This is a genomic window from Streptomyces sp. NPDC127197, assembly GCF_042672405.1.
Lineage (GTDB): Bacteria > Actinomycetota > Actinomycetes > Streptomycetales > Streptomycetaceae > Streptomyces > Streptomyces flavusporus.
Window position 1 is genome coordinate 282,632 of the sequence record NZ_JBHXVG010000006.1, and the last position, 57,671, is coordinate 340,302.

Below are 57,671 nucleotides of genomic sequence, written 5' to 3' on the forward strand. Positions count from 1 at the left end.
GACATAGAACAAAACGGGGCCCGAGGGAGGGAAGCGACCATGGGGTCGGAGCAGATCCGCCGCTGGGAGTCGGGAGCACTGGCACACGCCGTGACGGATCCCTTCGGCCAGGGCCCGGTCCCCTGGCTGCGCGGCAGCGAGACGTACTTCGACGACACCGGCCACGTCGTCCCCTGGTACGTGGACCCGGCCCCCGGACGGCAGCCCCCGCCCACCGCAACCGGCGGCCCCCGCGTCCCCGCCCCCCGTTCCGCCGGCGGCCCCCGCTCCGCGGACGACGTCCACCGCCAGATCAAGGGCTTCACGTCCACCGGCGCGGTCGCCCCCGGCGAGGCCGTCGACTTCCACGTCACCGTCGACCCGCCCCAGGAGTTCGCCGTAGACATCTACCGCATCGGCCACTACGGCGGTGACGGTGCAGCCAAGATCACCACCAGCCCCCGGCTGTCAGGCATCGTGCAGCCCCCGCCGCTCACCGCAGACCGCACGGTCTCCTGCCACCACTGGTGGCTGTCCTGGCGGCTCCAGATCCCGTCGTACTGGAGCGTCGGCGCCTACGTCGCCGTCCTGACCACCGCCGACGGCTACCGCTCCCACGTCCCCTTCACGGTCCGCCACCACCACCCGGCCGACCTGCTCCTGCTGCTCCCGGACATCACCTGGCAGGCGTACAACCTCTACCCGGAGGACGGCCGCACGGGTGCGAGCCTCTACCACGCCTGGGACGAGCACGGCCGGCTGCTCGGCGAGGCCGACGCCGCGACCACCGTCTCCTTCGACCGGCCGTACGCGGGCGCGGGCCTGCCCCTCCATGTGGGCCACGCCTACGACTTCATCCGCTGGGCCGAGCGCTACGGCTACGACCTCGCGTACGCCGACGCCCGCGACCTGCACGCCGGCCGCGTCGACCCCACCCGCTACCGAGGCCTGGTCTTCCCGGGCCACGACGAGTACTGGTCAACGAGCATGCGCCGCACCGTGGAGCTCGCCCGGGAGTACGGCACGTCCCTGGTCTTCCTCTCCTCCAACAGCATGTACTGGCAGGTGGAGCTCGGCCCGGCACCGTCCGGCACCCCGGACCGTCTCCTCACCTGCCGCAAGCGCAAGGGGCCGGGCAGGCCGGTGCTGTGGCGTGAAGTGGACCGCCCGGAGCAGCAGTTGATCGGCATCCAGTACGCGGGCCGCGTCCCCGAGCCGCACCCCCTGATCGTGCGCAACGCCGACCACTGGCTGTGGGAGGCGACCGGCGCGCACGAGGGCGACGAGATCGAGGGCCTGGTCGCGGGGGAGGCCGACCGCTACTTCCCGCGCGCCCCGCTCCCCGACCACGACGAGCGTGTCCTGCTCGCGCACTCCCCCTACACCGACAGCGAGGGTGTGCTCCGCCACCAGGAGACGTCCCTCTACCGCGCCCCTTCCGGGGCTCTCGTCTTCGCGGCCGGGACGTTCGCCTGGTCCCCCGCCCTGGACCGCCCCGGCCACGTGGACGCCCGTATCCAACGGGCCACGGCCAACCTCCTGGACCGCATCTGCAAACGTGACTGACCTGACCCGCTGTCCACGCTCGTCCCGGCATACGGGAGAATCGACCCATTGGACAGAACCACGGGGAGGAACCGTGTCCGGATTCGTAGAAAAGCCCGAGCCGATCCAGGTTCCGGGCCTGGTGCATCTGCACACCGGCAAGGTGCGCGAGCTGTACCAGAACGAGGCGGGCGACCTCGTGATGGTCGCCAGCGACCGTATCTCCGCCTACGACTGGGTGCTGCCGACCGAGATCCCCGACAAGGGCCGCGTCCTCACCCAGCTCTCCCTGTGGTGGTTCGACCAGCTCGCCGACCTGGTCCCGAACCATGTCCTGAGCACCGAGCTGCCGCCGGGCGCCCCCGCCGACTGGGCCGGCCGCACCCTGGTCTGCAAGTCGCTGCAGATGATCCCGGTGGAGTGCGTGGCCCGCGGCTACCTCACCGGCTCGGGCCTCGCCGAGTACCGGGAGTCCCGTACCGTCTGCGGCCTCGCCCTCCCCGAAGGCCTCGTCGACGGCTCCGAACTCCCCGCCCCGATCTTCACGCCCGCCACCAAGGCCGAGGTCGGCGAGCACGACGAGAACGTCTCCTACGAGGAGGTCGCCCACCAGGTCGGCGCCGACACCGCCGCCCAGCTGCGCCAGGCCACCCTCGCCGTCTACTCCCGCGCCCGCGACATCGCCCGCGACCGCGGGATCATCCTGGCCGACACCAAGTTCGAGTTCGGCTTCGAGAACGACACACTCGTCCTCGCCGACGAGGTCCTCACCCCGGACTCCTCCCGCTTCTGGCCGGCCGACCGGTGGCAGCCGGGCCGTGCGCAGCCGTCGTACGACAAGCAGTACGTCCGCGACTGGCTGACCTCCGCCGAATCGGGCTGGGACCGCACGAGCGAGCAGCCGCCGCCCCCGCTGCCGCAGCAGGTCGTGGACGCGACCCGGGCCAAGTACGTGGAGGCGTACGAGCGCCTGACGGGCACCACCTGGAGCTGAGCCACGAAAAAGACCCCGGTCGCGATGACCGGGGTCTTTGTCCAGAGCGGACGACGAGGCTCGAACTCGCGACCTCAACCTTGGCAAGGTTGCGCTCTACCAACTGAGCTACGTCCGCAGTGCGCCGTGGCGCAAGAGCAACTATACCCAACCTCGCTCGCGGGCGAGCCGTACCGCCGTATGACGGTTTTCCGCCCCGAGTTTCGACACGGCCGACGACAGATAGTTCCGTACGGTCCCCTGTGACAGCGCGGCCCGCTGGGCGATCTCCGCGACGGGCGCCCCGTCTGCGGCCAGCTCCAGCACCTCGGCCTCGCGCGCGGTCAGTGGCGAGTCCCCGGCGGAGATCGCGTCGGCGGCCAACTCGGGGTCCACGAACCGGTTCCCTGCATGCACCGTGCGGATGATCTCAGCGAGCCGCTGCGCACTGACCGTCTTCGGGACGAACCCGCGCACACCCGCCGCCAGCGCCCGCTTCAGATGCCCGGGCCGCCCGTGGCTGGTCACGATCAGCACCTGACAGCCGGGCAGTTCGGCACGCAGGGATGTGGCCACCTTCACACCGTCCGCCCCGGGCATCTGAAGGTCGAGCACGGCCACATCCGGCTCGTGCGCCCGCGCCATCGCCAGCGCCTCCGGCCCGCTCGCCGCCTCGGCGACGACCATGAGGTCGTCCTCCAGGGAGAGCAGCGCGGCGAGCGCACCCCGGATCAGATGCTCGTCGTCGGCGAGCAGTACGCGCACGGTCACGAGGCGACCTCGCAGTCGGCCGCCGTGAACGGCACCTCCGCCACCAGCCGGAACATCCCGCCACCGACCGGCCCCGCCGCCAGTGTCCCGTCGACCGCGGTCAGCCGCTCCCGCAGCCCGGCGAGACCGGAGCCCCCGCCCGCGGCCCGCGGCCCGGCAGGCCCCGAGCTCCCGCCCCCGGCCCGCAGACCGCCCGCACCGTCGTCCGCCGCACTGCGGCCCTGCGAAACCCCGCGGCCCGAACCGCTGCTGTCCGAACCCCCGTCGCCTGTAACCCCGTTGCCGGGACCCCCGCTGCCTGCACCCCCGTCGGTGACCCCGTCGTTCTCCACTGTGAGCACCACAGTCCCCTCCTTCACCCGCAGCCCCACCACACATCGCCCGGCGTCCCCGTGCCGCAGCACGTTCGTCGTGGCCTCCCGCACGACCCATCCGAGCGCCGACTGCACCTCCCCCGGCAGCCCGGTGACCTCCCCGGTCACCTCGCACTCGATACCGGCGGCCGTCAGCACCCCGTGTGCACCGGCGAGTTCTGCCCCGAGGTCGATCTCCCGATACCCCCGTACGACATCCCGTACCTCGCGCTGCGACTGCTGCGCGATCCGCTGCACCTCGATCATCTGCTCCACCGCCTCGGCCCGGCCGCGTCGGGCCAACTGGACGGCCAGTTCGCTCTTCAGCGCAATCACGGCCAGGTTGCGCCCCATCACATCGTGCAGATCCCGACCGAACCGCAGCCGTTCCTCCGCGACGGCGAGCCGCGCCCGGGTCTCGCGGGCGGCGTCGAGTTCGTAGACGGCGTTGAGCAGCCAGACGGAGAAGACGGAGGTGAAGGCGAGGAACCCGCCCCCGAGCAGCACCGCGAACGTCCCGATCAGGGCGGCTCCCCAGGACGTCCCCAGCGGCAGCGACACCGCTCCGGCGCCCACGGCGCAGCCGGCCACGACCGCGAACACCCGCCGCCGGCTGCGGATGCCGAGCGTGATGCTGCCGACACCGAAGATCAGGACGACCCCGAAGACCGCGCCCGTGGCGGTGGCGGCCTCACCCCGGACCGGGAGGTGCTTCACGAGGGCGAGCGAGGTGACGGAGATCACCGTACTGAGCGCGCCGAGTGTCCACAGCAGACGGACCGGCTGCTCGCGCCTGCCGCGCGTCCAGTCCAGAGCCCGCGAGGCGGTCACGGCGCAGACCCCGGCGTGCACGCACACCATCAGCAGGAGCCAGCTCCCCAGCCCCGGCCCCGCCTCGCCGACGGCCGGAACCCCGATCGTGAGGATCTCGGCCACCGCGAAGAAGTGGAACGACCACCGGGTGTACGTCTCGACCTTCGCCGGTGTGCTCTTGCCCCGCCACCAGCTCCCCGGCCCGCGCAATGCCCCGCTCCTCCCGTTCGTCAGCGCCTCGGCTCCCAGCGGAACCATCGCCGTACAGCAAACACGGCGAGCACGGTCCAGGCCAGTGCGGTCGCCACGGCGCCCAGCGCCTCGTAGGCGGACAGGTCCCCGGTCCAGCCGCCGCGCACCAGGGTGATGACCGGCGTCAGCGGCAGCAGTTCGCACACCGAGGCCAGCTGGTCGGGGAGCAGTTCCAGCGGGAAGGCGATGCCCGAGCCGAGCATGGACACGAACATCATCGGCAGACTGGTCACCTGGGCGCTCTCGGCGGTCCTGGTGGACGCGGCCGCGACCGCTGCCAGCGCCCCGCACAGCACGAGCCCCAACAGCACCCCGACGACGGCGAGATGAGGAGCGGGCGGTGCTCCGAGGTCCAGCAGGACCGTGCAGCCTGCCGCCAGCAGCACGCACTGGGTGAGCCCGATCCCGGTCGCCGGCAGCGCGGCGGCGACGAGGATCTCCCGGTCGTGCAGCTCACCCGTGCGCAGCCGTTTCAGCACGAGTTCCTCGCGGCGGACGACATAGGCGTTGGTGAGGGCGGCGTAGACCGCGAAGAGCAGGGAGAAGCCGACGGCGGCGGGCAGGAGCACGGTGCCGACCGTGAGCCCGGCGTCCGCCAGGTCCATCCCGTCGACGGCGGAGCGCAGGCTCAGCGGCAGCAGCAGTGGCACGAGGACCGCGGTGACGAGAGTGGCCCGGCTGCGTACCAGCAGGGTCAGTTCGGCCCGCGCCAGCGCACTCATCCGAGCCGTGATGGTCGTGGTCATGCGGCCACCCCCGCCTTCTCCGCCTCGGCGGCGGCATCGCGCCCGGCGATCTGCAGGAACGCCTCCTCCAGCGAGGCCGACCGCACATCCAGCCCCCGCAGTTCGACCCCGGTGTCCCGGGCCCACACCAGCAGCGCGGTGGCCGCCCGTTGCACCTCGTGCGTCCGCAGCCGTACGGCCCGCCCGTCCACCTCGTGCCCGACGACCCCCAGCTCACCGAGGGGCGGCAGGTCTCCCAGGAAGTAGCCGTGGGGCAGCTCGAAGGAGATCCGGGCCGGCTGTGACGCCGTCACCTCGGCCGGTGTTCCGGTGGCCGCGATCCGCCCCTTGTGCATGATCGCCAGCCGGTCGGCCAGCCCCTCCGCCTCCTCGAGGTAGTGCGTGGTCAGCAGGACCGTCGTCCCCGTGTCCCGCAGCCTGCGGACCAACTCCCAGGTGTCCCGTCGCCCTTCGGCGTCCAGCCCGGTCGTCGGCTCGTCCAGGAACAGCACCTCGGGATCGCCGAGCAGTGCGAGCGCCAGGTCCAGGCGCCGCCGTTCACCCCCGGACAGCTGCTTCACGCGTACGCCGGACCGCGGGCCGAGCCCCACGAGCTCCAGCGCCTCGTCCACCGTCCCGCCCGTCTCCCGCCGCCACCCCTCCAACGAGCGGCTGCGCCGCGCACCCCTCTTTGCCCCGCTCGTACAGCCCGCCCACATCCGCACGGTCTCCGCGACGGTCAGCTCCGACGGAAAGCCGCCCTCCTGCAACATGACCCCGGTCCGCGGCCGGACGACGGCCCGCTCGGTGCAGGGATCACTTCCCAGCACCCGCACCCGGCCTCCGGCGGGCGCCGCGAGCCCCTCCAGCAGTTCGACGGTGGAGGTCTTGCCGGCGCCATTGGTGCCCAGCAGCGCGAAGAGCTCGCCACGTTTCACGTGGAACGTGATCCCGCGCACAGCCTCGAACCCGCCCCCGTACACACGCCTCAGGTCGGTGACCTCGATCACGTGCTCGTGTTCTTTCGTGTTCATGACCACAAGCATCCCGGCGGCCGCGGCCCGGCAGGAGTGCACGGTGTCACCACTCGGGATGACAAATGTCAGACGCCGGCCATCCGCACCTACGCCAAAGGCCCCGGTCGATGACCGGGGCCTTTGTGACTGGAGCGGACGACGAGGCTCGAACTCGCGACCTCAACCTTGGCAAGGTTGCGCTCTACCAACTGAGCTACGTCCGCATTGCTCCCGACCGGCTTTCACCGATCGGTGCGAGCACCAGCCTACCTGATCCACCTGAGTGGTCGGGAGGGCGATGCAGAGCGGGTGACAGGGATCGCACACTGCGCCTTCCCCCTGGAAGGGGGATGTTCTACTACTGAACTACACCCGCATGACTCCGTGGGCTGGGCTTTTCCGCCTCGCCCCTCGGCGTGCTCCAGACTCTAGCTGATCACCAGGGGTGCTGCGCAAGTCGGCTCCTGCGGGGGGTGCGTGAGCGACCGAGCCCGGAGTCCGTCCAGCTCCACGGTGCGGGCTTACCGGGCCGCGGCGAACGCCTCGTAGACCTTCTTCGGGATCCGGCCCCGCGCGGGTACGTCCATCTTGTTGGCCTGCGCCCAGGCCCGAACGGCCGCCGGGTCCGGGGCGACCTCCGTCTGCCGATAGGCCTTGCCCGACTTCGACCGCTTGCGGCCGGCCTCCACGTACGGCTCGAGCGCCTTACGCAGTTTCTTGGCATTGGTTTCGTTCAGGTCGATCTCGTACGACTTGCCGTCGAGTCCGAAGGCGATCGTTTCCGCCGCTTCCGAGCCGTCGATGTCGTCAAAGAGAGTGACTACGACACGCTGCGCCACGAATATCGGTCCCTTCGTGCGGCACCTCGGTGATGACGTGCCAGGACGTCATGGAGATGCCGCGGAGATGTCGGCTGTCGGCCAGTTATCGGGGAAAGTATCGGCTATTGCCAATTCATTTGTACAGTGCTCGGCAAAGCAATGTGAAGCCGGAGTAAATCTCCCCGCGTGTCCAGGATTCAAGGGGGGAGTGCAACGACTTCGATTGAGGGTGGTGGGGGGAGGCGGGTGGGCGCAATAGCCCTCGCGTGCGGATCCTGGATCTTTCCCGGAACTTTTCGTGAACGGGTCGCTCCGATGCCGGATCGTGATGATCAGCCCGTAGCTTCCTACAACTCTACCCGCGTAGAAATTTTGTGCGGGTAGTCTGAAGGAACCTGCTCAGCACCACACACCGGGAGTGCCAGTGGCACGCGTCGTAGTCGACGTCATGCTCAAGCCGGAGATCCTCGACCCCCAGGGCCAGGCGGTGCAGCGCGCACTGCCGCGGCTGGGTTTCGACGGGATCTCGGACGTACGTCAGGGAAAGCGATTCGAACTGGAAGTTGAGGGGCCGGTCGACGAGGCCGCGCTCGCCCGCATCCACGAGCTTGCGGAATCCTTCCTCGCCAACACCGTGATCGAGGACTTCACCGTCAAGGTGGAGGAAGTCGCGGGGGCCGCGAAGTGACCGCACGTATTGGCGTCGTCACTTTTCCGGGCAGCCTGGACGACCGGGACACACAGCGTGCGATCCGGCTCGCGGGCGCCGAGCCTGTTGCTCTCTGGCACAAGGACAAGGACCTGAAGCAGGTCGACGCCGTGGTGCTGCCCGGCGGTTTCTCCTACGGCGACTATCTGCGCGCCGGGGCCATCTCCCGTTTCTCGCCGGTGATGGAGACCGTCATCGAGCAGGCGAAGGCCGGACTTCCGGTCCTCGGCATCTGCAACGGCTTCCAGGTTCTCACCGAGGCCCATCTGCTGCCCGGCGCGATGCTCGGCAACGACCATCTGCACTTCATCTGCCGTGACCAGAAGCTGCGGGTGGAGCACGCGGACACCGCCTGGACCAGCGACTACACGGCCGGCCAGGAGATCCACATCCCGCTGAAGAACATGGACGGGCGGTACGTCGCCGACTCGTACACGCTCGACCAGCTGGAGGCGGAGGGCCGGGTCGTCTTCCGCTACCTGGACTTCAACCCGAACGGTTCCCTTCGGGACATCGCCGGCATCACCAACGAGGCCGGCAACGTCGTAGGCCTGATGCCGCACCCGGAGCACGCCGTCGAGCCGCTCGTCGGCACCGGCCGCACCGACGGTCTCCCCTTCTTCACCTCGATCCTCAAGAAGCTGGTCAACGCATGAGCAGGACGCCTCTGGACACGGTCGAGCACGCGGCCGCGACCCCCGACGTCGCGCTGCCCTGGGCCGAACTCGGCCTGAAGAAGGACGAGTACGAGCGGGTCGTGGAAATCCTCGGCCGCCGCCCGACCGGTGCCGAACTCGCCATGTACTCGGTGATGTGGTCCGAGCACTGCAGCTACAAGTCCTCCAAGGTCCACCTCCGTCAGTTCGGCGAGAAGGCCCCCCAGTCCGACGCCCTCCTCGTCGGCATCGGCGAGAACGCCGGTGTCGTCGACGTGGGCCAGGGCTATGCGGTCACCTTCAAGGTCGAGTCGCACAACCACCCGTCGTACGTGGAGCCCTACCAGGGCGCCGCGACGGGCGTCGGCGGCATCGTCCGCGACATCATCGCGATGGGCGCGCGCCCGGTCGCCGTCGTGGACCCCCTGCGCTTCGGCGCGGCCGACCACCCCGACACCAAGCGCGTCCTCCCGGGCGTCGTCGCCGGTATCGGCGGCTACGGCAACTGTCTGGGCCTGCCCAACATCGGCGGCGAGGTCGTCTTCGACCCCTGCTACCAGGGCAACCCGCTGGTCAACGCCGGCTGCATCGGCGTCATGCGGCACGAGGACATCCACCTCGCGAAGGCGTCCGGCGCGGGCAACAAGGTCATCCTGTACGGCGCTCGTACGGGCGGCGACGGCATCGGCGGCGCGTCGATCCTCGCCTCCGAGACCTTCGACGACGCCAAGCCCTCCAAGCGCCCCGCCGTCCAGGTCGGCGACCCCTTCCAGGAGAAGCTCCTCATCGAGTGCACCCTGGAGGCGTTCCGGGAGAAGCTGGTCGTCGGCATCCAGGACCTGGGCGCGGCCGGTCTGTCCTGCGCGACCAGCGAACTCGCCTCCAACGGCTCCGGCGGCATGACGGTCGTCCTCGACGACGTACCGCTGCGCGACTCCACGCTCTCGCCCGAGGAGATCCTCATGAGCGAGTCGCAGGAACGCATGTGCGCGGTCGTCGAGCCGGGCAAGGTCGACCGCTTCCTCGAGATCTGCGAGAAGTGGGACGTCATCGCCACGGTCATCGGTGAGGTGACCGACGGCGACCGCCTCGAGATCTTCTGGCACGGCGAGAAGATCGTCGACGTGGACCCGCGGACGGTCGCCCACGAGGGCCCGACATACGAGCGTCCGTACGCCCGCCCGTCCTGGCAGGACGCCCTCCAGGCCGACGACGCGGGCAAGCTCCCGCGGCCGGAGACCTCGCAGGAGCTGAAGGACCAGGTCCTGAAGCTGGTCGGGTCCCCGAACCAGGCCTCCAAGAAGTGGATCACCTCGCAGTACGACCACTTCGTGCAGGGCAACACCGTCCTCGCCCAGCCCGAGGACTCCGGCATGATCCGCATCGACGAGGAGACCGGCCTCGGCGTCGCCATCGCGACGGACGGCAACGGCCGGTACGCCAAGCTGGACCCGTACAAGGGCGCCCAGCTGGCCCTCGCAGAGGCCTACCGGAACGTGGCGACGACCGGCGCGAAGCCGCTGGCCGTCTCCGACTGCCTGAACTTCGGCTCGCCCGAGGACCCGGCGGTGATGTGGCAGTTCGCGGAGGCGGTACGGGGCCTGGCGGACGCCTGTCAGCAGCTGGGCACGCCCGTGACCGGCGGCAATGTCTCGCTCTACAACCAGACGGGCGAGGCGGCCATCCACCCGACCCCGGTCGTCGCCGTCCTCGGCGTGATCGACGACGTCGCTCGTCGTACGCCGGTCGGTTTCCAGGAGGAGGGGCAGCTGCTGTACCTCCTCGGCGACACGCGTGAGGAGTTCGGCGGCTCGGCCTGGTCCCAGGTCGTCCACGACCACCTCGGTGGTCTGCCGCCCGAGGTCGATCTGGAGCGTGAGCGCCTGCTCGCCGAGATCCTGATCTCCGCCTCCCGCGACGGAATGATCGACTCCGCGCACGACCTGTCCGACGGCGGTCTCGTCCAGGCCGTGGTCGAGTCGGCGCTGCTCGGCGGCAAGGGTGCCCGTCTGGTCGTCCCGGACGGTCTGGACGCGTTCACCTTCCTCTTCTCCGAGTCGGCCGGCCGCGCGATCGTCGCCGTCCCGCGCTCGGAGGAGGTCCGCTTCAACGACATGTGCGGCGCCCGCGGCCTCCCGGCCACCCGCATCGGTGTCGTCGACGGCGACGCGGTGGACGTCCAGGGCGAGTTCGCGCTCTCCCTTACGGAGCTCCGCGAGGCCCACGAGGGAACGATTCCGGCGCTGCTGGCGTAACCACTCGCACAACCTCGAAGGCCCTGTCCGGTTGCCGGGCGGGGCCTTCTGGTGTCCGCACGGTCAGTGGCTGCTGGTGGCTTCAGCAAAACCTGGCGATGCGTGGGGAGCGAGGTACGGGGGAGCGGTTCCGAGGGAAGAACTAGTGCCGCGACAGACAACGTTCGCCCCGTCGCGACGCCCGGCACGCTCCCCCACTGCCTCAAGGGCGTGGGAGGTACCCCCACTCGCCGCACCGGCCGAAAGCCCAAGTACATCCAGTACGAGGACTTCCGGCCGGCACTCCCCCAGCCTCCGGCCGAGGGACCCCCAGAGCACGCACCGGACGCCGCTCCTTGACGGGCAAACGTTGCCTGCCGCGGCACTAGGCTCCGACCATGCCCCCGGCCAAGAAGCGCCCCCGCAGCTACGACCCCGCCAAGACCCGCGCAGCCGTGCTCGCCCAGTTCGGCAACGTACGGGAGGCCGTTCGCAGCCTCACCCCCGAGCAGCTGGCCCTCCCTACCCGCCTCGGTGACTGGACCGTACGGGAGTTGATCGCGCACACCGGGATGGCCCTCGCCGCAGTGAGCCGACTGCTGCGGGAGCCCGAGCCGGCGCGGCAGGACGCGCGGCTGCTCGACTGGCCGTTCACGATCGCCGCCGACGCCCCGGGCATCGCCGACACCGCCCGTCACCTGGCCGAACAGCATCCTGATCTGGACGCCCACCTCGCCGGCATCGAGCAGTGCTTCACCGCCGACCTCGCCGCGCACCCCGGCACCCGGCTGCTCCCCACCAGCGCGGGCGCCCTCCCGCTGGCCGACTACGTCGTCACCCGCACCGTGGAACTCGTCGTCCACACCGACGACCTGAACGTGGCCGTCCCCGGCCTCGACATCCCCTACGACCGCCAGGCCCTCGCCGCCGCCACCCGGCTGCTCGCCGACGCGCTCGCCGCGAAGGCACCCGGCGGGGCGACCGAGGTGCGGATCCCGCCCTACGCCGTCGTGCAGTGCGTCGAAGGTCCCCGGCACACCCGCGGCACGCCGCCCAACGTCGTCGAGACCGACCCGCTGACCTGGCTCCGGCTCGCCACCGGGCGGATGGAGTGGACCGAGGCCGTCCGCGAGGCGAAGGTGAGCGCGAGCGGGGAGCGGGCGGATCTGGGGGAGTTCCTTCCGCTGATGTCGTAGCCGGAAAACCGGGAACCAATCACCCCACCCGCCCCGTCGAATCGGCATGTACAGGCAGAAGCAGCGCATCACCCTCACGGCCGCCCTCGCCCTCGTCCCCCTCGCCGCGGCCTGCGGCAGTGAACAGGCGGGCAGCACGTCGGCCGCCGCCCAGAAGCCCGTCACCGGCGTGCACTGGACCGTCGACAGCCTCACCGTCGACGGCAAGGAGCACGACGCCCCCACCGACGCACACGTCACCATCGACGACAGCGGCAAGGCCCAGGGCAACTACGGCTGCAACCACTTCAGCGCCCGGGCCGCCTTCGACGGCGACCGCATCCGGCTCAGCGACGCCACGGTGACCGAGATGGCCTGCGAGGACGCCCCCATGACCTTCGAGGAGAACCTCGCCCGCACCCTCGCCGACGGCCCGCTGAAGACCGAGGTCAGTGGCGACCGCCTCACCCTCACCACCGGCGCCGGCGACACCGTCCGCCTGACCGAGGAGCAGGACGCCCCGCTGTACGGCACGAAGTGGACGGTGACGGCACTGGGCGAGGGCGAGGTGGCCGAGTCCCTCCCGAAGAGCGCCGAGGGCAGGGCGTACCTCACCTTCGAGGAGAAGCCCGGCAAGGTCAGCGGTCGCCTCGCCTGCAACAAGGTCAACGCCGAGGCCACCGTGCGCGACGGGCGGATCACCCTGGGCACCGCATCCACCACGCGCATGATGTGCGAAGCCTCACTCATGGATACGGAAAAGCGCCTCCTGCGCCTCTTCGACGGCACGGTCAGCTACCGCCTGGAGCACCGCACCCTCACGCTGACCAGCGAAAACGGCGAGTCAGTGACCGCGACGGCCGGGAAGTGACCGGTTACCGCCGAGTATCCCCAATTCGGACCAGTGGTCGATCTCGCCTACACTCGGAGCCGTGCCACGTGGTGACGGTCGACTCAATCACGATCTGCTTCCCGGCGAAAAAGGCCCCCAGGACGCGTGTGGCGTCTTCGGTGTCTGGGCTCCGGGTGAAGAGGTCGCAAAGCTCACGTACTTCGGGCTCTACGCCCTCCAGCATCGGGGCCAGGAATCCGCGGGAATCGCGGTCAGCAACGGCTCCCAGATCCTCGTCTTCAAGGACATGGGACTGGTCTCCCAGGTCTTCGACGAGACCTCTCTCGGTTCCCTCCAGGGTCACATCGCGGTCGGTCACGCCCGCTACTCGACCACCGGCGCCTCGGTGTGGGAGAACGCCCAGCCGACGTTCCGCGCCACCGCGCACGGATCCATCGCGCTCGGCCACAACGGCAACCTGGTCAACACCGCCCAGCTCGCCGAGATGGTCGCCGACCTGCCCAAGCAGGACGGCCGCACCACCCGGGTCGCGGCGACCAACGACACCGACCTCCTGACGGCCCTGCTCGCCGCCCAGGTCGACGCCGACGGCAAGCCGCTGACCGTCGAGGAGGCGGCCCCCGTCGTCCTGCCGCAGGTCAGGGGCGCCTTCAGCCTTGCCTTCATGGACGAGCACACCCTGTACGCCGCCCGCGACCCGCAGGGCATCCGCCCCCTCGTCCTGGGCCGCCTGGAGCGCGGCTGGGTCGTGGCCTCCGAAACCGCCGCTCTCGACATCGTCGGCGCCAGTTTCGTGCGCGAGGTGGAGCCCGGCGAGTTCATCGCCATCGACGAGCAGGGCCTGCGCACTTCGCGATTCGCGGACGCGAAGCCCAAGGGCTGTGTCTTCGAGTATGTGTACCTGGCCCGCCCGGACACCGACATCGCCGGCCGGAACGTCTACCTCTCCCGCGTCGAGATGGGCCGCCGCCTGGCGAAGGAGGCCCCCGTCGAGGCCGACCTCGTCATAGCGACCCCGGAGTCCGGCACCCCGGCGGCCATCGGTTACGCGGAGGCGAGCGGCATCCCGTTCGGCGCGGGTCTGGTCAAGAACGCGTACGTCGGCCGTACGTTCATCCAGCCCTCGCAGACGATCCGCCAGCTCGGCATCCGTCTGAAGCTGAACCCGCTCAAGGAAGTCATCAAGGGCAAGCGCCTGGTCGTCGTCGACGACTCGATCGTCCGCGGCAACACCCAGCGGGCCCTGGTCCGCATGCTGCGCGAGGCCGGCGCGGCCGAGGTCCACATCCGGATCTCCTCCCCGCCCGTGAAGTGGCCCTGCTTCTTCGGCATCGACTTCGCCACCCGCGCCGAGCTCATCGCCAACGGCATGACCACCGAGGAGATCGGCACCTCTCTCGGCGCCGACTCCCTGGCGTACATCTCCCTCGAGGGCATGATCGAGGCGACCACCATCGCCAAGCCGAACCTGTGCCGCGCCTGCTTCGACGGCGAGTACCCGATGGAGCTCCCGGACCCCGAGCTGCTCGGCAAGCAGCTCCTGGAGACCGAGCTCGCGGCCGGTACGGCCGCCCCGGCTGCCGTCGACGCGATCCGTCGCCCGTAAGCCCCGTAGAAACCAACCCGAAAGATCCCAGGCAATGTCTGAGACTGCTGTGCCCGGTGCTTCCTACGCGGCTGCCGGTGTCGACATCGAGGCGGGCGACCGCGCGGTCGAGCTGATGAAGGAGTGGGTGAAGAAGACGCAGCGCCCCGAGGTCCTCGGCGGCCTCGGCGGCTTCGCCGGCCTCTTCGACGCCTCCGCCCTCAAGCGCTACGAGCGTCCCCTGCTCGCCTCCGCCACGGACGGCGTCGGTACCAAGGTCGACATCGCCCGCCGGCTGGGCGTCTACGACACGATCGGCCACGACCTGGTCGCGATGGTCATGGACGACATCGTGGTGTGCGGCGCCGAGCCGCTGTTCATGACCGACTACATCTGCGTCGGCAAGGTCCACCCCGAGCGGGTGGCCGCCATCGTGAAGGGCATCGCCGAGGGCTGTGTGCTGGCGGGCTGCGCCCTGGTCGGCGGTGAGACGGCCGAGCACCCGGGTCTGCTGGGCGAGGACGACTTCGACGTCGCCGGTGCCGGTACGGGCGTCGTGGAGGCCGACCGGCTGCTCGGCCCGGATCGTATCCGTACGGGTGACGCCGTCATCGCCATGGCGTCCTCCGGTCTTCACTCGAACGGGTACTCACTGGTCCGGCACGTTCTGCTGGACCGGGCGGGCCTGACCCTGGAATCGGAGATCGCCGAGCTCGGCCGCACCCTCGGTGAGGAGCTGCTGGAGCCGACGAAGATCTACTCCCTGGACTGCCTGGCCCTGACCCGCACCACCGAGGTGCACGCCTTCAGCCACATCACCGGCGGCGGACTCGCGGCCAACCTGGCCCGGGTCATCCCCGACGGGCTGCACGCGATCGTCGACCGCTCCACCTGGACTCCGGCCCCGGTCTTCGACCTGGTCGGCCGGACCGGTGACGTCGAGCGCCTGGAGCTGGAGAAGACCCTGAACATGGGCGTCGGCATGATCGCGATCGTGCCGGAGGAATCCACCGAGGTGGCGCTGGCGACGCTGGCCGACCGCGGGGTGGACGCGTGGGTCGCCGGCGAGATCACGGACCGGGGTGAGCACACGACCGGTGCCGCCCTCGTGGGTGACTACGCGTAAACGGAACCCCTTGGGATCCCCCTGCTCGAGCGCAGTCGAGAGTGGGGGGAGTTCGAGGAGCGGATCCGGGGCGGAGCCCTGAGGCGGCAGCACGAAACCCGGTCCGGCGCTCGAAGCCCCGGACCGGGTAAGGCACGGCTAAGCCGCTGCAGGCGTCACGCGCCGCGACGATGCTGCGAGGACTGGTCGTCCTCGTCTTCCTCGTCGTCGTCCTCATAGAGGTCGGCGTACCGCGAATACAGGTCGTCGTCCTGCTCATCGTCCTCGAAGCGGTCGCCGTTCGGCGACTGGTTCGACGTCGATGCGCCCAGCTCTTCAGCCAGGCGTGAGAGGTCAGTCCCACCGCTGTTGTACTTCAGCTGGCGGGCGACCTTCGTCTGCTTGGCCTTGGCCCGGCCGCGCCCCATGGCTCGACCCCCTCAACGACGGGGCTCGACGGCCCCAGAGTCTGACACGCGTTCATGATCCGGAACGGACTCTCCGTGGAGAGGCCGGTCCGTAGGGCTTCCACGGTACCTGAGCCCGCGCCCATACGGTACGTCGCCCGCAGGAAGGGCGTGTGCACAGCACCTTCGAGGAGCCCCGTCCTCGCTGGTCAGTGGCGATTTTAACCACTTATTGGCGGACGACCCGCCGGTCGAAGTGAGAGTTCTCTCCAAGTGCCCACCGGCAGGTACCGCCCAAACCTGTCAGCCGCCCGCGCCGAACGTCACCATCCCCGCAACGCGGCGCCGTCATGCATCCGCTGCTCCGCGATCCGGTCGGCCGCGGCGGCCGGCGGAATACCATCCGCCTTCGCACGTGCGAATATGGCCAGCGTGGTGTCGTAGATCTGCGCGGCCTTCGCCTTGCACCGGTCGAAGTCGAAGCCGTGCAGCTCGTCGGCGACCTGGATGACGCCGCCGGCGTTGACCACGTAGTCGGGCGCGTAGAGGATCCCGCGGTCGGCGATGTCCTTCTCCACGCCCGGGTGGGCGAGCTGGTTGTTGGCCGCGCCGCAGACCACCCTGGCGGTCAGCACCGGCACGGAGTCGTCGTTCAGCGCCCCGCCGAGCGCGCAGGGAGCGTAGATGTCGAGCCCGTCGATCCGGATCAGCGCATCGGTGTCGGCGACGGCCAGCACGTTCGGATGCCGCTCGGTGACCCGCCGTACGGCCTCCTCGCGCACATCCGTGACGAAGACTTCGGCGCCCTCCGCCAGCAGGTGTTCCACCAGGTGGTGGCCGACCTTGCCGACGCCGGCGATCCCCACCCGGCGGCCGCGCAGCGACGGGTCGCCCCACAGATGCTGGGCGGACGCCCGCATGCCCTGGTAGACGCCGAACGCGGTGAGCACGGAGGAGTCGCCCGCGCCGCCGTTCTCCGGCGAGCGCCCGGTCGTCCAGCGGCACTCGCGTGCGACGACGTCCATGTCGGCGACATACGTACCGACGTCACAGGCCGTGACGTACCGACCGCCCAGCGAGGCCACGAACCGGCCGTAGGCGAGCAGCAGCTCCTCGGTCTTGATCCGCTCGGGGTCACCGATGATCACGGCCTTGCCGCCGCCGTGGTCGAGCCCGGCCATGGCGTTCTTGTACGACATCCCGCGGGCGAGGTTCAGCGCGTCGGCGACGGCCTCCGCCTCGTTCCGGTACGGGTAGAAGCGGGTACCGCCGAGCGCGGGGCCCAGGGCGGTGGAGTGGATGGCGATGACGGCCTTGAGGCCGCTCGCGCGGTCCTGACAGAGCACGACTTGCTCATGACCCCCCTGATCCGAGTGGAACAGGGTGTGCAGTACATCAGCAGGTGCGCCGGTTACGTCGGTCACGGTGGTGACTCCTGATGTAAGTAGCGGCGATTGACGGGGGCTCCCGTGGTGGTGGCGGGGGCCTGTGAGCATGAGATTAGAGCCTCGTGACCCCGCCGACCGTGCAGTGCTCAGGATCACCTCCGGACGGAGTACGTCCGTGCGACGATTTGCATAGTTTTCCCGCGCGTTTGTGGGCGGGTTCCGCAGTTTTCCCCGGCAGCCGGCGGGGGAGGGAGCAGGCGTGCCCAAGGTGTCCTCGGTGATCGTCCCGTATGCGGCGTACCTGCGCGTGTACGAGCCGCTGGCCGCCTTCCCGGAGCCGGAGCGCGGCCAGTGGGCCCGCTACGCCCACCGTCCCGACCGCCCTTCCTATCAGGACGAACTCCGCCGCTCCCTGGCCGACTTGCTGCCCACCCCGCCTGTTCCGGTGCCGGTGCACGAGAGCCGCGACGCCTTCGTGCTGGAGGCCGACGGGGTGGTCCACGTCTGCCCCTGGCGCACCCGGCTGCGCGGCTGGCAGGCCCTGGGTGATCTCGCCGAGGAGTTCCCGCCGCCCCTGTTGGACGCCGTCCTGCCTCCGCTGGTCCGCCACCAGGCCGCCCAGGACTACGAGCGCTGGCTCGCCCTCAACCCGGACGCCCGCCCCTGGATCCGCACCGCGACCTGGCAGGTGCCGCTGACCTGGTTCGTCCTGGTCTCGGACGAGGAGCGGCAGTACGACAAGGGCGCCGGGGGCACGGAGGACTCCGCGCCGGTGCTGCGCTACCGCACGCCCATGGTGCAGGCCCGGCGCCGGGTGGCCCGCGCCCTGCGCACCCTCAGGAACGCCATGGACGAGGGACCGCTCATCGACGGTCTTGTGGACGTCGGACGCTGGCTGGAGGAGTTCCATCCGCGCTCCCTCGTGGAGCTGGACTACGGCGGGCTGGTGCACGCCCTGCCGGCCGGCGAGCTGGAGGGCGATCACTCGGCGGCCGACGTGGCCGAGGGGATCGAGGCGCTGCGCAACGGCGACGGGGCCGCGGCGGGCGAGGCGTACGGCCGGCTCGTGGAGCGCTGGCGGTCGGTGCGCGACCTGCGTTCGGCGAACTGACGTACTGTGCTGTGACGCACCTTACGGGGCCTCAACAACGGACCTAGAGCGCGATCTGGGCGTTTGCGTCAAGCCTGTGATGCAGGCGGCAAGCGTGACGGAACGCACTTACACGTCCCTTGCGTCCCTTCGCCCCCCTCATGCCAAAATAGGACAAGGAGTCCGGGGAAGGCTCCCTCCGTCCCATGTGCTCAACTATGGGCGGAATCTCAGCATTGCACGCTTTGGTGGGTCTGGTGACTCCGGATCGCCACTGTGACTGATCGTCACAGTGGCGTGACTGTCCGCTATGGCATGGTCCATCGGCTTCCGTCGCTGATGAACACCTGGGAGGGCAATTCCATCGGTTTGGCCGACGCGGCTGGACAGATGGTGTAGTTGTAGTGCCGAGGACAAGCCGTTCGTCCTATAACCGACTCGACTCGCGTCCGCCATTTCGGGCAACGCGGGTCAAGGTGCAGAATTTAGAGGAAAGAACCGAGAAGGTTCGGTTCTCCCGAGGAGGCCGCTCATGACCGCTCGCACCCCTGATGCCGAGCCGCTGCTGACCCCGGCTGAGGTCGCCACGATGTTCCGCGTCGACCCGAAGACGGTCACGCGGTGGGCGAAGGCCGGCAAGCTCACTTCCATCCGTACGCTCGGCGGACACCGCCGCTACCGCGAGGCCGAGGTCCGCGCACTGCTCGCGGGCATCCCGCAGCAGCGCAGCGAGGCCTGAACAACTGAATAACCGGGCAAACCGGCCGGTTCCCCCAACCAGCCGCGGCGTCCGAACCAAGCTCCAACCGACGCGGATCCTGCCCCAACAGGGTTCACGCCCAAGGTCTTCAGGCAACTGACAGGGTGCGTCGTCGATCGCGCTGGACTCCGCCGGGTCCAGCGCGATCTTTTTGTGCGCCGGAGGTCGACCCTGTGGGCCGCCTTGTCGGAGTCTGGAGAGGGGTGTCGGAGCTGCTGTGCGGGCACCCTCCCTGGTAGTGCAATTGCACATATTAAATTGAACAGTTGTAGGGGACGGGTAAGTACCGCGGTTTCAGAAACTCATGCGGTGACACCCGTCACATGACAGGGTGCTTGTTGCCTCTGACCCCTGTGCGATAGGGGAGTTGGTCATGTGACGGAGGCGCTCGAGGGGCGCTCGTCCTCGGCGCTCTCCTCCGGTACGTCCGTCGCCCGCGGCGCGGAGGCCATGGCGAGCCGCAGGAGCTGGTGGCAGATCGGGCAGTGCCGGGTCAGATGCCGATACGACGACGCGGCCGACAGATGCGCGCGGAGCAACGCCCGCGTCTCGTGCCTGACCGATGCCGCCATACGCCACCTCCGGGGTCGTACGGGAACGCTGCCCTGGTTTCTGAGTACCGAGCGAATGTGACGCCGTCAAGGCGGCGAGGAGCTCCGCCGGTAGCGGCGCTTCGTGGCACCCGGCACTGCGGTGACCGCCCCCTGGGGACCTGCGGCCCCCAGACCCCCCGCTTCGGCCCTGAACGGGCCTCGTCCTCGAACTCCCCCCAGAGGGGGCACCCCCAGACGGGCTGAGATTTCGCCGACCGGCGCCGGATGCGTGCGCCGGGGCATGAGCAAGGCCCGCAGTCCCTTGCGGGATGCGGGCCTCAATCGTTTGCTGCGGTCCTGACGGGATTTGAACCCGCGGCCTCCACCTTGACAGGGTGGCGAGCACTCCAAACTGCTCCACAGGACCAGGTTTCGCTGCGCGTTTGTTGCGTTGCGCTGCGAGAAGAAACTGTACAGGAGGGCGGGGTCCTGGTCGAACTCACCCTGGGTGGCTGCTCCGTTACGGGGCCGCCGCGTCGATCGCCTTCACGATGCGCTTGTCGGAGACCGGGTACGCCGTGCCGAGGGCGTGCGCGAAGTAGCTGACGCGGAGTTCCTCGATCATCCAGCGGATGTCCAGCACCGAGGACGGGACCGGGCGCCCCTGTGGCATCTGCTCGAGGAGCCAGGCGTACTCGTCCTGCATCTCCTTGACCTTCTCCATGCGCGTGGTGTCCCGCTGGACGTTCGCCGGCATCTGCTGCAGCCGGCGGTCCGCGGCGACCAGGTAGCGCATCAGGTCCGGCAGGCGCCGCAGCCCCGCCTCCGTCACGAAGCCGGGCTTCACAAGGGCGTCCAGCTGCCCCCGTACGTCCTGGAGGTTCGCCAGGAGCGCGGGGCTGCGTACGGCCTTCAGGCGGCGCTCACAGGCCTGCCAGGCGGCCAGGACCTGCTGCACCTGCCCGACTGTACGGACCGTCGTGTCGACGATCTCGGCACGCACCCTGTCGTACAGCTTCCGGTACGACTCCTCGTCCCACGCCGGCCCGCCGAAGTCCGCGATCAGCTTGTCGGCCGCGGCCGTCGCGCAGTCGTCGAACAGGGCCTGGACCGAGCCGTGCGGGTTGGCGGAGAGGGCAAGCTTCTGGGCGTTCGTCAGCTTCTCGGACGCGAATTTCGCCGGGTTCACCGGGATGTTCCGCAGGATCAGGCGGCGCGTGCCCTTCCACATGGCCTCGGCCTGCTCCGCCTCCGTGTCGAAGAGACGTACGGAGACCGTGTCGCCGTCGTCGACGAGCGCCGGGTACGCCTTCACGGGCTGGCCGGCCCGGCGGGTCTCGAAGACGCGGGTGAGCGTGCCGATCGTCCAGTCGGTCAGGCCCTTGCGCTCGACGGACTCGCCGCCCTGACGCTCGGCCGTGGCCGCGGCGGCCTGCGAGAGGGCCTTGCGGGCCTTCGGCTTCAGCCGGAGCTTCAGCGCCTCAAGGTCCTTGTCCTCCGCCAGCTTGCGGCGGCGCTCGTCGACGATGCGGAACGTGATGCGCAGATGGTCGGGGACCCTCGACCAGTCGAAGTCCTCTGCAGTGAAGGGGACGCCGACCATCCGCTTCAGCTCGCGGGCCATGGTGATGGTGAGGGGTTCCTGGAGAGGGACGGCCGTGTCCAGGAACCGCTTCGCGAAGTTCGGCGCTGGTACGTAGTTACGGCGGATCGGCTTCGGAAGGGACCGGATCAGCTCGGTGACCACTTCCTCCCGCAGGCCCGGGATCTGCCAGTCGAAGCCCTCGTCCATGACCTGGTTGAGGACCTGCAGCGGAATGTGGACGGTGACGCCGTCGGCGTCCGCGCCCGGCTCGAACTGGTACGTGACCCGGAACTTCAGCGGGCCCTGCCGCCAGGAGTCCGGATAGTCCGCCTTGGTGACCGCCTCCGCCGACTCCCGGATGAGCATCTCGCGCTCGAAGTCCAGGAAGTCCGGCTGCTCGTGCCGCTTGCGCTTCCACCACGAGTCGAAGTGGGCGCCGGAGACGACGTGTTCGGGGATCCGCTGGTCGTAGAAGTCGAAGAGGGTCTCGTCGTCGACCAGGATGTCCCGGCGGCGGGCGCGGTGCTCCAACTCCTCGACCTCGGTGAGGAGTTTGCGGTTGTCGGCGAAGAACTTGTGGTGCGTGCGCCAGTCACCCTCGACCAGGGCGTTGCGGATGAAGAGCTCGCGGGAGACTTCCGGGTCGATCCGGCCGTAGTTGACCTTGCGCTGGGCGACGATCGGGACGCCGTACAGCGTGACCTTCTCGTACGCCATCACCGCGGCCTGGTCCTTCTCCCAGTGCGGTTCGCTGTACGTCCGCTTGAGGAGGTGCTCGGCGAGCGGCTCGACCCACTCCGGCTCGATCTTCGCGTTGACGCGGGCCCAGAGCCGGGAGGTCTCCACCAGCTCGGCGGACATCACGAACCGCGGCGGCTTCTTGAAGAGCGCCGAGCCCGGGAAGATCGCGAACTTGGCGTTACGGGCGCCGAGGTACTCGTTGCGCTCCCTGCGCGCGCCGGAGTCCCTGCTGTCCTTGGACTCCTTCACATCCTTCATCCCGATGTGGGAGAGAAGGCCGGCGAGCAGGGAGACGTGGATACGGTCGGCGGGGGCGTCGTCCTCGTTGACATGGATGCCCATCTGCTTGGCGACCGTGCGCAGCTGGGTGTAGATGTCCTGCCATTCGCGGATGCGCAGGAAGTTGAGGTACTCCTGCTTGCACATCCGGCGGAACGAGGACGAGCCGCGCTCCTTCTGCTGCTCGCGGATGTACCGCCAGAGATTGAGGTAGGCGAGGAAGTCGCTGGTCTCGTCCTTGAAGCGGGCATGCAACTGGTCGGCCTGGGTCTGCTTGTCGGCCGGGCGCTCCCGCGGATCCTGGATGGACAGCGCGGCGGCTATGACCATGACCTCGCGGACACAGCCGTTCTTGTCGGCCTCCAGCACCATGCGGGCCAGACGCGGGTCGACGGGGAGCTGCGCGAGCTTGCGGCCCGTATCGGTGAGCCGCTTGCGCGGGTCCTTCTGGGCCGGGTCGAGCGCGCCCAGCTCCTGCAGGAGGTGGACGCCGTCGCGGATGTTGCGGTGGTCCGGCGGGTCGATGAACGGGAACTTCTCGATGTCGCCGAGGCCGGCCGCGGTCATCTGGAGGATGACGGACGCGAGATTCGTACGGAGGATCTCCGCATCCGTGAACTCCGGCCGCGCAAGGAAGTCGTCCTCGCTGTACAGCCGGATGCAGATGCCGTCGGACGTACGGCCGCAGCGGCCCTTGCGCTGGTTGGCGCTCGCCTGGGAGACCGGCTCGATGGGCAGCCGCTGGACCTTGGTGCGGTGGCTGTAGCGGGAGATCCGGGCGAAGCCGGGGTCGATGACGTACTTGATGCCCGGGACGGTGAGGGACGTCTCGGCGACGTTGGTCGCCAGAACGATCCTGCGGCCGGCGTGCGGCTGGAAGACCCGGTGCTGCTCGGCGTGGGACAGGCGGGCGTACAGCGGGAGGATCTCGGTGAAGCGGTACTGCTTCCTGGTGAGGGCGTCCGCGGTGTCCCGGATCTCCCGCTCACCGGAGAGGAAGACCAGGATGTCGCCCTGGCCCTCCCTCTGGAGCTCCTCGACCGCATCGGTGATCGCGGTGATCTGGTCGCGGTCGGCGTCGTCGCCGTCCTCTTCGAGGAGGGGCCGGTAGCGCACCTCCACGGGATACGTACGGCCGCTGACCTCGACGATCGGCGCGTCGCCGAAGTGCCGGGAGAAGCGCTCGGGGTCGATGGTGGCGGAGGTGATGACGACCTTGAGATCGGGCCGCTTCGGCAGCAACTGCGCGAGATATCCGAGCAGGAAGTCGATGTTGAGGGACCGCTCGTGGGCCTCGTCGATGATGATCGTGTCGTAGGCGCGCAGCTCGCGGTCGGTCTGGATCTCGGCGAGCAGAATGCCGTCCGTCATGAGCTTGACGAAGGTGGCGTCCGGGTTCACCTGGTCGGTGAAGCGGACCTTCCAGCCGACGGTCTCACCGAGCGGAGTGTCCAGCTCCTCGGCCACCCGCTCGGCGACGGTACGGGCGGCGATACGGCGGGGCTGGGTGTGCCCGATCATGCCGCGGACACCACGCCCGAGCTCGAGACAGATCTTCGGGATCTGGGTCGTCTTGCCGGACCCGGTCTCACCGGCGACGATCACGACCTGGTGGTCGCGGATGGCGTCGGCGATCTCGTCCTTCTTCTGGCTGACGGGCAGCTGGGGCGGGTAGGTGACCGCGGGCACGCGCGCCCGCCGGCCGGCCATCCGCTCCTCGGCCCTGGCGACCTCCGCCTCGATCTCGGCGAGGACGGCGGCACTGGCCTCCGGCTTGCGGATCTTGCGCGCACCCTCGAGCCGCCGCCCGAGCCGGTGCGCATCGCGCAGCGAGAGCTCGGTGAGGCGGGGGGCGAGGGTGCCGAGGGCGGGGGCGCCGGGGGCAGGCTGCGTAGACATACGGGACCCAGGATCTCATCCCGGGGAAATCCATGGCGAACGCTTTTGCAGGTGCCGCAACGCGAAACCCCCGTCGATGATCTCGACGGGGGTTTGCTGCCCTCGGGGCGATTGTGGCTGGGGCCGGGGTCGAACCGGCGACCTTCCGCTTTTCAGGCGGACGCTCGTACCAACTGAGCTACCCAGCCACGAGGCTTCTTACGAAACCTCAGCGGTCCTGACGGGATTTGAACCCGCGGCCTCCACCTTGACAGGGTGGCGAGCACTCCAAACTGCTCCACAGGACCAAGTGTGACGTACGACAGTGTCGCACACCGTACTGCGTGCCCCCAACGGGATTCGAACCCGTGCTACCGCCTTGAAAGGGCGGCGTCCTAGGCCGCTAGACGATGAGGGCTATCGGCCCGCCTGGGCGCTTCTCAGCGCGTCGGGGACGTGAGAAGCATATGGGATGGCGGGAGGGATCGCCAAAACGGTTTATGGAGACGGGGTGGGGGACGGGGTCGGAGACGGGGTGGCTCCCGGCTGGTTCTCCTCGACCAGGTGGCGGCTGACCTCCGCCGTCGTCAGGCCCAGGCCGCCCAGCCTGATCGCGTCCCAGGCCTGGAGGCGGCGGGTGTCCCGGTCGAAGTAGAGGATCGACGCCTCGATCGGGTCCGGGTGCTCGCCCTCCACCGCGCGCAGGCCGCTGCCGCCTGTCGAGCCTTCGATGCGCAGCCGGGTGCCGTACCGCATGACCTCCATTTCCTGGTGGTGCACATGGCCGGCCAGGACCAGGGGGACCTCGCCGTCGGTCTGGCGGGCGGCCGGCGGCTCGTGGGCGATGGCCACGTCCACGGGGGTGCCGGCGGCCCGCTGGTCGCGCAGGGCCGAGGCCAGGCGGGCGCCGGCCAGTTCCTGGGAGGCGTCGGCTCCGGGTTTGTTGGTGCGGTCGGGGGTGAACTGTGGGTCGCCGATGCCCGCGAAGCGCAGGCCCGCGATGGTCGTCGCCCGGCCGTCGTCCAGGACGTGCACGTTCTTGAGGCCTTCGAGGTAGCGCTGGGTGATCAGGGAGTCGTGGTTGCCGCGGACCCAGACGTACGGGGCGCCCAGGTCCTCGATGGGGTCCAGGAAGCCGTTCTCCGCTGCTGTGCCGTGGTCCATCGTGTCGCCGGAGTCCACGATCACGTTCACTTCGTACTGCTCCACCAGCGAGGCGATGATCTTCCAGCTGGCCGGGTTCAGATGGATGTCGGAGACGTGCAGGACGCGGATGGTGGTGGGGGCCGGCTGGTAGGCGGGGAGCGTGGAGGTGGCGTCGTAGAGCTTTGTCACGTTCGTCACCAGGCGGGCCAACTCCTGCTGGTAGACGTCGAATTCGGTGACGATGCTGCGGGCGTCGCCGACCAGGGAGGGGGCGGAGGAGAGCAGGCCGGAGAACCTCGGTTCCAGGACGGACTTGGGGTTCCAGGTGGCGTACGCGGTCACCCCGGAGGCGGTGAGCAGGGTGAGGGCGAGGCCGCCGGCTGCCAGGGCCCGGCGCGGGCGGCGGTAGACCGCGAGGCCCAGGGCGGTGGCGCCCGCGACCACGGCCACGCAGGAGCGCACCGCCAGGTCGAGGGCGCCGTGGCCGACGTCCTGGGCGACCTCGTCCTGGAGGCCGGAGAGGCGCTCGGGGTGGTCGACGAGGGCCTGGGAGCGGTCCGGGTCGAGCTGGTCGACGTTCACGTCCAGGCGGACCGGGGCGATGTGGCTGTCCAGGTGGAGGGCGCCCAGCGGGGAGACGTTGATCTTCGTGCCGCCGGCGAGGGACGGGCGCAGGGTCATCGTCGTGTCCATCGGGCCGACCGGGACGCGCACGTTGCCGACGACCAGCAGACCGAGCCAGGCGCCCAGCAGGACGACTGTGATCAGACCGAGGGCGCGGATCCAGGGGTTGTGGGGCTGGGAGACGAGTTCGACCGCGGGGTGAGGGCGGGGGCGGCGCGGCCTTCGTATGCGGGTGATCGTGTTCAGGACTGCGGCTGGGACGCGGGCCATTGGTCCCCTATGCCCGTGTCCGGGGGTGGATATGCGGGGCCGTGCGGGTCGTAACGGGGCGCTCCTGCGGCTCTCGTACGGGGGTGTCGTACCGGACAATGGGCCTGTGCTGGAGATGACGCGCGAGGAGTTCGAGGAACTGGTCGCCGAGGCGCTGGACCGGATTCCGCCGGAGCTGACGCGGCTGATGGACAACGTCGCGGTGTTCGTGGAGGACGAGCCGCCGGTGGACGATCCCGAGTTGCTCGGGCTGTACGAGGGGACTCCGCTGACGGAGCGGGGCGAGTGGTACGCCGGGGTGTTGCCGGACCGGATCACGATCTACCGGGGGCCGACGCTCAGGTTCTGCGGCTCGCGGGAGGACGTCGTCACGGAGACCGAAATCACTGTTGTGCATGAGATTGCCCATCATTTCGGGATCGATGACGCGCGGTTGCACGCCCTGGGATACGGATGACCGTGCGCGTGTCCTCTTGTGGGCGGCGGGAGTTGGGCATGTTGACTCCTTCACCCTCCCCGGAGGTGGCTGCCTGTGCGCCCCTTGCTCGTACCCGTCCGCCTGGCCGCCACCGTCGTGGCCTTCACTGCTGCCGCCGGCTGTATGAGCGTGGGTGACGACGACGGAGGGCGGGCCAGGCCGTCGCACTCGGCGGGGCAGCGGGGCGGTGCGGCGCCCGGCGGGGGGTCGGTGGGGCCGGACGGTGGCGCCGGGCACGGAGAGGCCGCGGGCGGGGCCGAGGACGGGCGCGGCAAGGGCGGGAAGGGGCGCGGCACGGCGAAGCCGGGGGAGTCGGCCTCGCCGTCGGGGTCGGCGGACGTGCCCGGGGCGAGTGCGTCGGCTTCGGTGCCGGGCGGGCCGGGGCGGACCGTGGGGCCCGGGGGTCCCGTGCCGACGCCTGCGCCGCCGAGCCCGACGCGGACCACTCCGGCGCCGGAGCCGCCCCCGCCGTCGCCGGAGCCGTCGGCGTCTCCCGAGCCGACGGTTGCCGAGCCGTCGTCGTCGGCGCACGAGGAGCCGAGGCCGCAGCTGGTGCACCGTGAGCCGGCGCCGGAGGCCGGGGCGCCGGCGTAGGTACAGGTCCTAGGGCCGCTGGGCTGGGGATATGGGCTCGGTTTGCCATGGGGGGTGGTGGGTGCGTATGGTGGTAGATCGTTTGATCCCATTTGCCCGGCGCCAACGCAGAGCGCGCCGTGTGGCGCGTACTCTCCCTTGCCGTGGCGGACCGCATTGAGGCGGTCGTATTGCGAATCACGGAGTTGACGGGCGCGTGCCGACGAGACTCCGGAAGGTTTCGCATACGCATGTCCATTTCCAGTACTGATCACGTCGTCGTGCCCGAGAACGAGGCCGTCGAGGAAACCCCCGAGCTGACCTTCGCGGACCTCGGCCTCCCCGAGGGTGTCGTGCGCAAGCTCGCGCAGAACGGCGTGACCACCCCCTTCCCGATCCAGGCGGCGACCATCCCGGACGCCCTGGCCGGGAAGGACATCCTCGGCCGTGGCCGCACCGGCTCCGGCAAGACCCTCTCCTTCGGTCTGCCGACCCTGGCCACGCTGGCCGGCGGTCGCACCGAGAAGCGCAAGCCGCGCGCCGTCATCCTCACGCCGACCCGTGAGCTCGCCATGCAGGTCGCCGACGCGCTGCAGCCGTACGGGGACGTCCTCGGGCTGAAGATGAAGGTCGTCTGCGGCGGTACGTCGATGGGCAATCAGATCTACGCCTTGGAGCGCGGCGTCGACATCCTCGTCGCCACCCCCGGTCGCCTCCGCGACATCATCAACCGCGGAGCCTGCTCCCTCGAGGACGTGCAGATCGCGGTGCTCGACGAGGCCGACCAGATGTCCGACCTGGGCTTCCTGCCCGAGGTGACGGAGCTGCTCGACCAGGTTCCGGCGGGCGGTCAGCGGATGCTGTTCTCCGCGACGATGGAGAACGAGATCAAGACCCTCGTCGACCGATACCTCAACGACCCCGTCTCGCACGAGGTCGACGCGGCGCAGGGCGCGGTGACGACCATGTCGCACCACATCCTGATCGTGAAGCCCAAGGACAAGGCGCCGGTCACGGCGGCCATCGCCTCCCGCAAGGGCCGCACCATCATCTTCGTCCGCACCCAGCTCGGCGCCGACCGGGTCGCCGAGCAGCTGCGCGACGCCGGTGCCAAGGCCGATGCGCTGCACGGCGGTATGACGCAGGGCGCGCGCACGCGGACGCTGGCGGACTTCAAGGACGGCTACGTCAACGTCCTGGTCGCAACGGATGTGGCGGCGCGCGGCATTCACGTCGACGGCATCGACCTCGTCCTGAACGTCGACCCGGCCGGCGACCACAAGGACTACCTGCACCGGGCCGGCCGTACGGCGCGCGCCGGGCGCACCGGCACCGTCGTCTCCCTCGCGCTGCCGCATCAGCGGCGCCAGATCTTCCGGCTGATGGAGGACGCGGGCGTCGACGCCTCGCGGCACATCATCCAGGGCGCGGGTGCCTTCGACCCGGAGGTCGCCGAGATCACTGGTGCCCGTTCGATGACCGAGGTGCAGGCCGAGTCCGCGGGCAACGCGGCGCAGCAGGCCGAGCGTGAGGTCGCCCAGCTCACCAAGCAGCTGGAGCGGGCGCAGCGCCGTGCCGCCGAGCTGCGCGAGGAGGCCGACCGGCTGGTCGCCCGGGTTGCGCGCGAGCGGGGTGAGGACCCCGAGGCGGCGGTGGCCGAGGCGCAGGCCGCGGTGGCGGAGGCCGTCGAGGTGTCCGTGCCCGAGCAGCCGATGGCGCGGGACGTGGACCGGGCCGAGGCTTCGTCGTCGTACGAGCGTCGTGAGCGGCGTGAGGAGCGGGGTGACCGTGGTGGCTTCCGTCGTGATGACCGGGGTGACCGTGGTGGGCGTTCCTTCGAGCGGCGGGACGACCGGGGCGGGTTCAACCGGGACCGCGACCGTGGCTTCGAGCGCCGGGACGGCGAGCGTGGTGGCTTCCGTCGTGACGACCGGGGTGACCGTGGTGGGCGTTCCTTCGAGCGGCGGGACAACGACCGTGGTGGGCGTTCCTTCGAGCGCCGCGATGGTGACCGGGGCGGCTTCCGCCGTGACGACCGGGATGACCGTGGTGGGCGTTCCTTCGAGCGGCGGGACAACGACCGTAGTGGGCGTTCCTTCGAGCGCCGTGACGACCGTGGTGGCTTCCGTCGCGACGACCGCACCGCCGGTCGCCGTGACGAGCGCGGCGGTCACCGCGGCAGTGACCGTCCGTTCAACCGGGACCGCCAGGGCGACCGCCCGGGCTTCCGCACCGGCGGTCACGAGCGTCCGTACGGCCGCCGCGACGACCACCGTGGCGGCGGTTCCTTCGGTCGCCGCGAGGACAAGCCGCGCTGGAAGCGCAACGGCTGACGTCCGTAGGCAACTGAGCCACTGAGCTGTGAGCGCCGTGGCCCCATCCTTTTGCCGGGTGGGGCCACGGCGCTTTTCTGATGCGCCTGTTGTAACAAGCTGTGACGCATGTCACGCCCCTGGCGAGGGAATCGCTGGGGGCATGACAGATGACGCCATACGCAGCGCGCCGCCCTCGGACGAGGAGCGGCTGGCCCAACTCGGCTACCAACAGGTGCTCGCCCGCCGGATGTCGGGGTTCGCCAACTACGCCGTCTCCTTCACGATCATCTCGGTCCTGTCCGGCTGCCTGACCCTGTACCTGTTCGGCATGAACACGGGCGGCCCGGCGGTGATCACCTGGGGCTGGGTCGCCGTCGGCCTGATGACGCTGTTCGTCGGCCTGTCGATGGCCGAGATCTGCTCCGCCTACCCGACCTCCGCGGGCCTGTACTTCTGGGCCCACCGGCTGGCGCCCCCGCGCTCGGCCGCCGCGTGGGCGTGGTTCACGGGCTGGTTCAACGTGCTCGGCCAGGTGGCGGTGACGGCCGGCATCGACTTCGGGGCGGCATCCTTCCTGGGCGCGTACCTGAACCTGGAGTTCGGCTGGGAGGTCACCCCCGGCCGGACGATCCTGCTCTTCGCCGGCATCCTCCTCCTGCACGGCCTGCTGAACACCTTCGGCGTGCGGATCGTCGCGCTGCTCAACAGCGTCAGCGTGTGGTGGCACGTGCTGGGCGTCGCGTTGATCGTCGGAGCGCTGACCTTCGTACCGGACGACCACCAGTCGGCGTCCTTCGTCTTCGGCGAGTTCGTCAACCACACGGGCTGGGGCAGCGGGGCGTACGTGGTGCTGCTGGGGCTGCTGATGGCCCAGTACACCTTCACCGGCTACGACGCCTCCGCCCACATGACGGAAGAGACCCACGACGCGTCGACGGCCGGACCGAAGGGCATCGTCCGTTCCATCTGGACCTCCTGGATCGCCGGCTTCGTGCTGCTGCTGGGCTTCACCTTCGCCATCCAGTCGTACGAGGGTGCCCGCACCTCGCCGACCGGTGCGCCGCCCGCGCAGATCCTGCTCGACGCGCTCGGCGCGAGTGCCGGCAAGCTGCTCCTGCTGGTGGTGATCGGCGCGCAGCTGTTCTGCGGGATGGCGTCGGTGACGGCCAACAGCCGCATGATCTACGCCTTCTCGCGCGACGGCGCGCTGCCGTTCTCGCACGTGTGGCACACGGTGAGCCCGCGCACGCGGACGCCGGTCGCGGCGGTGTGGCTGGCGGCCCTGGGCGCGCTCGTCCTCGGCCTGCCGTACCTGATCAATGTCACCGCGTACGCGGCGGTGACGTCGATCGCCGTGATCGGCCTGTACATCGCGTACGTCGTCCCGACACTGCTGCGGCTGCGGAAGGGGCCGGCGTTCGAGCGGGGGCCGTGGCATCTGGGCCGGTGGTCGACGGTGGTCGGAGTCGTGGCGGTCGCCTGGGTCGGCGTGATCACGGTCCTGTTCATGCTGCCGCAGGTCTCCCCCGTCACCTGGGAGACCTTCAACTACGCTCCCGTCGCCGTCCTCGTCGTCCTGGGCTTCGCCGCGACGTGGTGGCTGGCGTCGGCACGGCACTGGTTCCTGAACCCCGCCCATGAACGCACCGTCGCCCGTGAGGCGGCGCGTTCCGGGACGCCCGACCCCGTCGATCCGTAACGGTCGGGGTCGCCTCTCCCACCCCGACGAGGCCGTGTCCCGGATACCCGATCGGCGACACGGTCTCGTCCGGCTATGCTCGGGTAGGCAACATCGCCTGGGCCGTTAGCTCAATTGGCAGAGCAGTGGACTTTTAATCCATTGGTTGTGGGTTCGAGTCCCACACGGCCTACGGGAGAGCCCCCACGTCAGAGGCATTTGGCGCGGGGGCTCGGGCATTTTTCGGGGCCGTGGTGATCGTCGGCTCGCCCCCTGCTCGTCCGAAGCCCAGACCCCCGTCACCCACCCCGGCGTGCGGGGTCACTCCTCCGCGAGCGCGGCGCGGTTGAGTGGAACCTGCCGTAGGAACGTGGTGCGCAGCCCCGGGTCGGCAATGCTGTCCGCCTTGGCGAGGATGCACCGCCGGGCCTCCCGGAGGGCACTGGCCGCGTCGATGTTCCGGCCGACGCCGCTGAGCGCCGCGTAGTGGCGGTAGTAGACCTCCTCGGTGCGGAGCGCGGGCATCGTGCCGCCTGCTGCCTCCAGCAGCCGTACGGCCTCGGTGCTGTGACGTACCGCCGCCACGCCGTCACCGAGGTCCTGCCGGACGAGGGAGAGCAGGCACAAGGCGGCGACCTCGCTGCGCTGGAAGCCGGTGCGGCGGCACTCCCGGGCCGACTCGCGCAGCAGGTTCTCGGCGGTGCCGAGGTCGCGGCCCGTGTAGCGGGGCTGAAGAAGCAGCTCTGCGAGGTAGTTGCGGACCAGGGTGAGGATGCCGTGGTGCGGCCGCTTCTTCAGCAGGGCCCACGCGGTCTCGATCTCGGGGCCGGCGGCGTCGGGTCGGGCGTCCTCGATCCGCGCCTTGCCGAGCAACGCGCGGTTGTACGCCTGGTGGGGACTGTCGGCCGCGTAGCCGCCGAGCAGGTCGATCTCCTGGGTGAGGGCGGCTTCCGCCTCGCCGAACCGGCCGGCGGCGATGAGAAGCTGGCACAGGTAGTTGGTGGACGTGGCGCGCTGGTCGTGCAGGCCCGCCGCAGTGGCTGCCCCATGGGCCTGGCGCAGCAGCCGTTCGCCGGTGTCGAAGTGGCCGAGGTCGAACTCGGCCACGCCGCGTACGCAGTCGAGCTTGGCGATCCGCAGCGTCCAGTGCGCGAAGGCCGGCCCCGTCGTATCGGGGCCGTGGCGCTCTGCGATCCGTTCCGCGATCCGCTGGGCCTCAGCCAACAGGGTGGCGCCCTTGGTGATGGACCGGCCGACCGTGTGGTGGCCCTGAAGCGTGAGGGCATCCAGAAGCAGCAGGTCATCACCTGCCTCCTCGGCCAGCCGGGCAGCCTCGGCGAAGGCGGCGACGGCCTGCCCGAGCCCATCGGAGCCGACCAGATGGCGGCCCCTGAGCAGGGCGGCAACAGCCCGGGAACGCTGATCTCCCGCGGTCGCTGCGACCTGCCCGGCCTCGTCGACCAGGTCGTCATGGGCCAGTTCCGGCTCGGCTCCGGTGCTGCCGCCGGTGGACCACCACAGCTCGGAGGCATCCAGCAGGAGCCGGATGGTGTCCAGCCTGAGCGCAACGGCGGCGGGGTCTCGCGCCGTACGCAGGCCGGGCAGCAGGTTCCGGGCGCCACGCACGGCATCCCGGTAGTGGCCTTCGGCAAAGGCACGCAACGCCTGGCTGTGCTGGTGGAAGGCCTCGTCGGCGACGGGCATGCAGGTTCCTTCCGCTCGGGACCGCCCCTTCAGGAGCTGCCGGTCGAAGGGCTCCCCGTGGTGCGTATCCGCTCGGCGACGGAACGGAACCACTCCGGGGGACACAGGTCGGGGTTGCCGGCGACCAGTGCCGCGCAGCGTTCGAGGTGCTGGGCGACAAGTGCCTGGTCGCCGGCCCGGTGGGCCGCAAGGGCGTCGCACAGGGCAGCGGCGGCGCGTTCGTCCTTGGCACCGCAGCGCCGGTAGGCGGAGAGCGCTTGTCGGGCTGCGGTCTCCGCATCCGCTGACCTGCCGATACGCCACAGTGTCCAGGCCCGGTTGAAAGAGCACAGCGCCTCCGGGCGGGGCATGTCGCCCTGGGTGCTGACAGCCAAACCCGTGTCGAAGGCGTCCAGGGCCGAGGCCGGCTCACCGGTGCCGACCCGGGCGATTCCGAGGGAGTTCCACGCGAAGCCCAGACCCTCGGGATTGCCGGACTCCTCGTAGGCGACGATCGCGTCCCGGACGGCGTCCGCTGCTCGTGGCCAGTCCTGCATGGTGACGTAGGCGCAGGCCAGGGCGTCGCCCTCGCGGGCGCGGACGACGGGCAGGCCGGTGTCGCGGGACAGCCGGGTCAGTTCGGCCGCCACGTCGAGGCCGAGATCGGGCCGGGTGGCATAGCTGTGGGACAGGCTGAGGCCGAGAAGGGCGTGGGCCTGCTCCTCGACCATGCCGAGTCCGGCGGCGATGTCGGCGGAGCTTCTGTACCGCCGGACAGCGTCCTCGAGGCGTCCTTCGGTGCGGTCCATGTCGCCGAGGAGGAAGAGGATCCGTTGCAGGCATGCCTCGTCCTGCGGGCCGGTGGCCAGCGTCTCGGCCTCCCGAAGCAGTTCGGCCGCCCTGCTCAGCGGCCCGATGAGGAAGTAGGCGTGTCCGTAGGCGACCAGATACGCCAGGCGGGCCTCGCGCTGGGTCAACCGCCCGGTGAGGCTCGTGCAGATCGAGAGCACCGCGCCGGCCGAGCCCTGCCACACCAGGAAGTCTGCGAACCGGTCCAGGAGCAGTGCGGCTTCGTCGTAGTCCCCGGCCTGCATGCGGTGCTCCAACTCCCGCCGCTGCAAGGCGACGTCCGGCGGGCTGCGCCACTCCTCCCGGGGCTTGGCGGAACGGGCGTACCAGTCGGCGGCGCGGCGGTGCAGCCGTCTCGCAAGGCGCGGGTTACGCCGCGCGAGGTCCGCACGGGCGATGTCGGTGTCCATCGGCAACAGGGCGTACGTACGGGTCTGGCGGTCTGCCCTGACCAGGAAGCTCCGCGCCAAGTCAACCAGTACGGAGCGCACCTGGAGGTTCGGGGCCAGAGGTCTGAGCACCCATTCGACGGCTTCGGGAACGACCGGAGTGCCGAAAATCGCCAGTGTGTCCATCACCAGCCGGTGGTCCTCGTCGAGCTGCTGGTAGCGACGCTGGGCCAGTTCATCGACAATGCCGGTCACGGCGGCGGTGTCGCGCAGCCACTCGCGCAGTGAGCGCATGTTGGGGTCGTCCTGGAGGGCACCGGCGATGAGTTCCAGGCCTCTGGGAACGCCGTAAACACGTTCGGCCGTCTCTGCCAGCAGCGCATCGTCGGCGTCCCGTATCCCGCCGCGGCCGTCGGGGTCCAGTTCCCGCAGCAGGTCGACCGAGTCCTGCTCGGGCAGCCCGTCGTACAGGACGATCCGGCGCTCGGCACGCAGGAACTGGGAGGGCAGAGCCAGCGGTACCTGACTGGTGATCAGCAGGCGAGGTCCGCCCTCGTGGGTGAGCAGCGCCTGCACCATGGCCGTCAGCTCTGGTTCCCGGAAATGGTCCTCCTCGTCCAGCAGATCCTCCAGGTTGTCCAGGAGCAACAGCACCTGCAGCGAGGCCAGCGCGTCGAACAGTTCGCTCGCCTTGTCGGCGGCCCGGCGGCCGCTCGCCCATATCCGGTGCAGCCGCTCCGCCTCCTGAACGTCGAGCAGGCGCAGACAGTCGAAGAAGATCCGTTCGAAAGTGATCCCGGTGGTGCGCTGGCCGAAGTACACCACTGCGTCCACTGGTTCGGTACGGGCACCGTCGGGCCAGACGCCCTCGGCGACACTGTTGGCGGCACGGACCGCCAGCAGGCTCTTGCCGATTCCGCGCCGCCCCAGCAGGGTGATGATCCGCACTGCCGGATCAGCGAGCAGGTCGCGGACCCGCGGCAGTTCCGCCGTGCGGTTCTTGAAGGAGTGAATCCCGAACGCGGGACGCTCGTTGAGCGTCCGCGCCCTTCTGCGTCGTGCGAAGCCGTCTGGCCCGGCCATCCCGCCTCCCCCGCCCCGGGAGGTCTGCTGCGGCATGGACCCCCGGTGTCATGATATGAGCACAGGGGGTAGCAGGGCAGATACGGGGGGACATGATGCGTCAGCATTGGGTGGTCTGGGCGGCCACCGGAGTCGGCGCCAGCATGATCATGGGCGGCTGGCTGATGGACGGGGCGGCCTACACTCCCGGCTTTCTGCTGGAGGTCGGCGTGACGCTGCTCCTGGTGATCCCGCTCGCCGTGCTGGAGCGGCGGCTGCGACGCGCCGAAGAGCACACCCAGGCCTTGAATCAGGGACTGGCCCGGATGAACGAACAGGTGCGGCGCACCGCTGAGCAGGTGCGGCAGCTGAGCCGGATGTCGGTCGACGACGGCTACAGCGAGCGGGAGGCCGCGCTGCGGGCAGCCGAGAGCCGCCGAGACCAGCAGTCCGTCCGGCAGGCGCTGCGCGAGGCCCACGCGGTCGGCGCGGTCTCCGCCGGTGGGGTGCGGGTGCGGGCGGAAGGCCCGACCGGCGCCCGGCTGCGCTTCCGAGTCGCGGACGACGCGCCCACGATGGTCGCCGTTCGCGTCGAGGCCGCATCGGGCGACACCGTGACGGCATCGTCGTGGCAGCTGTGGAAACCGGGCGAGAACGAACGGCGGATGTGCCGACGGCTCAACACCGTGGCCCAGGAGATCGGTGCGGACGGCGCAGGCATACAGCGCCTTCCCCTCGATCAACTCGCGGCGCTCCTCCGACTCGCCGTCGAGGCCCACACCGGTGACGGCCGCGACCTCGGCACGGTCGTCGAACTGGCCGACGCGGAATGGGTCGTCAGCGACGACGGCTTGTACGGACGGTCCCGGCCCTACCGCATACCGCGCGACCTCATCACACGCGACCGCGCGGCCGATGCTCTCAGCTCTTATCGCGCCCGCAACGCACCTCTCGCCGATCCCGCCCAACTCGCCGCCGCAGTCGCCGTTGCCCGCACCGCCTACCGCACGGAGCCGACCGCCTGAGCAGAGCAGAGCTCGGCCCGGCCCGCCGCTACGCCGACGCCGCGACCGTCGCCGTGAGTGGCTGCTCGGTCCAGAGGATTTTTCCGGACGGGGTGTAGCGGGTGCCCCACCGGGCGGCGAGCTGGGAGACGATGAACAGGCCCCGGCCGCCCTCGTCCACCGTGCGGGCATGGCGCAGGTGCGGTGCCGCGGCGCCGGTGTCGTGGATTTCGCAGGTCAGGGTGTCAGTGCGGATCAGGCGGAGAATGACGGGGGGTGTGCCGTAGCGGACGGCGTTGGTGAGCAGTTCGCTGACGATCAGTTCGGTCGCGTATGACGTGGTCTCGTCGACGTGCCAGGCGGCAAGGTGTTCGCGGGTGAAGGTGCGGGCCTGCGCCGGGCTCGTCGGGTCGTGGGGCAGTTCGACGGCGGCCGCGTGGTCGGTCGGGAGGGTGCCTGTGCGGGCGAGCAGGAGGACGGCACCGTCGGGGTCGCGGTCCGCGGGGAGGGCGTAGACCGCTGCGTCGCACAGATCCCGAAGCGGGCGGCCGGGATGCGCGACGGCCCGGCGTACGGGGTCGGACGGGTCGGCGTCCTCCGGCCCGAAGGCCCCGGTGCGGAAGGCGAGCACGCTGCCCTCGTCGAGCGGGACCGTGATGGCGGCGAACGGGACGGGCTCGCCCGCGCCCAGGGCGGGACCGTCCGGCAGGTCGGGGAGGAAGGTGTGGCCGTCGGGGCGGACGACCAGGGGGGAGAGGTTTCCGGCGCGGGCGAGCGTGCAGGTGCGCGTGAACGGGTCGTAGACGCCGTACAGGCAGTCGGCTGTGAGGGGCTTGTGGTGCGCGGCGTCGGCGGCCGGGAACTCGGTGCGCTCCGCGGCCAGTCGGGTGACGGTGTCGTCGAGGCGGGCCAGCAGCTCGTCCGGGTCGAGGTCGAGGACGGCGAGGGCGTTGATGACCATGCGCAACTGCCCCATGGTGGCGGCGGTTTCGATGCCGTGGCCCGCCACGTTCCCGACGACGAGTGCGGTGCGCGCACCGGGCAGGGCGATGGCGTCGAACCAGCATCCGCTGTTGCTGCCCGGCACGTGCACATGGGCGGTCTCCAGGGCCGGCGGGCTCGGAACCCGACGGGGCAGCAGATGGCGCTGCACGGTCGACGCGATGGTGTGATCGCGCTCGTAGCGGCGGGCGTTGTCCAGGCTGAGCGCGGCGTGCGCGGCGAGGTCGGCGGCGACGGTGACGTCCCGCTCGTCGTAGGGCTCGGATCCGTGCAGGCGGTACAGGCTGAGCAGCCCGAGCACCGCCCCCTGCAGCGTCAGCGGAACGGTGAGCAGGCTGCGGGCGCCGAATGTCTCGATCAGCAGGGCCTGCGCGGGGTCGGCGGCCAGCCACTCGGTGGCGTCGCTCAGGTCGGCGAGCCGGGGCAGGAGATCGGACAGGCAGCGCGCCTGAGGTGTGCGGTAGGGCGTGCTGCGCACCTCCCCCTCCGGCCGGGGTGGCGTGGTGTCCGCCCCGCATGCGGCCGCGCACCGCAGCGGGACGTCGCGCCCCAGCGGGGCGGGAGGTGGTTCCTCCCCGCGCAGGACGTCGTCCACGACGTCCACCACCGCGATGTCGGCGAACCCCGGTACCAGGGCCTGAGCGCACTGTCGGCAGGTGACCGTGACATCGAGGCTCCGCCCGACGGCCGCCCGGACCGCGGCCGACGCCGCCTCCCGCCGCCGCGTCCGGTCGCGCTCGGTGACGTCCTGCACGGCCACGATCAGGCCGCGGAAGCCTGCGCCGAGATCGTCGAGACCGTCGAGGCGGTGTGCGGACAGGCTGAACGTCCGGCCGGAGGGCGACCCGTCGGCCCGGTGGTACGCATGCTCCAGCAGCAGCGGTGACGAGTCGCCCAACGCCTTCCGCACTTCCCGCTCGACCTCGTCCGCCTTCTCGTCGTACGGCTCACTGGACCACCGCACCCGCAGGTGCTCGTCCAGGACGTACCAGGTTGCGGGGACAAGCGGAGCGGGCGACCCCGGGTCTGCGAAGTCCGACACGCGCTCTCACCACCTCGCCTCCACGATCCGCCACCGGCTGGACCACCGCATCCGGAAGGTGCCACCGAGGAGGGCACCTCGGTGAGCAGTACCAAAAAGTGCAGTACTGGAGGAAATGTCGGACGGTTGTCATTGTTCGCACCGCCGTCCGAGTAGGTGACGCATGACCGAGGCCGAGACCGCTCGGGAAGCCGACGCCTCGCCGCGCCCGGTCAAGTTGTCCCTTCCCACGCTGACCGCGATGGTCGTCGGCTCGATGGTGGGCGCGGGAGTGTTCTCCCTGCCCAGCCGCTTCGCCGAGGAGACCGGCGTCGCGGGAGCGCTCATCGCCTGGTCGATCGCGGGCGTCGGCATGCTGATGCTCGCCCTGGTCTTCCAGACACTCGCGGTCCGGCGTCCCGACCTGGACGCGGGGGTGTACGCCTACGCCAAGGCGGGCTTCGGCGAGTACCTGGGTTTCTTCTCCGCCTTCGGGTACTGGGCGAGCGCCTGTGTGGGCAACGTGACGTACTGGGTGCTGATCATGTCGACCGTGGGCGCTGTGGTGCCCGCCCTCGGTGAGGGCGACACGGTCCTGGCGTTGGTGCTCTCGTCCATCGGTCTGTGGGGGTTTTTCCTGCTGATCCGCCGTGGGGTCAAGGAGGCCGCGGCGATCAACCGGATCGTGACGGTGGCCAAGGTCGTCCCCATCCTGGTGTTCATCGTCCTGGCGCTCTTCTACTTCAAGGTGGACGTCTTCGCGGAGAACTTCGCCGGCGAGGACTACGCCGGCTCGCTGTTCAGCCAGGTCCGCGGGACGATGCTGGCCACGGTGTTCGTGTTCCTCGGCGTGGAGGGCGCGAGCGTGTACTCACGGCACGCCAAGCGCCGGGAGGACGTCGGACGGGCGACGCTCCTCGGGTTCCTGAGCGTCTTCGCCGTCTTCGCGTCGGTGACCATCGTGTCGTACGGAATCATGCCGATGAGCGAGATCGCCGAGCTGCGCCAGCCGTCCATGGCCGGCGTCCTGGAGCACGCGGTCGGCACGTGGGGCAAGGTCTTCGTGAGCGTCGGGCTGATCGTCTCCGTGCTCGGCGCCTATCTGGCGTGGACGTTGATGGCCGCGGAGGTGCTGTTCGTCGCGGCCAAGGACGACGATATGCCGCGGTTCCTGCGCCGCGCCACGCCCGCCGACGTGCCCGTGCCCGCGCTGCTGATGTCCTCGCTGCTGTCCCAAGTGGTGCTGATCGTCACGCTGTTCTCCGAGGACGCCTTCAACTTCGCCCTCAATCTGACCAGTTCGCTTTCCCTGATTCCCTACCTGCTCGCGGCCGCCTTCGCCGCGAAGATCGCATGGCCGCGCCGGCCGCCCGATGCCGGCCCGCGGCGCGGCCGCACCGGCGTTCTGGCCACCCTCTACACGGCCTTCCTGCTGTTCGCGGCGGGGCTGAAGTTCGTCCTGGTGTCCTTCATCCTCTACGCCCCGGCCACGGTCCTGTTCGTCATGGCGCGCCGCGAGCAGAACAGACGCCTCTTCTCACCGCGTGAACTCGTCATCCTCGTCATCTCGGTCGCCGGAGCAGTGATCGGCGTCGTCGCACTGGCAGTGGGCTGGATCCACCTCTGACCCGCCCCCGGGCGCGTCGGCAACAGCTTCCAGAAAGGCCAACAGCTTCCAGAAAGGCACGACATGACAGCCCAGGACATCCCGTCCCGGCCCGCGTACGGCGTTCACTCGGAGGTCGGCAGACTGCGCAAGGTGCTGGTCTGCGCGCCCGGGCTGGCCCATCGCAGGCTCACCCCGACCAACTCCGACGACCTGCTCTTCGATGACGTCATGTGGGTGGAGAACGCCCAGCGCGACCACGCCGACTTCGTCAGCGAGCTCCGCGAACGGGGCGTCGACGTCGTCGAACTGCACGACCTGCTCACCGACACGATGACGATCCCCGAGGCGAAGGCGTGGCTCCTGGACCGCAAGATCGTCGCGAACGAGGTGGGCATCGGGCTGATCGACGACACCCGGGCCTTCCTGGAGTCGCTCGAGCCGCGCCGGCTGGCCGAGTATCTGATCGGCGGTCTCGCCACGACCGACCTGCCCGACGAGTTCCGCTCCGGGTATGTGGCCCTGGCCCGCGAGTCGGCCGGCGTCCGCGAGTACCTGATGCCGCCGCTGCCCAACACGCTCTACACCCGGGACACCACCTGCTGGCTCTACGGCGGCCTGACCCTCAACCCGCTGTACTGGCCCGCCCGGCACGACGAGACGCTGCTGATGAAGGCGCTCTACACCTTCCACCCCGACTTCGCGGGCTCCACCGTCTGGTGGGGCGACCCCGAACTCGACTGGGGCCAGGCCACGTTCGAGGGCGGCGACATCATGCCGGTCGGCAACGGCGTCGTCCTGATGGGCATGAGCGAGCGCACCTCACGGCAGGCGATCACCCAGGTGGCCAAGGCCCTGTTCGACAACGGCGCCGCCGAGCAGGTGATCGTCGCGGGCATGCCCAAGCTGCGCTCCGCGATGCACCTCGACACCGTCTTCACCTTCGCCGACCGCGACCTCGTCACCCTCTACCCGCGCATCATGGAGGCGGTGCACACGTTCTCGCTGCGGCCCAGCGACAGGGCTCCCGGCCTTGAGATCACCGACGAGGAGTCCCGTGCGTTCGTCGACGTCGTCGCCAAGGCGCTCGGCCTGCCCCGGCTGCGGGTCGTGGAGACCGGCGGAGACGTGTACGCCTCCGAGCGCCAGCAGTGGGACAGCGGCAACAACGCCGTCGCCCTGGAACCGGGCGTGGTGTTCACGTACGACCGCAACACCCAGACCAACGCGCTGCTGCGGCAGGCCGGCGTCGAGGTGATCACCATCGTGGGAGCCGAACTCGGCCGCGGGCGGGGCGGCGGACACTGCATGACCTGCCCGATCATCCGCGAGCCGGTCGACTTCTGAGGCGCTGCGACCGCCCGCCGGCGCCGGGATGCCCCCGCGTCAGCCCAGCAAGTGACCGTTCGGAGCCTTCGCCGCCCCCTCGTACTCCGGCAGCACCACCACATCCACGCCCGCCCGGGCCAGCGCCCCGCTCCCGTCGGCCCCGGCGACGAACGTGTCCGGCTCCCGCCAGGCCGTCACCACCCGCCGCACCCCGGCGTCGAGGATCAACCGCGCACACGGCCGCGGCCGTGAGGCCCGGCGCACGCAGGGCTCCAGGCTGCTGTACACCGTCGCACCGGCCAGCCTCGGATCGCCGGGGTCGATCTTCGCCAACGCGGCTTCCTCCGCGTGCACGACCGGATCCCCGGCCTCCCGCGAGTACCCCCGCGCGAGCTCGGTGCCGTCGTCCGCGACCACCACGGCCCCCACGCTGAACGCGGTCTTCGACGGGGGGCACTGCGCGGCCAGTTCACAGGCGAGCGCCAGCCAGTGCCGGTCGGCAGCCGACGGCAGCCCGCCGACGCCCGGTGCGGTGGGCTCGTAGCGCATGAGAACGACGTCACCGATGGCCCGCGTCTCCACCAGACGCAGCCGCCCGCCCTGATACGGACCGGGCCCGAAGAGCCGGGGCGCGTCCGGGTCCCCGACGAACAGCGGGGCGAGGACGAGGTGCAGTTCGTCCGCGAGGCCGTCCCGCAGCAGCTGGGTGTGGACGGTCCCGCCCCCTTCGACCATGAGCCGCCGCACTCCCCGTACGTCGTGCAGATGCTCGAGCAGCGCCCGCCAGTCGAGGTCGGCTCCGAGCGCCACGACGTCCGCGGCGAGGTCCGCCGCCCGGAGCCGCCGGGCGCCCTCCGTCGTCGTGTAGACGACCTTCTCCCCGCCCGTGTGCCAGAACTTGGCGGCCGGGTCCAGGTCCCCCGAGCCGCTGACCGTGACCTTCAGCGGATACTCCGGCTTCCCGGCGGCCACGCGGGCGGCGCGCCGCTCGGGCGAGTTGACCAGTAGCCGGGGGTTGTCGGCCCGGATCGTGCCGGCGCCGACCAGGATGGCGTCGACGGATGCCCGTACCTCGTCGACCCGGTCGAAGTCGGCGGGGCTGGAGAGCAGGAGGCGCTCGGGGCCGGTGTCGTCCAGGTAGCCGTCGAGGGAGACGGCGGCGGACAGCAGGACGTGAGGCAAGGGCATCGGCGCACCCATCTGGGAAACGGCCGGGACGGCCGGAGACGGCGGGCTTGGTTCAAGTTTTAAGCAAACCTACACTGGTCGCATGACGACTCGCTGGCTCACCCCCGAGGAGCAGCGCGCCTGGCGCGCGTACATCGCGGCCGCCCACCTCCTGGAGGATGCGCTCGACCGGCAGCTCCAGCAGGAGGCCGGCATGCCGCATCTGTACTACTCCATCCTGGCCAACCTCTCCGAGGCCGACGAGGGCCGGCTGCGCATGACCGATCTCGCGGAGCGGCTGAAGATCACCCGCAGTCGGCTGACGTACGCGGTGACCAGGCTGGAGAAGGACGGTCTGGTGCGGCGGGAGGAATGCCGGTGGGACAAGCGGGGCACCGTCGCCGCCCTGACGGACGAGGGGGCGGCCGTCCTGGAGCGTGCGGCGCCGGGGCACGTCGAGACGGTCCGTGCCCTGCTCTTCGACCACCTCACCCCGCAGCAGGTGGGCCAGCTGGAGGAGATCTTCACGGGCGTCACGCAGGCCCTCCAGGGCGACGACCCGCAGAGCGCGCCCACCGATGTCCCCTGGCTGCGCCGCTCCTCCCCTTGTTCGTGAGCCGCGTCACATATCGCGAGTCCCCCCTCATCCGCGTTGCTTCAAACTTCAAGCATGGGTAGGGTCCCTGATCGAGAGGCTGCTTCAAAACTGAAACAGCTTGAACGGAATCGGAGGCCCGCATGCCCGACTTCCCCGCCGCCACGCCGCGCGCCCGCGTCCGGGTACCGCTGCGCTTCCACGACGGCTACAGCGTCGACGCCGAACTGGTCACCTTCCACGGCCTGACCGACGGCCAGGAACACGTGGCCGTCGTCCTCGGCGACCCCGGCCCCGTGCCCCTGGTCCGGCTGCACTCCGAGTGCCTGACCGGCGACGTCTTCGGCTCCGCCCGCTGCGACTGCGGCCCCCAGCTGCGCGAGGCGGTGGAGCGCATCGCGGCCCGTGGCGGCGTCCTGCTCTACCTCCGCCAGGAGGGCCGGGGCATCGGCCTCTACAACAAGCTCGACGCCTACGCCCTCCAGGACCAGGGCCTGGACACCTACGAGGCGAACACCGCCCTCGGCCTCCCGGAGGACGCCCGCGACTACACGTCGGCGGCCCAGATGCTCCAGGCCCTGTCCGTCACGGACCTGGACCTGCTGTCCAACAACCCCGACAAGGCCGACCAGCTGCGCACCCTGGGCCTCACGGTCCGCGACCGCATCCCGACGGGCGTCTTCACCACCGCCCACAACGTCCGCTACCTGCGCGCCAAGGTCCTGCAGACGCAGCACACCCTGCCGCTCGGCCGGCTGACCGAGCTGAACGCGGGCTGAACGGCCGTGTCGCCGGGCGGACGCAAACCCTGGCGCGACCGGCCCCGCGGATGGCGTACACTGGAGTCACAACGACGCGGGGTGGAGCAGCTCGGTAGCTCGCTGGGCTCATAACCCAGAGGTCGCAGGTTCAAATCCTGTCCCCGCTACTGAAGGTCTGAGGCCGGAATCCAGTTCATGGATTCCGGCCTCAGGCGTTACCGGACATGACCGAGGGTCACCGGCATGTCATCCGGTCGGCCCCTCCGGCTCGCCCCCCGCCCCCGCTCCGGAAACCCTGGACGGACGAGGCGGTGCGTGGACGTGCGTGGCGGGAGACGAGGGTGCGGCCTGCGGAGGCTGAAGGAGAGGTGCCGTACACCCGAGGGGGCGGGCGGTTGCCTGAGGAGACGGTCCCCGGCCGCGGGCTCGACGGCGAAGCCGCGTACCTGCAGGCCGGCCGGAGCGAGACGCGGCGGATCTCCTACGCGCGCACCTTCGTCCGGGTGCTCCCTGCGCTGCTGCTCGTCATTGGCGGCGTCTACGACTACGTCACGCCCCGCCCCTACACCGCGGTCCCTCTGTTCACCGCCGCACCCCTGGTCGCCGCCCCGCTGCTGTCCCGGCGGGCCACGATCCTCACTGGCATCGCGTCCGTCGCCGTCGTGCTCGGGCTGCACATCCGGTACGGCACGGTGCTGCGCGTCGACGCGCTCACCGAGCTCGTCACCGTGGCGACGGTCGCCGTGCTGGCCGTGCTCATCAATGTGCTGGTACGCCGCAGCCACGCCCGGCTCGACTCGGCATGGAAGATCGCCGAGGCCGCCCAACGCGCGGTGCTGCCCGAACCCCTCGGCCGGATCGGCGGCTTCGACATCGCGGCACGCTACGAGGCGGCCCAGGCGGACGCCTTCATCGGCGGCGACCTGTACGCGGTGCAGGACAGCCCGCACGGCGTACGCCTCGTCGTGGGCGACGTACGGGGCAAGGGGATGGGCGCGGTGGGGGCCGTCGCCGTGGTCATCGGGGCGTTCCGGGAGGCCGCCGAGCAGGAGGCGACGCTTCAGGGGGTCGCCGAGCGGCTGGAGCGGGCGCTGACGCGCGAGGCCGCGCGGCGCGACGGCGTCGAGGCCACCGAGGGATTCGCCACCGCCGTACTGGCCGAGCTGCCGCCCGGCGACGGGGTCGTACGGATCCTCAACCGCGGTCATCCGTCGCCGCTGCTGCTGTGTGCCGACGGCACCGTACGCCCGCTGCCCGCCCGCGAACCCGCGCTGCCGCTCGGCATGGGCGATCTGGGCGCCGGGCCGGCCCGTGTGGAGGAGTCCCGCTTTCCGGACGGGGCGACGCTGTTGCTGCACACCGACGGCCTGTCCGAGGCCCGAGACGCGCACGGCAGGTTCTACGACCCCGCGGCGCGGCTGGCGGGCCGCACCTTCCGCGGGCCCGGCGAGCTGCTCCGCGCCCTGGCCGAAGAAGTGCGCCGGCACTCCGGGGGCGGGATGACCGACGACATGGCTCTGCTTGCCGTACGACGACCGTCACCGGACGTGACCGGACGAACGCCCTCCGCATAACAACTGACACACGGTCAGAAACTGTGAAGCCCTTGAGTAGTGGTCAACTCGCCCGATTTTCTCCGCTCATGGCCCTGTACGTCCGGCCGGAAATCGTTAAAGATCAAGTGGAACCGCTTGGAATTCATGCCCCGCTTCTATTAACGTCCGATAACGCAGCGCGGTCGTCCCAGCCGTCACAAGAGTCGGCTCCGTGCGCACGCGCCGAATCCCGCAAGGGAACCGGGGAACCACCAACTTGGGGTGAATCGCGGGTAGGTCGCCGTGGCAACACGGCTGATTTACGCGCGTAGGAGACCTTCCTGCTCCGAACCCGTCAGCTAACCCGGTAGGCGAGAAGGAAGGAAAGGAGTACGCCTACGTGGCGTCCAACCGGCCTGCCCCAGAAGCCCCCTTCGTGCCGGCCCAGCGCTCCGGCGACACCGTCGTCTACGGCGGGCAGCGCACCGACGAGGGCCCCTGGGAGGAGTGGAACCCCACCGCGGAGTCCCTCCGTCCCGTACGCGGCCGGCATCGCGTCTCCAAGCAGCGCGGCGGCGGACTCGCCCGCAGTTCCACGGTTCTCGGCGTCGGCGTCATAGCCGCGGTCGGCGCGGGCGGCATGGCCAGCGCGCAGACCGGCAAGCCGCCGGTGTCGATCTCGATGCCCGACCTGCCGGCCGTGGGCACGCTGATCTCCGACGACTCCGCCGACTCCGACACCTCCGACGAGACCGCCACCGCTCCGCTCAGCAGCCTCGGCGTGACCACCGCGGACACCGCCCAGGGCACCACCGACGCCGGTGAGGCGCTGCGCGCCCGCATCATCGCCCAGGCCGAGCAGCAGCAGGACCAGGTCGACACCAAGGCCGCCACCGCTGCCAAGGCCGCCGCCGAGAAGGCCGCCGCCGAGGCCGCCGCCAAGGCCGAGAAGGAGGCCGAGGCCAAGGCCGCCGCCGCGAAGGCGAAGGCCGAGGAGGAGGCCCGCCAGAAGGCCGAGGCCGAGCGCCTCGCCCAGCTGGCCAAGCAGTACGCGCTGCCGACCTCCTCGTACACCATCACCTCGAGCTTCGGTCAGGCCGGTGCCCTGTGGTCCTCCGGCTACCACACCGGCCTCGACTTCGCCGCGCCGACGGGCACGCCGCTCAAGGCCGTGCACAGCGGCACGATCACCGAGGCCGGCTGGAACGGGTCGTACGGCTACAAGACCGTCCTCACCCTCGATGACGGCACCGAGATCTGGTACGCCCACCAGTCCTCCATCAACGTCAGCGTCGGCCAGAAGGTCACCACGGGCGAGGTCATCGGGCGCGTGGGCGCCACGGGCAACGTCACCGGGGCTCACCTGCACCTCGAGGTGCACCCCGACGGCGCGGGCAGTGGCATCGACCCGCTGGCCTGGCTGCAGAGCAAGGGCCTCAACCCCTGACAGCCGCTCCTTTCGAACCCCGGCGGTCCTGACGGCAACCCCCCGACGTCAGGGCTGCCGGTTCGCGGTGCGTGCGGAACGGCTGTTGCCGGGGCCTCACGGCGCTGGTGGCGCGCCCCTACGACTGATACGGGTTGTACGCGGGATGCCCTTGGTACGTGGGATACGGCTGGTATGCGGGATACGGTGCCGCCATCGGCCAGGGCGGCACAGCCACCGGTACCGGCGGAGCCGTCACCCGCGCCGCATACTCCAGCGCCGGCCGCGCCACCTGCCGTCGGCTCCACAGCTCCCGCAGCAGTTCGCCTTCCCGTACGACGAAGTCCGCGCCGGCCCGGCCCCGGCGCCCGCGATGCCGTAGGAACGCCAGCGACGTCGCGTACGCCTCGTACTGCGCCACCGCCCGCGCGGCCGGCTTCCCCAGGTGGTGCCCGGCGTACTCCCTGGCCAGTCGGCGCGCCCGCATCGAACCCAGGGCGAACGGCATGGCCGGGGCCAGCCAGCCGGCGGCGACATAGGCCGGCAGTTCCTCGCGCACGGTCCGCAGCTCCCGCTGCCGGGTCCAGATCACCAGCCAGGTCAGCAGTCCGAACGCGGGCACCATGAACCCGCCGTACACCGCGAAGAATCCGAAGTTGCCGAAGGTCGCCGAGCCGTTCCAGAAGGCGTGCATGCCCATCGCGAGCAGCAGCCCGGACAGCGGCACCAGTACGCGCCGCAGATGCTGGCGCTGCCCGGCGAGCGCCGCGATGCCGAAGCCGATGCCCGTGAGGACGGTGAAGAGGGGGTGCGCGAACGGCGACATGATGACGCGGACGAAGAAGGTCGCCGCCGTGACGGAGGCGATGCCGCTGCCGCCGGTGAGCTGGTCGGTGCCGAAGGCGGTGCCGAGGTAGAGGATGTTCTCGGTGAACGCGAACCCGGTCGCGGTGACCCCGGCGATGACGACACCGTCGACGATCCCGGTGAAGTCCCGGCGGCGGAAGAGGAAGAGCAGGAGTATGGCGGCCGCCTTAGCGGACTCCTCGACGATCGGCGCTATGACGGTGGCGCCCAGGGTGTCCGCGCTCGCCGGATCGGCGGTCGCCGTCGCTATCCATCTCGTCGCGAAGCTGTTGGCGACGATCGCTATCAGCGCCGCCGCGCAGGCGCCCCAGGCGAAGGAGAAGACGAGGTTGCGCCAGGGGCCGGGCTCGACGCGGTCGAGCCAGCGGAAGGCGGCTATGAGGAGCGGTACCGGGAGGATCGCGAGGCCGAGGCCGACCAGGAATCCCTCGGTTCCGGTCTGTTCGCGGACGAGGGCGAGGATGACGAGGCCGGAGATCGCGAGCAGGGTGATCAGCGCGCCGTAACGCACCCATGTGCGCTGCCACCAGTGCGGATGCCGCCGCAGTGCGCCGCCGGTGGGAACGCTGGGGTGCGTCGGGTACGGGGGACTGGTGGCCACGGCATTGACCCTAACGAGGCAGGGGCGCCGCCCGCGAGGGCGTGAGGGCTCAGGCGCCGGTGGAGGACTGGTCGTGGTCCTGCTGGTGGTGCTCTTCGTGCTGTGCGTGCTCTTCGTGCTCTGCGGGGTGCTGCTCGTGCTGTACGCGGCGGAAGAGCAGGTCGTTCACGACATGACCCTTGTCCAGGCCCTGGCCCTCGAAACGGGTGAGCGGGCGGAAGCCGGGGCGTGGCGCGAAACCGCCGTCGGGCTGGGTGTTCTCGAAGGCGGGGTGCGCCGTGAGGACCTCGAGCATCTGCTCGGCGTACGGCTCCCAGTCGGTCGCGCAGTGCACGATCGCCCCCGGCCTGAGCCGGGTCGCGGCCAGCGTGAGGAAGGCCGGCTGGATCAGGCGCCGCTTGTGGTGCCGCTTCTTGGGCCAGGGGTCGGGGAAGTAGACGCGCAGCCCGTCGAGGGAGTCGGGGGAGAGCATCTCGCGCAGCAGGATGATGGCGTCGCCGTTGCCCACGCGGATGTTGGTGAGGCCGGACTGGTCGGCGAGGTTGAGGAGATTGCCCTGGCCCGGCGTGTGGACGTCCACGGCGAGGATGTTGGTGTCCGGGTCGGCGGCGGCCATCCGGGCGGTGGCCTCACCCATCCCGAACCCGATCTCGAGCACGACGGGGTTGGCGTTGCCGAACAGCTCCGTCAGGTCGATGACCCGCTGCCCGTCGATGTCCAGTCCCCACTTGGGCCACAGCCGCTGCAACGCGTCGGCCTGCCCGGCGGTCACCCGGCTCCGCCGCGGCTGAAAACTCCGAATCCGCCGCTCGAAGTGCGACCCCGCAGGATCCGCCTTGGGCCCATCAGGAAACCGCGGCTCCCCCTTCCCCCGCGTACGCCGAACAGAGACACCGGGGGTGGGGTGGGGGGCTTCGGGGGTGTGGAGGGAGTCAGACACAGTGGAGTCGATTTTAGCCCCCGTCTCGCCGCGGGCAGCCCCCGTCAGGCTGCGGGCGGCGCCACGCTTCCGTCAGTCCGCGGGCAATCGTGCCTCCCCCAGAGGGGGGACCCCCAGGGCGATGGGGGTCCCCCCGCTCGAGCGAAGCCGAGAGTGGGGGAGGGTGGGCGCGGGCGGCACCCCGCCAACGCCGGGCTGCGCACCCCACCCCCGCTCAGCCGCAACGCCGGTTCCCGTACAACCCCGCCGAGCTGCAGCCCTGCTCAGCTGCACCCCCCTCAGCCCACCTCACCCAACACCGCCAGCACCCTCCGAGCCACCGCCCGCCCAATCGGCAAAGACGCCGTAGCCGCAGGAGACGGCGCGTTGAGCACATGCACGGCCCGCTCCCCCTCCCGTATCAGAAAGTCGTCCACCAGCGTCCCGTCCCGCAGCACCGCCTGCGCCCGCACCCCCGAAGCCGCCGGCACGAGATCCCCCTCCGTCACCGCCGGCAACAGCCTCCGCACCGCCTCGGTGAACGCCCCCTTCGACACCGACCGCCGCACCTCCCCACCCCCGTACCGCCAGTGCCGCCGCGCCATCCGCCACGCCCCGGGCCAGCTCAGCGCCAGCCCCACCTCCCGAGGCCGGACCACCCCCCACCCGTAGCCCTCGCGGGCGAGCGCCGGCACGGCGTTGGGCCCGACGTGCACACCTCCGTCGATCCCGCGCGTGAGATGCACCCCGAGGAACGGGAACGCCGGATCCGGCACCGGATAGACCAGGCCCCGCACCAGCTCCGGCCGCCCCAGCTCGTAGTACTCGCCCCGGAAGGGAATGATCCGCATCCCCGGGTCGTCCCCGGTCATCCGCGCGATCTCGTCGCAGTACAGCCCGGCGCAGTTCACCAGCACCCTTCCCCGCACGACCGCCCCGTCCGCGGTCAGCACGGCGACGCCCAGCCCCGCCCGCCGGTCGACCCGCAGCACCTGCGCCCCGTACCGGATCTCCGCCCCAGACGCCTCGGCCAGCTGCCGCGCCACGGCGGCGAAGTCGCAGACGCCCGTCGTACCGACGTGGATCGCCGCCAGCCCCCGCACCTCCGGCTCGTACTCCGCGATCTGCGCCGCGACCAGCTCCCGTACCGGAATGCCGTTCTCCCGGCCGCGCTGCACGAGCGCGTGCAGCCGAGGCAGCTCCGCCCGCTGCGTGGCGACGATCAGCTTGCCGGTGACGGCGTGCGCGATGCCGTACTCCGCGCAGAACTTCACCATCTCGGCCGCGCCCCGCACCGCGTACCGCGCCTTCAGGGAGCCGGGGCGGTAGTAGATCCCGCTGTGGATGACGCCGCTGTTGCGCCCCGTCTGGTGCCGGGCCGGGCCCCGCTCCTTCTCCAGCACCGTCACGCGCGTGCCCGGTGCGGCACGTGTGATCGCATACGCCGTCGACAGACCGACGATCCCGCCGCCGATCACCAGCACGTCGCAGTCGTAGGCGATCTTCCGCACCTGCTCCACCTCCCGGCTTCGATAGTGCACTGCGCCACTGACAATGCGCTCAAACCCGGGCGGGCCCTCCGCCGGCCCTTCGGCCTCAGGCCGGTGCCATCAGCAGCGGGCGGGCCCGCTCCCGCAGCTCCACCACGCGCGGCTCGTCGCCGTACGGCTCCAGACGGTGCAGGAGGTCCTTCACGTACTCGGTGGTCCGTGCGGAGGAGATGCGCCCGGCGACCTCGACCGCCCGCACGCCCTGCTCGCAGGCCGCGTCCAGGTTTCCGGACTCCAGTTCGGCGACGGCCGAGACGACGAGCCGCAGGCCGTGGGAGCGGACGTACTCCTCCGTCGGCTTCGACAGCGCCTGCTCGGTGAAGCGGCGGACCTGGCGGGGTGCCTTCAAGTCCCGGTAGCACTCGGCGGCGTCGGCGGCGAAACGGTCGTAGGAGTAGAAGCCGAGCCAGGACGGATCGCTGTCGCCCTCGCGGGACCGCTCCAGCCAGCCCTCGGCGGCCTTCAGGGCCGCTCCGGCCGCCTGGGCGTCACCCGCGCGCGCATGCGCGCGTGCCTCGACGAGCCGGAAGAAGCTCATGGTGCGGGCCGTGGCCAGTCCCCGGTTGCGCTCCAGCGCCGCCTGGGCGAGGTCGACGCCCTCGTCGCCGAAGCCGCGGTAGGTGGCCTGGAGCGACATGGACGCCAGGACGTATCCCCCGAGGGGGACGTCGGCCGCCGCGCGGGCCAGGCGCAGGGCCTGGATGTAGTAGCGCTGGGCGGCCTCCTGTTGGCCGGTGTCGAAGGCCATCCACCCGGCGAGGCGGGTGAGTTCGGCGGAGGCGCCGAACAGGGCGCGGCCGACCTCGTCGGAGTACGAGCCGAGCAGCAGCGGGGCCGCCTCCACGCGCAGGCACTCCGGCACCATCGACGAACGCCAGTCGCCGCCCCCGTACTTGGAGTCCCAGCGCCTGGCGTCCTCGGCGGCCTCCCGCAGCTTCTGTACGTCGCTGTGGCCGACTTTGAGCGGTGCGCCGGAGCCCTCGGCGGGGTTCGCGTCCCGCGCGACCGAACTGTCGGCCGGGGTTATCAGCCACCGTGAGGCGGGCGTTGCGTACGCGCTCACTGCGAACGATCCGGCGAGCGACTGCCAGATGCCGCCGGAGCCTGCCCGGCGGCCGGCGAGGTCGAGGCGGTACAGCTCCGTCGCCGACTTCACCGCCTGCCCGACGTCCCGGGGGAAGGCGAGGCCCACCTCGGGTGCGGGGTCCGCGTCCGCCAGGCCTATCTCGTGCAACGGCACGGGGCGGCCGAGCTTCTGGCCGATGGCGGCCGCGATGAGGTGCGGTGCGGCACCCTGCGGCACCATGCCCTTCGACACCCAGCGCGCCACGGACGTCTTGTCGTAGCGAAGCGTCAACCCGCGTTGTGCGCCGAGGTCGTTGACCCGTCGTGCGAGTCCTGCGTTGCTGATTCCCGCGAGGGCGAGAACGGCGCCGAGTTTTTCGTTCGGCCCGCGTTGCTCCCTGGACATGCGCCACCCCTCGACACAGACGGCTGCCACGCTGGCATAACCATGCGGCATTCGTAAACCCAGCGTAGTTCGCCGCATCCCAAGCGTTAAGGGGCATTCTTCCGGATGGCGGGATTGTGGTCCGTACGCAAGTACGGTCCCGGTACGCACAGTTGTGACGTGCTCCCGGTGTGTGGCCGTGCGCCCGTCCGTGCGCTCTTCTCCAGCCATCTCGGGAGCGGTTCCATGGCTGTGCGTGGGTCGGCCCGCTGTACTGGACCAGTGGGCTGGGGGACACCGCCGCCTCAATCCCCGCGGGCGGCGGACCGGTCCGGGGGGCGAACTCCGCCTCCCGGACCGTGCGCTGACCGAGCAGTGCGCAGAGCCTGCACGGAGCGTGTACGGAGCGCTCGCGGTCGACGTGCCGTAACAGCGAATTGGCCGAAAATCGACCCGGCCGTCTGTGCGTGATACCGCGTCCACCATGGAGTTTGAGGGCGCGTTGGGGGTTCTCGGGGAGCGTATCGGGGGCGCATTCGCGTCGCAGTTGCCTTGTGCCGGACGGGTGTTGAGGACCCTCGAGCAGACTGCGGGGTCGCACGGGGCGGTGCGCGGGGCGCATTTCGGGGATCACAAGCGGCACCGTCGACGCTCCGGGGCGCGCGCTTCGTGGCAGCATGGGGAACCGGTTCGTACGGTGCACTGGTTGTCCCCAGCCTGTGGAGGCGTCGATGCGGTGGTTGGTGGGATGGAGCAGCACCGCCGCGGGAGCCACCGGCCTCGGCTCCGCGGGAGCCACCGGCTACGACGGTGAGACCCTGCACCCGGTCGGCTCCCAACTCCTGTGGGGCGACCCCGATCCGCTGTGGGCGGTCGGCGACTGGCGCCCCGACGAGGTGCGGGTGGTCACGGCCGACGCCCAGAGCCGGATCGCGGTGCTCGGCACGTGCGGGGCGTCGGACGAGGAACTGCGGGTCGGGCTGTTCGCCGCGCGCGGAGGAGCACTTCGGCATCTGACGGCCTGGCCGGGCAGCTACACCGCAGTCGTCCAGGTCGGCCGGCGGATCACGGTCTGCGGTGATCTGGCGGGCGCCCGCCCGGTGTTCTACACCCCCTGGGCGGGCGGCACGGCGTACGCGACCGCCGCGCTGCCGCTGGCCGACCTCATCGAGGCCAACCTCGACTTCGGTCACCTCGCGGCCCTGCTGGCCGCCCCCGACGTACCCGCCGCGCTGCAGGACTCCACTCCGTACGACGGCGTGCGGCGCATTCCGCCGGGGCATGCACTGATCCTGCGCGCCGGGGCACGGGAGATCGCCGGATACGAGCAGGTCGCCTCCCTCGCCGTCGCGGCGCCGCCCGCCGACCCCGACAGCGCGGTCGGTGCCGTGCGCGACGCGCTCGTCGAGGCCGTACGCGCCCGCCTCGCCGCGCCCCGGCACGTCCCCGGCGCCGACATCGACCCCGGGCCCGTGCCCGGCATGGGGCCGGCCGAGCGGCGTGCCGCGCGCGGGATGCCGGTGCCCGGGATCGGAGCGGATCTGTCGGGCGGGCCGGCCTCGGGCACCCTCGCCCTGCTGGCGGCGGGGCTGCCCGGGATGCCGGGGACCGTGCTGGGGCACGGCACGGGGGCGGGCGAGCGGCTGCTCGCCGTCACCTTCAACGACCTGACCGTCGGCGGCCGGGAGGCCGAACTGGAGCGGGCGGGTACCCTGGCCGCCAACCCCCGCCTGCACCACGTGGTGGTGACCGGCGACGAGGAGACCCTGCCGTACGGCAACCTGGACGGCCCGCTGACGGACGAGCCCGGCCCCAGCCTGGTGACCGCCGTACGGCATCGCACGCGGCTCGCCGCGGGCAGCGCCGACCACCTCACCGGCTACGGCGCCCGACAGGTGCTGGACGCCCATCCGGCGCGTCTGGCCGACCTGTTGATGGACCGGCAGCGGCGGCACCTGGTGCGGCCGGTGGCCGCGCTGGCAAAGGCCGACGGCTCGGTGATGGTCCCCGCGCGCGTGTACGCCGCCGCGCGCCGGCTCGCCCGGACGCCCTACAGCGTGGGTCTGGAGAGGCTCGCCGAGCGGCTGCTCCAGCAGCGGTTCGACGAACCCGGCGGGGCGGTGGGGGCGTCGCTCGCCGCGCTCACCTGGGCCAGACCGGGGCCGGCGGCCCGGTGGCTGACCGGTGAGGCGCTGGCAGAAGTATCGATTCGCTTGCAGGGGGCGACCCATCGCTCCGGAGTAGGACCCGGGCAGTGGCCGGGCGACTTCCGCGCGCGCGGGGCGCTGGCCCGGGCGGCCGCGGACATCCGCGTACTGGAGCAGGCCACGGAGATCCGCTTCCAGCGCCTGCACACACCCTTCCTCGACAACCAGGTCGTGCGCGCCTGCCGGGCCCTCCCCGAGGCGCTGCGCGTCCAGCCCGGGGCCCGGGCGGCGATCCTGCGTACGGTTCTGAAGGGCGCCGGCGTCGCCGACCTCCCGCCCGGCTGGGGCGCGCCCTCGCACGCGCCCGCGGCGGCGGCCGCACGTGCGGGACTGCGCGTCGCCGTGGACTCCCTGATGGCGCTGTTCGACACGCCCCTGCTGGCGGAGGCCGGGCTGGTCGAGGCCCGGGTCGTCCGCAAGGCCCTGCGCGCGGCGGCCCAGGGCGAGCCCATGCCCCTGGACGGGCTCGCCGACCTGGTGTCCCTGGAGCTGTGGCTGCGCCGCCTGCTCGCCCGGCGCGGCACCTGCTGGACGGGAACACCGGCACGCGCGCGTGCGGTACCGGCGGGGATCACACCGCGCCGGGGAGCGCTGGCCTCGGGCGCGTGAGCCGGCGCGCGTGCGGAACGCGCCTCGACGCCCCTTACGAGCAGGTGAACTTGGACGCGGCCCAGTCCGCGAGTGCCAGGTTGTCGAGATGGCTGTGCGGTTCCACCACCAGCCGTACGGTCCTGCGCCCGGTGAGGTTCACATGGACGGGGACGGCGGGGTCGCCGCCCTTGATCAGCCCGGACTTCCACAGCTGGACACCGTCCGCGTGGACGGAGAAGGAGACCTGGCCGAGCTTCAGCATCCCGTCGTCGACACCGACCCACGCGTCGTAGGAGGCGCACTCGCGGTTGAGGTCGACGGTGACGGAGGACCGGCCGTGGACGGTCACCCCGCGCGCGTACGACGTACCGCCGATCGACAGGCCGCCCCGCTGCCACACCCAGGTGCTGCCGCTGAGCCGCATCTCGGGCTCGGTGCCGTCGCCGGTGAGGTCGTAGGACAGCTCGCTCAGCTGGTAGTCGGTCGTTGGGGGCGGCGGGGTCGGGGTCGGGGCCGGAGGGGGCGTCGCCGTAGGCGTCGGGGTGGGCGTCGGCTCCAGGGTGGGCGTGGGCGTCGGAGTGGGCGCCGCAGTGGGCGTGGGGGACGGTGTGGGCGTCCGGGCGGGGTCCGCCGCCGGGACGATCGCCGGCGGCCTCGGAGCGGGCTCCTCGGGCGACGGCGGGGGCGTGGGGGTGGGCGTGGGTGGCTCGGGCCGGACGATCGGCGCGGACGCGCGCGGCCTCGCCTCCGGCTCCTCGGGCGGGCTGTCGTCGCCGGCAAGGGCGAGCGCGACCACCGCGATCGCCGTGGCGACCACACCGGCCGCGATACCGGCCTTCACCGGCGCACCCAGCCCCTCCGACGCCGCACCACCGGTGCCGGCCCCGCCGGACGAGCCACCGCCCGACGCGCCCGCTGCACCCGCAGCACCGGCTCCGGCGCCTCCGGCGATGAGCCCGGCCGCCTTGGCGTACCCGGCGGCCCCGAACCAGCCGATGACCGCGACCGGCACGACGGCGGGGATGCCGCCGGCGACCTCCTCGATCTGGCCGGCGGCCAGCCGGCACCTGGCGCACTCCTCCAGGTGCCGGCGCAGCCCCCGCTCGGCCCGGGTGCGCAGCCTGCGGCGGGCATACGTGCCGAACTGGTCGGCGTAACGCGCGCACTCCTCGTCGCTGGTGAGGGCGGCACTGACGTGGGCCTGGAGGTAGGCCTGTCTGAGGCCCTCGCGGGCGCGGCTGGCGAGGACGCGGGTGCCGTTGGCGTCGAGCCCGAAGAGCGTGGCGACCTCGCTCGGGGACTCGTCCTCGACCTCGGTGTGCCACAGCACGGCCTGCCAGCGCTCCGGCAGCGACCGGAAGGCCCGCATCGCCAGGGACTGCTCGGCCTCGTGCATCGCCCGTACGTCGGCGCCCAGTTCGAGTGTGTCCGGGTCGGACCCGTCCGACCGGGCGGCCTGCGTGGCGAACACCGCGAAGTCGTCGACCAGTTGCTCCCGCTTCGCGGAGTTCGTCCAGTTCGCGGCGACCCGCCTGACGGTGGTGAGCAGGTACGCGCGTACGGCGTGCTCGGGCCCGGAGCCGCCGCGTACCGCCTGGAGCATGCGGGCGAAGACCTCGGCGGTGAGGTCGTCTGCGGTGTGGGCGTCCCGGCAGCACGTGCGCGCGTACCGGCGGACCGCGTCCGCGTGGCGCCGGTACAGCTCCTCGTAGGCCGTGTCGTCGCCCGCGCGCATCCGTGTGATCAGCCCGGCGTCGGACGTCGGCGGCTCGGTCGGCGGCGTCAAGACGCCGTCCTGCCGCCGGTCGCGCTGCGCCGGTACCTGGGGTGGCGTGAGGCCCTCGGCCTCGGTGCCGTCGCCACCGAGTGACTCGTCCCGCCCGTCAACGCCCATCGCGGAAAGCCCCCGCCGCCTGTCTGACCAGCCCCGAACAGGAGCCAGAGTGCCATATCGGCTTTTGTTCAGGAGGTGGAGTACGGGCCATCCACTCGTCCGTGGGGACCTGCTGTGAGCCGGTACCGGTCGTCAGTCGTTCGGGCAAGGCTCAACGGGCGGTCACGGAGGAGGCGTTGGGCCGGGGGTGGCGCACCGCCCCCGACCCGCTGCACCACACGTCACGCCGGTCGCGACCGCAGCCCCTCCAGCAGGATGTCCAGCAGCCGCGCCGAAGCCGCCGCCTGCTGCGCGGCATCCGGCAGCGAGGGCGCCGCCGTGGCGATGACCAGCAGGACGTCCGACACCGACACGTCCGGCCGCAGCTCACCCGCCGCGCGCGCCCGCTCCACGAGCTGGCCCACGACGTCCAGCAGCGCCGCCGCCCCGCTGTCTTCCTCGGCCGCAGACGACCCCTCCGGCACGAGCCGCAGCTCACCGGCGCCGGGCTGGATCCGCTGCTGCGGCACCCGCGCCTCGTCGAGCCCGGCGCGTTCGCCGGCCTCGTCCGCGACGCCGACCCGCAGCACCTGCGGCGGCAGCAGCCGCCCGGCGCCCGAGGCCACCGACGTACGCAGGAAACGCGACAGCGCCGACCACGGCTCGTCCTCCTGGCCGAGCGCCGCCCGGGCCTGGTCGGTCAGCCGGGAGGTCTCCTCCTCGGCTATCCGCCGGACCAGGACGTCCTTGCTAGGGAAGCGCCGGTACACCGTGCCGACACCGACCCGCGCGCGTCGCGCCACGTCCTCCATCGGCGCGCCGTAGCCCAGCTCGCCGAAGACCTCGCGCGCCGCCCGCAGTACATGCTCGAGAT

At 70.9% G+C, this 57,671-nt stretch carries 43 protein-coding genes, 9 tRNA genes and 1 riboswitch (1 of these 53 cut by a window edge); of the genes, 25 read left to right on the forward strand and 27 right to left on the reverse strand.

From position 1 onward, the window contains the following. Positions 1 to 39 precede the first annotated feature (39 nt). Positions 40 to 1,545 (forward strand): N,N-dimethylformamidase beta subunit family domain-containing protein, encoded by a 1,506-nt coding sequence (locus ACFVJQ_RS12710; RefSeq protein ID WP_385783257.1) that lies wholly within the window; start codon positions 40 to 42, stop codon positions 1,543 to 1,545. A 73-nt stretch (positions 1,546 to 1,618) separates the two neighbouring features. After that, positions 1,619 to 2,518 (forward strand): phosphoribosylaminoimidazolesuccinocarboxamide synthase, encoded by a 900-nt coding sequence (locus ACFVJQ_RS12715; protein WP_385783260.1) that lies wholly within the window; start codon positions 1,619 to 1,621, stop codon positions 2,516 to 2,518. 45 nt (positions 2,519 to 2,563) lie between these two features. Here the strand turns inward: ACFVJQ_RS12715 and ACFVJQ_RS12720 are convergent. From ACFVJQ_RS12720 to ACFVJQ_RS12755, 8 genes are all read right to left on the reverse strand, one after another. Beyond that, positions 2,564 to 2,636 (reverse strand) — tRNA-Gly (locus tag ACFVJQ_RS12720). A 23-nt stretch (positions 2,637 to 2,659) separates the two neighbouring features. Beyond that, positions 2,660 to 3,262, reverse strand: coding sequence for a response regulator (locus ACFVJQ_RS12725; protein WP_385783354.1), 603 nt, complete (start codon positions 3,260 to 3,262; stop codon positions 2,660 to 2,662). Positions 3,263 to 3,264: 2 nt separating this feature from the next. Next, positions 3,265 to 4,692 carry a sensor histidine kinase gene (locus ACFVJQ_RS12730; protein WP_385783263.1) on the reverse strand — a complete coding sequence of 476 codons (1,428 nt, stop codon included), beginning with the start codon at positions 4,690 to 4,692 and terminating at the stop codon, positions 3,265 to 3,267. Further along, positions 4,665 to 5,432, reverse strand: coding sequence for an ABC transporter permease (locus ACFVJQ_RS12735; protein WP_385783266.1), 768 nt, complete (start codon positions 5,430 to 5,432; stop codon positions 4,665 to 4,667). Before ACFVJQ_RS12735 ends, ACFVJQ_RS12730 begins: the two co-directional genes overlap by 28 nt. Continuing rightward, complete coding sequence (locus ACFVJQ_RS12740) at positions 5,429 to 6,445, reverse strand: ABC transporter ATP-binding protein (RefSeq protein ID WP_385783268.1); 1,017 nt, start codon at positions 6,443 to 6,445, stop codon at positions 5,429 to 5,431. Before ACFVJQ_RS12740 ends, ACFVJQ_RS12735 begins: the two co-directional genes overlap by 4 nt. Before the next feature lie 130 nt (positions 6,446 to 6,575). Then, positions 6,576 to 6,651 (reverse strand) — tRNA-Gly (locus ACFVJQ_RS12745). An 80-nt stretch (positions 6,652 to 6,731) separates the two neighbouring features. Beyond that, positions 6,732 to 6,803 (reverse strand) — tRNA-Gly (locus tag ACFVJQ_RS12750). Positions 6,804 to 6,948: 145 nt separating this feature from the next. Beyond that, on the reverse strand, positions 6,949 to 7,266 hold the full coding sequence (locus tag ACFVJQ_RS12755) for an Lsr2 family protein (protein ID WP_129798635.1): 318 nt from the start codon (positions 7,264 to 7,266) through the stop codon (positions 6,949 to 6,951). 406 nt (positions 7,267 to 7,672) lie between these two features. On the opposite strand from ACFVJQ_RS12755, the gene purS reads away from it, so the two are divergent. From purS to purM, 7 genes are all read left to right on the forward strand, one after another. Next, positions 7,673 to 7,936: a phosphoribosylformylglycinamidine synthase subunit PurS gene (gene purS, locus ACFVJQ_RS12760; RefSeq protein ID WP_129798634.1), complete on the forward strand. Its 264-nt coding sequence runs from the start codon at positions 7,673 to 7,675 to the stop codon at positions 7,934 to 7,936. Further along, positions 7,933 to 8,613 (forward strand): phosphoribosylformylglycinamidine synthase subunit PurQ, encoded by a 681-nt coding sequence (gene purQ, locus ACFVJQ_RS12765; protein WP_224739379.1) that lies wholly within the window; start codon positions 7,933 to 7,935, stop codon positions 8,611 to 8,613. Before purS ends, purQ begins: the two co-directional genes overlap by 4 nt. Further along, the gene (gene purL / locus ACFVJQ_RS12770) at positions 8,610 to 10,868 is read left to right on the forward strand and encodes a phosphoribosylformylglycinamidine synthase subunit PurL (RefSeq protein ID WP_385510626.1); all 2,259 of its coding nucleotides are present in this window, start codon (positions 8,610 to 8,612) and stop codon (positions 10,866 to 10,868) included. The genes purQ and purL overlap by 4 nt, the downstream gene beginning before the upstream one ends. A 377-nt stretch (positions 10,869 to 11,245) precedes the next feature. After that, positions 11,246 to 12,043 carry a sterol carrier family protein gene (locus ACFVJQ_RS12775; protein ID WP_385783273.1) on the forward strand — a complete coding sequence of 266 codons (798 nt, stop codon included), beginning with the start codon at positions 11,246 to 11,248 and terminating at the stop codon, positions 12,041 to 12,043. A 46-nt stretch (positions 12,044 to 12,089) separates the two neighbouring features. Beyond that, on the forward strand, positions 12,090 to 12,893 hold the full coding sequence (locus ACFVJQ_RS12780) for an META domain-containing protein (protein ID WP_385783276.1): 804 nt from the start codon (positions 12,090 to 12,092) through the stop codon (positions 12,891 to 12,893). Between the two features lie 61 nt (positions 12,894 to 12,954). After that, on the forward strand, positions 12,955 to 14,481 hold the full coding sequence (gene purF, locus ACFVJQ_RS12785) for an amidophosphoribosyltransferase (RefSeq protein ID WP_385510630.1): 1,527 nt from the start codon (positions 12,955 to 12,957) through the stop codon (positions 14,479 to 14,481). A 34-nt stretch (positions 14,482 to 14,515) separates the two neighbouring features. Next, positions 14,516 to 15,586, forward strand: a complete 1,071-nt coding sequence (purM, locus tag ACFVJQ_RS12790) for a phosphoribosylformylglycinamidine cyclo-ligase (protein ID WP_385510631.1) — start codon at positions 14,516 to 14,518, stop codon at positions 15,584 to 15,586. A 155-nt stretch (positions 15,587 to 15,741) separates the two neighbouring features. Here the strand turns inward: purM and ACFVJQ_RS12795 are convergent, their stop codons facing one another. Further along, the gene (locus ACFVJQ_RS12795) at positions 15,742 to 15,993 is read right to left on the reverse strand and encodes a DUF3073 domain-containing protein (RefSeq protein WP_224739385.1); all 252 of its coding nucleotides are present in this window, start codon (positions 15,991 to 15,993) and stop codon (positions 15,742 to 15,744) included. Positions 15,994 to 16,295: 302 nt separating this feature from the next. Then, complete coding sequence (locus tag ACFVJQ_RS12800) at positions 16,296 to 17,396, reverse strand: Leu/Phe/Val dehydrogenase (protein ID WP_385510632.1); 1,101 nt, start codon at positions 17,394 to 17,396, stop codon at positions 16,296 to 16,298. A 223-nt stretch (positions 17,397 to 17,619) separates the two neighbouring features. On the opposite strand from ACFVJQ_RS12800, the gene ACFVJQ_RS12805 reads away from it, so the two are divergent. Together ACFVJQ_RS12805 and bldC are read left to right on the forward strand one after the other, a co-directional pair. After that, positions 17,620 to 18,471 carry a hypothetical protein gene (locus ACFVJQ_RS12805; protein ID WP_385783281.1) on the forward strand — a complete coding sequence of 284 codons (852 nt, stop codon included), beginning with the start codon at positions 17,620 to 17,622 and terminating at the stop codon, positions 18,469 to 18,471. A 511-nt stretch (positions 18,472 to 18,982) separates the two neighbouring features. Continuing rightward, positions 18,983 to 19,189, forward strand: coding sequence for a developmental transcriptional regulator BldC (gene bldC / locus ACFVJQ_RS12810; RefSeq protein ID WP_003949541.1), 207 nt, complete (start codon positions 18,983 to 18,985; stop codon positions 19,187 to 19,189). A gap of 392 nt (positions 19,190 to 19,581) precedes the next feature. Here bldC and ACFVJQ_RS12815 read toward each other — a convergent pair whose 3' ends face one another. From ACFVJQ_RS12815 to ACFVJQ_RS12845, 7 genes are all read right to left on the reverse strand, one after another. Then, positions 19,582 to 19,782, reverse strand: coding sequence for a DUF6274 family protein (locus ACFVJQ_RS12815; protein WP_129798624.1), 201 nt, complete (start codon positions 19,780 to 19,782; stop codon positions 19,582 to 19,584). Between the two features lie 313 nt (positions 19,783 to 20,095). Beyond that, positions 20,096 to 20,170: transfer RNA gene (locus tag ACFVJQ_RS12820), tRNA-Asp, on the reverse strand. Positions 20,171 to 20,263: 93 nt separating this feature from the next. Then, on the reverse strand, positions 20,264 to 24,247 hold the full coding sequence (gene hrpA / locus ACFVJQ_RS12825; RefSeq protein WP_385783285.1) for an ATP-dependent RNA helicase HrpA: 3,984 nt from the start codon (positions 24,245 to 24,247) through the stop codon (positions 20,264 to 20,266). A 114-nt stretch (positions 24,248 to 24,361) separates the two neighbouring features. Beyond that, positions 24,362 to 24,435, reverse strand: a tRNA-Phe gene (locus ACFVJQ_RS12830). A gap of 24 nt (positions 24,436 to 24,459) precedes the next feature. Beyond that, positions 24,460 to 24,534, reverse strand: a tRNA-Asp gene (locus ACFVJQ_RS12835). A gap of 37 nt (positions 24,535 to 24,571) precedes the next feature. Continuing rightward, positions 24,572 to 24,644 (reverse strand) — tRNA-Glu (locus ACFVJQ_RS12840). Positions 24,645 to 24,724: 80 nt separating this feature from the next. Then, positions 24,725 to 26,266 (reverse strand): metallophosphoesterase, encoded by a 1,542-nt coding sequence (locus ACFVJQ_RS12845; protein ID WP_385783287.1) that lies wholly within the window; start codon positions 26,264 to 26,266, stop codon positions 24,725 to 24,727. Between the two features lie 106 nt (positions 26,267 to 26,372). Here ACFVJQ_RS12845 and ACFVJQ_RS12850 point away from each other — a divergent pair, with 106 nt between their 5' ends. From ACFVJQ_RS12850 to ACFVJQ_RS12870, 5 genes are all read left to right on the forward strand, one after another. Next, a complete protein-coding gene (locus ACFVJQ_RS12850) occupies positions 26,373 to 26,723 on the forward strand; it encodes a metallopeptidase family protein (RefSeq protein ID WP_385510636.1) in 351 nt (116 codons plus the stop codon). Between the two features lie 75 nt (positions 26,724 to 26,798). Then, on the forward strand, positions 26,799 to 27,338 hold the full coding sequence (locus tag ACFVJQ_RS12855) for a hypothetical protein (protein ID WP_385783290.1): 540 nt from the start codon (positions 26,799 to 26,801) through the stop codon (positions 27,336 to 27,338). Positions 27,339 to 27,568: 230 nt separating this feature from the next. Then, a complete protein-coding gene (locus ACFVJQ_RS12860; protein ID WP_385783293.1) occupies positions 27,569 to 29,650 on the forward strand; it encodes a DEAD/DEAH box helicase in 2,082 nt (693 codons plus the stop codon). A 142-nt stretch (positions 29,651 to 29,792) separates the two neighbouring features. After that, positions 29,793 to 31,331 (forward strand): amino acid permease, encoded by a 1,539-nt coding sequence (locus ACFVJQ_RS12865; RefSeq protein ID WP_385510640.1) that lies wholly within the window; start codon positions 29,793 to 29,795, stop codon positions 31,329 to 31,331. A 99-nt stretch (positions 31,332 to 31,430) separates the two neighbouring features. After that, a tRNA-Lys gene (locus ACFVJQ_RS12870) sits at positions 31,431 to 31,503 on the forward strand. Positions 31,504 to 31,631: 128 nt separating this feature from the next. On the opposite strand, the gene ACFVJQ_RS12875 is transcribed toward ACFVJQ_RS12870, so the two are convergent. Together ACFVJQ_RS12875 and ACFVJQ_RS12880 are read right to left on the reverse strand one after the other, a co-directional pair. Then, positions 31,632 to 33,014: a hypothetical protein gene (locus ACFVJQ_RS12875; RefSeq protein WP_385783295.1), complete on the reverse strand. Its 1,383-nt coding sequence runs from the start codon at positions 33,012 to 33,014 to the stop codon at positions 31,632 to 31,634. Positions 33,015 to 33,043: 29 nt separating this feature from the next. Beyond that, the gene (locus tag ACFVJQ_RS12880) at positions 33,044 to 35,314 is read right to left on the reverse strand and encodes a hypothetical protein (RefSeq protein ID WP_385510643.1); all 2,271 of its coding nucleotides are present in this window, start codon (positions 35,312 to 35,314) and stop codon (positions 33,044 to 33,046) included. Positions 35,315 to 35,406: 92 nt separating this feature from the next. Here ACFVJQ_RS12880 and ACFVJQ_RS12885 point away from each other — a divergent pair, with 92 nt between their 5' ends. Continuing rightward, complete coding sequence (locus ACFVJQ_RS12885) at positions 35,407 to 36,318, forward strand: hypothetical protein (RefSeq protein WP_385510644.1); 912 nt, start codon at positions 35,407 to 35,409, stop codon at positions 36,316 to 36,318. Positions 36,319 to 36,346: 28 nt separating this feature from the next. On the opposite strand, the gene ACFVJQ_RS12890 is transcribed toward ACFVJQ_RS12885, so the two are convergent. Beyond that, complete coding sequence (locus ACFVJQ_RS12890) at positions 36,347 to 38,341, reverse strand: SpoIIE family protein phosphatase (protein ID WP_385783299.1); 1,995 nt, start codon at positions 38,339 to 38,341, stop codon at positions 36,347 to 36,349. Positions 38,342 to 38,504: 163 nt separating this feature from the next. Here ACFVJQ_RS12890 and ACFVJQ_RS12895 point away from each other — a divergent pair, with 163 nt between their 5' ends. After that, on the forward strand, positions 38,505 to 39,947 hold the full coding sequence (locus ACFVJQ_RS12895; RefSeq protein ID WP_385783302.1) for a basic amino acid/polyamine antiporter: 1,443 nt from the start codon (positions 38,505 to 38,507) through the stop codon (positions 39,945 to 39,947). 63 nt (positions 39,948 to 40,010) lie between these two features. Beyond that, positions 40,011 to 41,273, forward strand: coding sequence for an arginine deiminase (locus ACFVJQ_RS12900; RefSeq protein WP_385783305.1), 1,263 nt, complete (start codon positions 40,011 to 40,013; stop codon positions 41,271 to 41,273). Between the two features lie 39 nt (positions 41,274 to 41,312). Here ACFVJQ_RS12900 and ACFVJQ_RS12905 read toward each other — a convergent pair whose 3' ends face one another. Further along, the gene (locus tag ACFVJQ_RS12905; RefSeq protein WP_385510648.1) at positions 41,313 to 42,443 is read right to left on the reverse strand and encodes a dihydrofolate reductase family protein; all 1,131 of its coding nucleotides are present in this window, start codon (positions 42,441 to 42,443) and stop codon (positions 41,313 to 41,315) included. 82 nt (positions 42,444 to 42,525) lie between these two features. On the opposite strand from ACFVJQ_RS12905, the gene ACFVJQ_RS12910 reads away from it, so the two are divergent. The 5 genes from ACFVJQ_RS12910 to ACFVJQ_RS12930 all read left to right on the forward strand — a co-directional run bounded on the left by ACFVJQ_RS12910 (position 42,526) and on the right by ACFVJQ_RS12930 (position 46,760). Continuing rightward, positions 42,526 to 43,038 (forward strand): MarR family winged helix-turn-helix transcriptional regulator, encoded by a 513-nt coding sequence (locus ACFVJQ_RS12910; RefSeq protein WP_385510649.1) that lies wholly within the window; start codon positions 42,526 to 42,528, stop codon positions 43,036 to 43,038. Between the two features lie 122 nt (positions 43,039 to 43,160). After that, positions 43,161 to 43,796, forward strand: a complete 636-nt coding sequence (gene ribA / locus ACFVJQ_RS12915) for a GTP cyclohydrolase II (protein ID WP_385783309.1) — start codon at positions 43,161 to 43,163, stop codon at positions 43,794 to 43,796. Positions 43,797 to 43,871: 75 nt separating this feature from the next. Further along, positions 43,872 to 43,945: transfer RNA gene (locus ACFVJQ_RS12920), tRNA-Met, on the forward strand. A 174-nt stretch (positions 43,946 to 44,119) separates the two neighbouring features. Continuing rightward, on the forward strand, positions 44,120 to 45,352 hold the full coding sequence (locus tag ACFVJQ_RS12925; protein ID WP_385783312.1) for a PP2C family protein-serine/threonine phosphatase: 1,233 nt from the start codon (positions 44,120 to 44,122) through the stop codon (positions 45,350 to 45,352). Positions 45,353 to 45,544: 192 nt separating this feature from the next. Then, a riboswitch (cyclic di-AMP (ydaO/yuaA leader) is annotated at positions 45,545 to 45,702 on the forward strand. 11 nt (positions 45,703 to 45,713) lie between these two features. Next, positions 45,714 to 46,760: a M23 family metallopeptidase gene (locus ACFVJQ_RS12930; protein WP_385783315.1), complete on the forward strand. Its 1,047-nt coding sequence runs from the start codon at positions 45,714 to 45,716 to the stop codon at positions 46,758 to 46,760. Between the two features lie 118 nt (positions 46,761 to 46,878). Here ACFVJQ_RS12930 and ACFVJQ_RS12935 read toward each other — a convergent pair whose 3' ends face one another. The 4 genes from ACFVJQ_RS12935 to ACFVJQ_RS12950 all read right to left on the reverse strand — a co-directional run bounded on the left by ACFVJQ_RS12935 (position 46,879) and on the right by ACFVJQ_RS12950 (position 52,147). Next, positions 46,879 to 48,207 carry a PrsW family intramembrane metalloprotease gene (locus ACFVJQ_RS12935; protein ID WP_385510655.1) on the reverse strand — a complete coding sequence of 443 codons (1,329 nt, stop codon included), beginning with the start codon at positions 48,205 to 48,207 and terminating at the stop codon, positions 46,879 to 46,881. Positions 48,208 to 48,256: 49 nt separating this feature from the next. Continuing rightward, positions 48,257 to 49,147: a tRNA (guanosine(46)-N7)-methyltransferase TrmB gene (gene trmB / locus ACFVJQ_RS12940; RefSeq protein ID WP_385510656.1), complete on the reverse strand. Its 891-nt coding sequence runs from the start codon at positions 49,145 to 49,147 to the stop codon at positions 48,257 to 48,259. A 278-nt stretch (positions 49,148 to 49,425) separates the two neighbouring features. Continuing rightward, entirely contained in the window at positions 49,426 to 50,637 is a 1,212-nt protein-coding gene (gene lhgO, locus ACFVJQ_RS12945; RefSeq protein WP_385783319.1) for an L-2-hydroxyglutarate oxidase, read from the reverse strand. Between the two features lie 85 nt (positions 50,638 to 50,722). After that, positions 50,723 to 52,147: an MFS transporter gene (locus ACFVJQ_RS12950; RefSeq protein WP_129798599.1), complete on the reverse strand. Its 1,425-nt coding sequence runs from the start codon at positions 52,145 to 52,147 to the stop codon at positions 50,723 to 50,725. Between the two features lie 710 nt (positions 52,148 to 52,857). On the opposite strand from ACFVJQ_RS12950, the gene ACFVJQ_RS12955 reads away from it, so the two are divergent. Further along, the gene (locus ACFVJQ_RS12955; protein WP_385783322.1) at positions 52,858 to 54,942 is read left to right on the forward strand and encodes an asparagine synthase-related protein; all 2,085 of its coding nucleotides are present in this window, start codon (positions 52,858 to 52,860) and stop codon (positions 54,940 to 54,942) included. 34 nt (positions 54,943 to 54,976) lie between these two features. Here the strand turns inward: ACFVJQ_RS12955 and ACFVJQ_RS12960 are convergent, their stop codons facing one another. Both ACFVJQ_RS12960 and ACFVJQ_RS12965 read right to left on the reverse strand, forming a co-directional pair. Continuing rightward, positions 54,977 to 56,818: a sigma-70 family RNA polymerase sigma factor gene (locus ACFVJQ_RS12960; RefSeq protein WP_385783325.1), complete on the reverse strand. Its 1,842-nt coding sequence runs from the start codon at positions 56,816 to 56,818 to the stop codon at positions 54,977 to 54,979. Positions 56,819 to 57,039: 221 nt separating this feature from the next. Then, a protein-coding gene (locus ACFVJQ_RS12965) for a TetR/AcrR family transcriptional regulator (RefSeq protein WP_129798597.1) crosses the window boundary here: on the reverse strand, positions 57,040 to 57,671 show its 3' portion. Its footprint extends 130 nt past the window's final position; the window shows 632 of its 762 coding nt (coding positions 131-762); its start codon lies beyond the right edge, outside the window; the stop codon is at positions 57,040 to 57,042.

Coding starts and splice junctions, on each gene's coding strand:
- ACFVJQ_RS12735 (WP_385783266.1), bottom strand. CDS start 5,432: ATGACCACGACCATCACGGCTCGGATGAGTGCGCTGGCGCGGGCCGAA.
- ACFVJQ_RS12860 (WP_385783293.1), top strand. CDS start 27,569: ATGTCCATTTCCAGTACTGATCACGTCGTCGTGCCCGAGAACGAGGCC.
- bldC (WP_003949541.1), top strand. CDS start 18,983: ATGACCGCTCGCACCCCTGATGCCGAGCCGCTGCTGACCCCGGCTGAG.
- ACFVJQ_RS12955 (WP_385783322.1), top strand. CDS start 52,858: ATGCGGTGGTTGGTGGGATGGAGCAGCACCGCCGCGGGAGCCACCGGC.
- ACFVJQ_RS12780 (WP_385783276.1), top strand. CDS start 12,090: ATGTACAGGCAGAAGCAGCGCATCACCCTCACGGCCGCCCTCGCCCTC.
- ACFVJQ_RS12950 (WP_129798599.1), bottom strand. CDS start 52,147: ATGTCCAGGGAGCAACGCGGGCCGAACGAAAAACTCGGCGCCGTTCTC.
- ACFVJQ_RS12710 (WP_385783257.1), top strand. CDS start 40: ATGGGGTCGGAGCAGATCCGCCGCTGGGAGTCGGGAGCACTGGCACAC.
- ACFVJQ_RS12885 (WP_385510644.1), top strand. CDS start 35,407: ATGATGCGTCAGCATTGGGTGGTCTGGGCGGCCACCGGAGTCGGCGCC.
- ACFVJQ_RS12960 (WP_385783325.1), bottom strand. CDS start 56,818: ATGGGCGTTGACGGGCGGGACGAGTCACTCGGTGGCGACGGCACCGAG.
- ribA (WP_385783309.1), top strand. CDS start 43,161: ATGCCCGACTTCCCCGCCGCCACGCCGCGCGCCCGCGTCCGGGTACCG.
- ACFVJQ_RS12815 (WP_129798624.1), bottom strand. CDS start 19,782: ATGGCGGCATCGGTCAGGCACGAGACGCGGGCGTTGCTCCGCGCGCAT.
- ACFVJQ_RS12845 (WP_385783287.1), bottom strand. CDS start 26,266: ATGGCCCGCGTCCCAGCCGCAGTCCTGAACACGATCACCCGCATACGA.
- ACFVJQ_RS12730 (WP_385783263.1), bottom strand. CDS start 4,692: ATGGTTCCGCTGGGAGCCGAGGCGCTGACGAACGGGAGGAGCGGGGCA.
- ACFVJQ_RS12775 (WP_385783273.1), top strand. CDS start 11,246: ATGCCCCCGGCCAAGAAGCGCCCCCGCAGCTACGACCCCGCCAAGACC.
- ACFVJQ_RS12795 (WP_224739385.1), bottom strand. CDS start 15,993: ATGGGGCGCGGCCGGGCCAAGGCCAAGCAGACGAAGGTCGCCCGCCAG.
- ACFVJQ_RS12905 (WP_385510648.1), bottom strand. CDS start 42,443: ATGCCCTTGCCTCACGTCCTGCTGTCCGCCGCCGTCTCCCTCGACGGC.
- ACFVJQ_RS12740 (WP_385783268.1), bottom strand. CDS start 6,445: ATGAACACGAAAGAACACGAGCACGTGATCGAGGTCACCGACCTGAGG.
- ACFVJQ_RS12875 (WP_385783295.1), bottom strand. CDS start 33,014: ATGCCCGTCGCCGACGAGGCCTTCCACCAGCACAGCCAGGCGTTGCGT.
- ACFVJQ_RS12895 (WP_385783302.1), top strand. CDS start 38,505: ATGACCGAGGCCGAGACCGCTCGGGAAGCCGACGCCTCGCCGCGCCCG.
- hrpA (WP_385783285.1), bottom strand. CDS start 24,247: ATGTCTACGCAGCCTGCCCCCGGCGCCCCCGCCCTCGGCACCCTCGCC.
- ACFVJQ_RS12865 (WP_385510640.1), top strand. CDS start 29,793: ATGACAGATGACGCCATACGCAGCGCGCCGCCCTCGGACGAGGAGCGG.
- purL (WP_385510626.1), top strand. CDS start 8,610: ATGAGCAGGACGCCTCTGGACACGGTCGAGCACGCGGCCGCGACCCCC.
- ACFVJQ_RS12900 (WP_385783305.1), top strand. CDS start 40,011: ATGACAGCCCAGGACATCCCGTCCCGGCCCGCGTACGGCGTTCACTCG.
- ACFVJQ_RS12880 (WP_385510643.1), bottom strand. CDS start 35,314: ATGGCCGGGCCAGACGGCTTCGCACGACGCAGAAGGGCGCGGACGCTC.
- purM (WP_385510631.1), top strand. CDS start 14,516: ATGTCTGAGACTGCTGTGCCCGGTGCTTCCTACGCGGCTGCCGGTGTC.
- ACFVJQ_RS12910 (WP_385510649.1), top strand. CDS start 42,526: ATGACGACTCGCTGGCTCACCCCCGAGGAGCAGCGCGCCTGGCGCGCG.